Annotated in this window: 48 protein-coding genes, 1 tRNA gene and 7 pseudogenes (2 of these 56 running past the window's edge); 34 read left to right on the forward strand and 22 right to left on the reverse strand. The window is 56.6% G+C overall.

Features of this window, described 5'->3' with window-relative positions; genetic code table 11:
- Positions 1–148, forward strand: partial view of a PRC-barrel domain-containing protein gene (locus tag AC0L7S_RS09735; protein ID WP_473470671.1) — the final stretch only. Its footprint begins 1,298 nt before the window's first position; only the last 148 of its 1,446 coding nucleotides appear in the window; the start codon falls outside the window, past its left edge; its stop codon occupies positions 146–148.
- Here AC0L7S_RS09735 and AC0L7S_RS09740 read toward each other — a convergent pair.
- Positions 138–308, reverse strand: coding sequence for a hypothetical protein (locus AC0L7S_RS09740; RefSeq protein ID WP_473470672.1), 171 nt, complete (start codon positions 306–308; stop codon positions 138–140). The two genes, AC0L7S_RS09735 and AC0L7S_RS09740, sit on opposite strands and share 11 nt — an antisense overlap.
- A gap of 59 nt (positions 309–367) precedes the next feature.
- Here AC0L7S_RS09740 and AC0L7S_RS09745 point away from each other — a divergent pair, with 59 nt between their 5' ends.
- The 5 genes and pseudogenes from AC0L7S_RS09745 (at position 368) to AC0L7S_RS09765 (ending at position 5,149) form a co-directional block, all read left to right on the forward strand.
- Positions 368–1,300, forward strand: a complete 933-nt coding sequence (locus tag AC0L7S_RS09745) for a VOC family protein (RefSeq protein ID WP_473470673.1) — start codon at positions 368–370, stop codon at positions 1,298–1,300.
- A gap of 10 nt (positions 1,301–1,310) precedes the next feature.
- Positions 1,311–1,939, forward strand: a pseudogene (locus AC0L7S_RS09750) (alpha/beta hydrolase).
- A complete protein-coding gene (locus AC0L7S_RS09755; protein WP_473470674.1) occupies positions 1,936–2,235 on the forward strand; it encodes a GNAT family N-acetyltransferase in 300 nt (99 codons plus the stop codon). Before AC0L7S_RS09750 ends, AC0L7S_RS09755 begins: the two are co-directional and overlap by 4 nt.
- Before the next feature lie 232 nt (positions 2,236–2,467).
- Positions 2,468–3,867, forward strand: a pseudogene (locus AC0L7S_RS09760) (oligosaccharide flippase family protein).
- A pseudogene (locus tag AC0L7S_RS09765) lies at positions 3,867–5,149 on the forward strand (GNAT family N-acetyltransferase). The pseudogenes AC0L7S_RS09760 and AC0L7S_RS09765 overlap by 1 nt, the downstream one beginning before the upstream one ends.
- 39 nt (positions 5,150–5,188) lie before the next feature.
- Here AC0L7S_RS09765 and ftsZ read toward each other — a convergent pair.
- Entirely contained in the window at positions 5,189–6,220 is a 1,032-nt protein-coding gene (gene ftsZ / locus AC0L7S_RS09770; RefSeq protein WP_473470675.1) for a cell division protein FtsZ, read from the reverse strand.
- A gap of 514 nt (positions 6,221–6,734) precedes the next feature.
- Here ftsZ and dctP point away from each other — a divergent pair.
- The 3 genes and pseudogenes from dctP to AC0L7S_RS09785 all read left to right on the forward strand — a co-directional run bounded on the left by dctP (position 6,735) and on the right by AC0L7S_RS09785 (position 10,528).
- Positions 6,735–7,838: a TRAP transporter substrate-binding protein DctP gene (dctP, locus tag AC0L7S_RS09775; RefSeq protein WP_473470677.1), complete on the forward strand. Its 1,104-nt coding sequence runs from the start codon at positions 6,735–6,737 to the stop codon at positions 7,836–7,838.
- Positions 7,839–7,856: 18 nt separating this feature from the next.
- The gene (locus AC0L7S_RS09780; protein WP_473470678.1) at positions 7,857–9,170 is read left to right on the forward strand and encodes a TRAP transporter small permease subunit; all 1,314 of its coding nucleotides are present in this window, start codon (positions 7,857–7,859) and stop codon (positions 9,168–9,170) included.
- Positions 9,171–9,239: 69 nt separating this feature from the next.
- Positions 9,240–10,528, forward strand: a pseudogene (locus AC0L7S_RS09785) (TRAP transporter large permease).
- Between the two features lie 242 nt (positions 10,529–10,770).
- On the opposite strand, the gene AC0L7S_RS09790 reads toward AC0L7S_RS09785, so the two are convergent.
- The 5 genes and pseudogenes from AC0L7S_RS09790 to AC0L7S_RS09810 form a co-directional block, all read right to left on the reverse strand.
- The gene (locus AC0L7S_RS09790) at positions 10,771–12,075 is read right to left on the reverse strand and encodes a glycine cleavage T C-terminal barrel domain-containing protein (RefSeq protein ID WP_473474250.1); all 1,305 of its coding nucleotides are present in this window, start codon (positions 12,073–12,075) and stop codon (positions 10,771–10,773) included.
- Positions 12,076–12,135: 60 nt separating this feature from the next.
- Positions 12,136–13,285: pseudogene (locus AC0L7S_RS09795) on the reverse strand (NAD(P)/FAD-dependent oxidoreductase); the annotation flags it as partial.
- Positions 13,206–14,759, reverse strand: a complete 1,554-nt coding sequence (locus AC0L7S_RS09800; RefSeq protein WP_473470679.1) for a trimethylamine methyltransferase family protein — start codon at positions 14,757–14,759, stop codon at positions 13,206–13,208. The pseudogene AC0L7S_RS09795 and the gene AC0L7S_RS09800, both read right to left, overlap by 80 nt.
- A gap of 95 nt (positions 14,760–14,854) precedes the next feature.
- On the reverse strand, positions 14,855–15,760 hold the full coding sequence (locus AC0L7S_RS09805; protein ID WP_473470680.1) for a LysR substrate-binding domain-containing protein: 906 nt from the start codon (positions 15,758–15,760) through the stop codon (positions 14,855–14,857).
- Positions 15,761–16,334: 574 nt separating this feature from the next.
- Positions 16,335–16,419, reverse strand: a tRNA-Leu gene (locus tag AC0L7S_RS09810).
- Between the two features lie 176 nt (positions 16,420–16,595).
- Here AC0L7S_RS09810 and AC0L7S_RS09815 point away from each other — a divergent pair.
- From AC0L7S_RS09815 to AC0L7S_RS09825, 3 genes are all read left to right on the forward strand, one after another.
- A complete protein-coding gene (locus AC0L7S_RS09815; RefSeq protein ID WP_473474251.1) occupies positions 16,596–17,183 on the forward strand; it encodes a YqaA family protein in 588 nt (195 codons plus the stop codon).
- A gap of 67 nt (positions 17,184–17,250) precedes the next feature.
- Positions 17,251–17,730 carry a disulfide bond formation protein B gene (locus AC0L7S_RS09820; RefSeq protein WP_473470681.1) on the forward strand — a complete coding sequence of 160 codons (480 nt, stop codon included), beginning with the start codon at positions 17,251–17,253 and terminating at the stop codon, positions 17,728–17,730.
- Positions 17,731–18,011: 281 nt separating this feature from the next.
- Positions 18,012–20,192 carry a diguanylate cyclase gene (locus AC0L7S_RS09825; RefSeq protein ID WP_473470682.1) on the forward strand — a complete coding sequence of 727 codons (2,181 nt, stop codon included), beginning with the start codon at positions 18,012–18,014 and terminating at the stop codon, positions 20,190–20,192.
- A 126-nt stretch (positions 20,193–20,318) separates the two neighbouring features.
- Here AC0L7S_RS09825 and AC0L7S_RS09830 read toward each other — a convergent pair whose 3' ends face one another.
- The 7 genes from AC0L7S_RS09830 to AC0L7S_RS09860 all read right to left on the reverse strand — a co-directional run bounded on the left by AC0L7S_RS09830 (position 20,319) and on the right by AC0L7S_RS09860 (position 25,705).
- Positions 20,319–21,197, reverse strand: coding sequence for a 3-hydroxybutyryl-CoA dehydrogenase (locus AC0L7S_RS09830; protein WP_473470683.1), 879 nt, complete (start codon positions 21,195–21,197; stop codon positions 20,319–20,321).
- A 103-nt stretch (positions 21,198–21,300) separates the two neighbouring features.
- Positions 21,301–22,230, reverse strand: a complete 930-nt coding sequence (locus tag AC0L7S_RS09835) for an electron transfer flavoprotein subunit alpha/FixB family protein (protein WP_473470684.1) — start codon at positions 22,228–22,230, stop codon at positions 21,301–21,303.
- A gap of 24 nt (positions 22,231–22,254) precedes the next feature.
- On the reverse strand, positions 22,255–23,004 hold the full coding sequence (locus tag AC0L7S_RS09840) for an electron transfer flavoprotein subunit beta/FixA family protein (RefSeq protein WP_473470685.1): 750 nt from the start codon (positions 23,002–23,004) through the stop codon (positions 22,255–22,257).
- Between the two features lie 208 nt (positions 23,005–23,212).
- Complete coding sequence (locus tag AC0L7S_RS09845; RefSeq protein ID WP_473470686.1) at positions 23,213–23,983, reverse strand: rhomboid family intramembrane serine protease; 771 nt, start codon at positions 23,981–23,983, stop codon at positions 23,213–23,215.
- Between the two features lie 27 nt (positions 23,984–24,010).
- On the reverse strand, positions 24,011–24,592 hold the full coding sequence (locus AC0L7S_RS09850) for a cob(I)yrinic acid a,c-diamide adenosyltransferase (protein ID WP_473470687.1): 582 nt from the start codon (positions 24,590–24,592) through the stop codon (positions 24,011–24,013).
- 32 nt (positions 24,593–24,624) lie between these two features.
- Entirely contained in the window at positions 24,625–24,816 is a 192-nt protein-coding gene (locus AC0L7S_RS09855; RefSeq protein WP_473470688.1) for a twin transmembrane helix small protein, read from the reverse strand.
- A gap of 22 nt (positions 24,817–24,838) precedes the next feature.
- On the reverse strand, positions 24,839–25,705 hold the full coding sequence (locus tag AC0L7S_RS09860) for an SDR family oxidoreductase (RefSeq protein WP_473470689.1): 867 nt from the start codon (positions 25,703–25,705) through the stop codon (positions 24,839–24,841).
- A gap of 54 nt (positions 25,706–25,759) precedes the next feature.
- On the opposite strand from AC0L7S_RS09860, the gene AC0L7S_RS09865 reads away from it, so the two are divergent.
- Positions 25,760–26,614 carry a YihY/virulence factor BrkB family protein gene (locus AC0L7S_RS09865; RefSeq protein WP_473470690.1) on the forward strand — a complete coding sequence of 285 codons (855 nt, stop codon included), beginning with the start codon at positions 25,760–25,762 and terminating at the stop codon, positions 26,612–26,614.
- Here the strand turns inward: AC0L7S_RS09865 and AC0L7S_RS09870 are convergent.
- Positions 26,581–27,471 (reverse strand): DMT family transporter, encoded by an 891-nt coding sequence (locus tag AC0L7S_RS09870; protein ID WP_473470692.1) that lies wholly within the window; start codon positions 27,469–27,471, stop codon positions 26,581–26,583. The genes AC0L7S_RS09865 and AC0L7S_RS09870 overlap by 34 nt on opposite strands.
- 157 nt (positions 27,472–27,628) lie before the next feature.
- On the opposite strand from AC0L7S_RS09870, the gene AC0L7S_RS09875 reads away from it, so the two are divergent.
- Positions 27,629–27,916: a hypothetical protein gene (locus AC0L7S_RS09875; RefSeq protein WP_473470693.1), complete on the forward strand. Its 288-nt coding sequence runs from the start codon at positions 27,629–27,631 to the stop codon at positions 27,914–27,916.
- Here the strand turns inward: AC0L7S_RS09875 and gluQRS are convergent.
- Positions 27,891–28,805 (reverse strand): tRNA glutamyl-Q(34) synthetase GluQRS, encoded by a 915-nt coding sequence (gene gluQRS, locus AC0L7S_RS09880; RefSeq protein ID WP_473470694.1) that lies wholly within the window; start codon positions 28,803–28,805, stop codon positions 27,891–27,893. The genes AC0L7S_RS09875 and gluQRS overlap by 26 nt on opposite strands.
- 231 nt (positions 28,806–29,036) lie before the next feature.
- Between gluQRS and AC0L7S_RS09885 the strand changes: the two genes are divergently transcribed.
- Complete coding sequence (locus AC0L7S_RS09885; protein ID WP_473470695.1) at positions 29,037–29,678, forward strand: DNA-3-methyladenine glycosylase family protein; 642 nt, start codon at positions 29,037–29,039, stop codon at positions 29,676–29,678.
- 126 nt (positions 29,679–29,804) lie between these two features.
- Positions 29,805–30,361 (forward strand): annotated as a pseudogene (locus AC0L7S_RS09890) (HNH endonuclease).
- Positions 30,362–30,450: 89 nt separating this feature from the next.
- Here AC0L7S_RS09890 and AC0L7S_RS09895 read toward each other — a convergent pair.
- The 3 genes from AC0L7S_RS09895 to secA form a co-directional block, all read right to left on the reverse strand.
- Positions 30,451–31,089: an NrsF family protein gene (locus tag AC0L7S_RS09895; RefSeq protein ID WP_473470696.1), complete on the reverse strand. Its 639-nt coding sequence runs from the start codon at positions 31,087–31,089 to the stop codon at positions 30,451–30,453.
- 1 nt (position 31,090) lies between these two features.
- A complete protein-coding gene (locus tag AC0L7S_RS09900; protein ID WP_473470697.1) occupies positions 31,091–31,627 on the reverse strand; it encodes a sigma-70 family RNA polymerase sigma factor in 537 nt (178 codons plus the stop codon).
- Positions 31,628–31,923: 296 nt separating this feature from the next.
- Positions 31,924–34,650 (reverse strand): preprotein translocase subunit SecA, encoded by a 2,727-nt coding sequence (gene secA, locus AC0L7S_RS09905; protein ID WP_473470698.1) that lies wholly within the window; start codon positions 34,648–34,650, stop codon positions 31,924–31,926.
- Positions 34,651–34,902: 252 nt separating this feature from the next.
- Here secA and AC0L7S_RS09910 point away from each other — a divergent pair, with 252 nt between their 5' ends.
- The 6 genes from AC0L7S_RS09910 to AC0L7S_RS09935 all read left to right on the forward strand — a co-directional run bounded on the left by AC0L7S_RS09910 (position 34,903) and on the right by AC0L7S_RS09935 (position 39,127).
- On the forward strand, positions 34,903–35,820 hold the full coding sequence (locus AC0L7S_RS09910; protein ID WP_473470699.1) for a peptidylprolyl isomerase: 918 nt from the start codon (positions 34,903–34,905) through the stop codon (positions 35,818–35,820).
- A gap of 129 nt (positions 35,821–35,949) precedes the next feature.
- Entirely contained in the window at positions 35,950–37,191 is a 1,242-nt protein-coding gene (gene argJ / locus AC0L7S_RS09915) for a bifunctional glutamate N-acetyltransferase/amino-acid acetyltransferase ArgJ (RefSeq protein WP_473470701.1), read from the forward strand.
- Positions 37,160–37,966: a GNAT family N-acetyltransferase gene (locus AC0L7S_RS09920; protein WP_473470702.1), complete on the forward strand. Its 807-nt coding sequence runs from the start codon at positions 37,160–37,162 to the stop codon at positions 37,964–37,966. Before argJ ends, AC0L7S_RS09920 begins: the two co-directional genes overlap by 32 nt.
- Positions 37,967–37,971: 5 nt before the next feature.
- On the forward strand, positions 37,972–38,385 hold the full coding sequence (gene mutT, locus AC0L7S_RS09925; RefSeq protein ID WP_473470703.1) for an 8-oxo-dGTP diphosphatase MutT: 414 nt from the start codon (positions 37,972–37,974) through the stop codon (positions 38,383–38,385).
- Positions 38,386–38,494: 109 nt separating this feature from the next.
- Positions 38,495–38,809 (forward strand): hypothetical protein, encoded by a 315-nt coding sequence (locus tag AC0L7S_RS09930; RefSeq protein ID WP_473470705.1) that lies wholly within the window; start codon positions 38,495–38,497, stop codon positions 38,807–38,809.
- Positions 38,810–38,950: 141 nt separating this feature from the next.
- Positions 38,951–39,127: a Flp family type IVb pilin gene (locus AC0L7S_RS09935; protein ID WP_473470706.1), complete on the forward strand. Its 177-nt coding sequence runs from the start codon at positions 38,951–38,953 to the stop codon at positions 39,125–39,127.
- 25 nt (positions 39,128–39,152) lie between these two features.
- Here AC0L7S_RS09935 and AC0L7S_RS09940 read toward each other — a convergent pair whose 3' ends face one another.
- On the reverse strand, positions 39,153–40,040 hold the full coding sequence (locus AC0L7S_RS09940) for a methyltransferase domain-containing protein (RefSeq protein WP_473470707.1): 888 nt from the start codon (positions 40,038–40,040) through the stop codon (positions 39,153–39,155).
- A gap of 146 nt (positions 40,041–40,186) precedes the next feature.
- On the opposite strand from AC0L7S_RS09940, the gene AC0L7S_RS09945 reads away from it, so the two are divergent.
- From AC0L7S_RS09945 to AC0L7S_RS09960, 4 genes are read left to right on the forward strand one after another with little or no spacing between them, the layout of a single operon-like run.
- Positions 40,187–40,972: a double zinc ribbon domain-containing protein gene (locus AC0L7S_RS09945; RefSeq protein ID WP_473470708.1), complete on the forward strand. Its 786-nt coding sequence runs from the start codon at positions 40,187–40,189 to the stop codon at positions 40,970–40,972.
- A 29-nt stretch (positions 40,973–41,001) separates the two neighbouring features.
- The gene (grxC, locus tag AC0L7S_RS09950) at positions 41,002–41,271 is read left to right on the forward strand and encodes a glutaredoxin 3 (RefSeq protein WP_473470709.1); all 270 of its coding nucleotides are present in this window, start codon (positions 41,002–41,004) and stop codon (positions 41,269–41,271) included.
- A 10-nt stretch (positions 41,272–41,281) separates the two neighbouring features.
- Complete coding sequence (locus tag AC0L7S_RS09955) at positions 41,282–42,151, forward strand: carbon-nitrogen hydrolase family protein (RefSeq protein WP_473470710.1); 870 nt, start codon at positions 41,282–41,284, stop codon at positions 42,149–42,151.
- On the forward strand, positions 42,148–42,573 hold the full coding sequence (locus AC0L7S_RS09960) for a DUF1178 family protein (protein WP_473470711.1): 426 nt from the start codon (positions 42,148–42,150) through the stop codon (positions 42,571–42,573). The genes AC0L7S_RS09955 and AC0L7S_RS09960 overlap by 4 nt, the downstream gene beginning before the upstream one ends.
- 39 nt (positions 42,574–42,612) lie before the next feature.
- Here the strand turns inward: AC0L7S_RS09960 and ubiG are convergent, their stop codons facing one another.
- Entirely contained in the window at positions 42,613–43,365 is a 753-nt protein-coding gene (gene ubiG / locus AC0L7S_RS09965; RefSeq protein ID WP_473470712.1) for a bifunctional 2-polyprenyl-6-hydroxyphenol methylase/3-demethylubiquinol 3-O-methyltransferase UbiG, read from the reverse strand.
- A gap of 302 nt (positions 43,366–43,667) precedes the next feature.
- Here ubiG and AC0L7S_RS09970 point away from each other — a divergent pair, with 302 nt between their 5' ends.
- The 8 genes and pseudogenes from AC0L7S_RS09970 (at position 43,668) to AC0L7S_RS10005 (ending at position 56,493) form a co-directional block, all read left to right on the forward strand.
- On the forward strand, positions 43,668–44,921 hold the full coding sequence (locus AC0L7S_RS09970; protein WP_473470713.1) for an aspartate kinase: 1,254 nt from the start codon (positions 43,668–43,670) through the stop codon (positions 44,919–44,921).
- Between the two features lie 82 nt (positions 44,922–45,003).
- Complete coding sequence (ptsP, locus tag AC0L7S_RS09975; protein ID WP_473470714.1) at positions 45,004–47,274, forward strand: phosphoenolpyruvate--protein phosphotransferase; 2,271 nt, start codon at positions 45,004–45,006, stop codon at positions 47,272–47,274.
- 21 nt (positions 47,275–47,295) lie between these two features.
- Positions 47,296–48,375: a peptide chain release factor 1 gene (prfA, locus tag AC0L7S_RS09980; RefSeq protein WP_473470715.1), complete on the forward strand. Its 1,080-nt coding sequence runs from the start codon at positions 47,296–47,298 to the stop codon at positions 48,373–48,375.
- A complete protein-coding gene (prmC, locus tag AC0L7S_RS09985) occupies positions 48,372–49,289 on the forward strand; it encodes a peptide chain release factor N(5)-glutamine methyltransferase (protein ID WP_473470717.1) in 918 nt (305 codons plus the stop codon). Before prfA ends, prmC begins: the two co-directional genes overlap by 4 nt.
- 267 nt (positions 49,290–49,556) lie before the next feature.
- Positions 49,557–50,408 (forward strand): DUF4167 domain-containing protein, encoded by an 852-nt coding sequence (locus AC0L7S_RS09990; protein ID WP_473470718.1) that lies wholly within the window; start codon positions 49,557–49,559, stop codon positions 50,406–50,408.
- Positions 50,409–50,623: 215 nt separating this feature from the next.
- Positions 50,624–53,232: pseudogene (clpB, locus tag AC0L7S_RS09995) on the forward strand (ATP-dependent chaperone ClpB).
- Positions 53,233–53,399: 167 nt separating this feature from the next.
- A complete protein-coding gene (locus tag AC0L7S_RS10000) occupies positions 53,400–54,866 on the forward strand; it encodes a L,D-transpeptidase family protein (RefSeq protein WP_473470719.1) in 1,467 nt (488 codons plus the stop codon).
- A 58-nt stretch (positions 54,867–54,924) separates the two neighbouring features.
- Entirely contained in the window at positions 54,925–56,493 is a 1,569-nt protein-coding gene (locus AC0L7S_RS10005; protein ID WP_473470720.1) for an MFS transporter, read from the forward strand.
- Positions 56,494–56,514: 21 nt separating this feature from the next.
- Here AC0L7S_RS10005 and AC0L7S_RS10010 read toward each other — a convergent pair whose 3' ends face one another.
- Positions 56,515–57,671, reverse strand: partial view of a peptidoglycan DD-metalloendopeptidase family protein gene (locus AC0L7S_RS10010; protein WP_473470722.1) — the 3' portion only. It continues 808 nt past the right edge of the window; 1,157 of the gene's 1,965 nt are visible here — the last part of the coding sequence; its start codon lies beyond the right edge, outside the window — the gene reads right to left on this strand; it ends in the stop codon at positions 56,515–56,517.

The raw sequence follows: 57,671 nt of genomic DNA on the forward strand, positions 1-57,671 counted from the left end.
GGATAATCTGAAATTCATGACCGACAAGGACGGCAATCGATATCTATACACCAACTTCACCAAGGAGCAGCTTGAAGCGCAGACGGCCTATGACAAGGGCAGTTATGCACAAAAACGCGACGAGCAGCGTCTGATCATCACGCAATAAGCAGCAGATTCATTTCTGCTTCATGGCCCGCGCTGGCAATAGCGCGGGCTTTTGCATGCTTGAAATCCGCGCCACGGTTCGGGTAAACAATCGACCTGCCATTGTTCACTATTACAGCACAGTTCATTCTGTGTTTGGCATCTTTGCGCAGCACCTTCACGGCCTCATATTGCTGAGGACAGCGGCTGGGGCCGCACCAAGGTAGAAAGGAGCATTGCCATGCTCACACAGATCAAAGGCCTGCATCATGTGACTTCAATGGCCAGCGATGCACGCGAAAACAATGAATTCTTCACCCGCAAGCTTGGACTGCGGCGCGTCAAGCAGACGGTCAATTTCGATGCGCCGGACGTCTACCACCTTTACTACGCTGACGAAGTCGGCACACCGGGTTCGGTGATGACCTATTTTCCATTTCCCGACATCGGCAAGGGGCACCCCGGTGCCGGTGAAGTTGGAAGCACGGTTTATTCGGTTCCTCCAGGAACACTAGCTTTCTGGCAACAGCGTTTTGCCGATGAAGGGGTGACCGGTCTCGGCCTGTCGGAAACATTCGGCGAAAAACGGCTCAGTTTTTCGGGGCCGGACGGCGACGGTTTTGCTTTGGTTGAAGACAAGGCTGACACACGTTCACCATGGAGCGAGGGTGGCGTGGCTGCCGATGAGGCGATCCGTGGCTTTCATTCGGTTTCACTGCGACTGAGGGATTCTGGTGCGACCGAAGAGTTGCTAAAGTTCATGGGGTATGAAGAGTTCGACAAGGCAGGTAGCGTCAAGCGTCTCGCCATCAAGAATGGCAATGGTGCGTCCACCATCGATATTGAAACGCTGCCGGGTGCCGGTCTTGCCAATCTGGGGGCGGGTTCTGTTCACCACGTCGCTTTTGCGGTTGAAAACAGGGCAAAGCAGCTCGAAGTTCGCAAGGCACTCTTGGATACGGGCTATCAGGTCACGCCGGTGATTGATCGCGACTATTTCTGGTCGATCTATTTCCGCACGCCGGGTGGAGTGTTGTTCGAAATTGCGACCAACGAGCCGGGGTTCGATCGTGACGAGGATACGGCGCATCTGGGTGAAGTGTTGAAACTGCCGAAGCAGCACGAGCATCTGCGGCCCTATCTTGCGCAGCATTTGCAACCTTTGGAAGCATGAGAAAAATGCCATGAGCAAGGACGCTTATATTCACAAGGTACTGCCCGGTTCACCGGGCGGTCCATTGCTTTTCGTCTTTCACGGCACCGGCGGGGATGAAACCCAATTCCTGTCGCTGGGCCATGATCTCCTGCCAGAAGCGAGGATCATTTCGCCGCGTGGCGATGTCCTTGAAATGGGTGCGGCGCGCTTTTTCGCCGCACTGGCGAAGGCGTTTACGATATGGATGACCTGGCGCGCGCGACGGACAAGATGGTTGGCTTCATCAAAGCCCATGTCGCGGCAGATGAACGTTCTTCGGTGCTCGGCCTTGGCTATTCCAATGGCGCAAATATTCTGGCTTCAGTGGCGTTCGCTGCGCCGGATCTGTTTGATGCGGCAGTGCTGATGCATCCGCTCATTCCGTTTGAACCGAAGGTTCGCGACACATTTGCAGGCAAACGCTTTTTGATTACGGCTGGGCGGCGCGATCCGATCTGCCCGCCTGACTTGACGAAACGGCTGGAAGCCTATCTGGCTGAGTTGGAAGCTGACGTTTCGGTCGAGTGGCATGAAGGCGGCCATGAGGTACGCCCTGGCGAAATCGAAGCCGCGCGGCAATTTCTTTTCAAAGACGTGCAGAAAGGACCATCTCAATGAACGATCAACTGCCTGAAATCGAACTGGAGGATCACGGCTCCAAAGGACGTTATGTGCTGCGAGGACCTGATGGCGCGGAAGCGGAGATGACTTTCACCAAGGTTGGCGAACACCAGATCATCATCGACCATACCGAGGTTCCCGGCGCTTTTCGCGGGCAGGGGGCGGGCTTGCGCCTTGTCACCCGCGCTGTTGAAGATGCACGCACCGCTGGCAAGACGATCATTCCGCTTTGCCCCTTTGCTGCTGCACAGTTCCAACGCCATGACGATTGGGCAGATGTGCTGAAAAAATAGAAAAGATACTCTGGAGCGCGTACGTCCAATTGGGCGCACAAAGGATGCTCTGTCACTATGATAGAGCATCGGAATTATCCGAAAACCGGATTCCACTTTTCGCTCCGATGCTCCAAAGGGCTGGACAGGGTTTGATTGAGCCAGCTTCCGTCTCGTTTATCCCAACCACCGTTTCTTAATGTGTTTCGATTAGGACGGTGACATCATTTTGCGGCAGACGGAGAGTAATGGCGTGCGATTTTCCGCGGCCACCACAGCCGACCGGATATTACCGCAGCGCATTGCGCTGCGTGTACGGCCATTGCTTGACCGGATCGACGTCATCCTGTTCACCGCAGACGAACGCGGTGAAGCAGGCCGCATGTCGCTGATTGCTTTTGCCGTGCGCGTCGTCAGTGCGGCAATTGCCTTTATCAGCCAGGTGTTGATGGCCCGCTGGATGGGCGGTTTCGAATACGGCATCTTCGTCCTGGTCTGGGTGACAATGCTGATCATCGGAAGCATATCCTGCCTCGGCTTCAGCACTTCGGTCATTCGCTTCATTCCCGAGTTTCGACAGCAAGGCAGGATGGATGAGTTGCGTGGCATCGTCGTAGCCAGCCGCTATTTTGTCCTCATAGCCTCGACACTGATTGCCGGTATTGGAGCACTTGGTATCTGGTTGTTTTCGGGATCAATCGAGAATTACTACGTCGTGCCATTTCTGCTCGGCGTTTTCTGTATGCCGATGATTGCGCTTACCGACCTCATGCAGGGCATTTCGCGGGCGCATTCATGGGCGCTTTCCGCGCTGCTGCCGACATACATATCGCGGCCGATCCTGATCCTCGTGTTCATGGTTCTGGCGGTCGGTATTGGTTTTGAGCCGGATGCCAGAACAGCAATTCTGGCCTCGATAGCGGCCACTTACGCCACGGCTGTCATTCAGTTGGCCAATCTTAGCACACGGCTCGAAAAGATCGTTCCGACGGGGCCGATTACCGTAAATTTCAGCGCCTGGTTTATTGTCTCGCTGCCTATTTTTCTGGTCGAGAGTTTTTCTATCTGCTGACCAATGCGGACGTCCTTATGGTCGGCTTCTATCGTGACCCGGAGGAAGTGGCGATCTATTTTGCTACGGTAAAAACGCTGGCACTGGTGCATTTCGTCTATTTCGCCGTCAAGGCAGGCGTTGCGCAGCGCTACGCCCAGTTCACTCATAGCGATCCAGAAAAACTGGCCGATTTTGCCCGCGAAACGGTCTCGTGGACGTTCTGGCCGTCGCTGGCGATGGCAGCGGTGGTTGTCGTCCTTGGAAAGCCGATGCTGATGTTATTCGGTGAAGAGTTCGTCGCCGGTTATCCCTTGTTGTTCCTGCTGGTTTTTGGCGTCGTGGCGCGCGCTGCCGTGGGGCCGTGCGAAAGCCTGCTTACCATGAGCGGCAATCAAAATGTCTGTGCCGGTGTCTACGCCATGACGCTGGCGCTGAATATTGGCCTTAACATCCTGCTGTTGCCGTCTCTTGGCCTGTGGGGGGCTGCGATAGCAACTGTTTTGGCCATGCTGTTTGAAGCGGTCGCCCTGTTTTTCACTGTCTGGCACCGGCTTGGAATTGCCATGTTGATATTTGTGCCGGCAAGGAGTGGCGCATAATGGCTGCAACCCCGCTGATCGAGGAGACCAGTGGCGGCCCTGCGGGCGCGATGGTGTCAAGTCTCGCCGGAATGGTGCGTGACAGCGCCGACATGGCGCAGATCGAATTGCTGGCCGACAATCGGCCGGAGCGGCGTCTTGCCATCTACCCGGCTTCCGCCGGTTTTGATCTGGCCGATGAGCTCGATCATCTGTGTGCCCGCACGGTCGAGCCGAATGTTTTTTCAATCCGCGCTTCCTCGCGCCCGCCATGCCAAGGCTGGAAGACCGCGAAGTGCGGCTTGCCGTTATCCGCGATGGACATTCTGAGCGTTCGCGGCTGCGCCTGCTCGTTCCATTTTCGGTGGAAAGATCGCCTGTGCCGCTTGGCACGTCGATCATGCGCACATGGGCGAGCCCATTTGGCCCGACCGGCACACCGCTCGTTGATCGCGACGACCCGTTGGGGGTTTTGGAAGATTTCTTCGACATGTTGTCGAGACAGCATTTGAAGCTGCCGAAGGTGTTTGCTCTGCCCGATATGCGGATGGATGGCCCTATGGCAGGCCTGTTAAAGACTGTTGCGGATTCGCGAAACCTGACGCTGGTCACCACCGACGAAGCGCAAAGGCCTGTGCTCGACAGCGACCTCGACGGGGATACTTATCTCAAGACGGCTTTGCGCGCTCATCACTACCGCGAATTTCGTCGCCAGTGGCGGCGGCTGGCCGATACGGGGGAGATCAGCCATACCGTGGCGCGCAGCTCCGAGGAAATTCGTGGTGCCATCGAGAGCTTTCTTGCACTGGAGGCGTCCGGGTGGAAGGGGCGGGAGCGAACCGCTATGGCTGTCGACCGCTATCGCGCTGCCTTTGCCCGCGAGGCGGTGCACCGGCTGGCCGAGCGCGATATGTGCCGCATTCACACCCTTTCCATTGATGGGCGTGTCATTGCCAGCCTGATTGTCTTCATCGAACAAGGCGTCGCCTACACATGGAAGACGGCTTATGACGAGGCGTTATCAGCCTATTCACCCGGCACGCTGTTGATGATCGAGGTGACCAAGCAGCATCTTGAAGATCCCAATGTGATGATTTCAGATAGCTGTGCGGTGCCCGATCATCCGGTCATGAGCCGTTTGTGGATGGAACGCAGGCCGATTGGCACCTTCGTGATCGGTTTGACGCCCGATGCCGACCGCGTTGTGCGCCAGGCTGCATCGCAATTGCACCTCTATCGCGAAACGCGCAACATGGCACGTATTCTGCGCAATCGTGTGCGCAGCCTGCTGAAAAGAGGCTGAAGTTTTCGTTCTCGGATACGGCAGCGAAAAACCGGAACGCTATTGAAGGGTTCGCGGTTGAACCGGTTGGCCATGCATGGCTTCCGACAAATGCCTGTCACCGATCTGCGGCTGGTCAAGCCCCGCAGCTACGACAGATACCTTGAATTTTCCTTCGAGGCTCTTGTCGAATATGGCTCCGACAATGATGTCGGCATCCTCATAGACTTCTTCGCGTATGCGCGTGGCCGCTTCGTCAACTTCAAATAGCGTCATATCCATGCCGCCGGATATGGAGACGAGAACGCCCCTCGCGCCTTTCATCGAAACTTCGTCGAGCAGCGGGTTGGCGATGGCAGCTTCGGCGGCGCTGATTGCGCGTCCCTGGCCTGAGGCTTCGCCGGTTCCCATCATGGCCCGGCCCATGTCCTTCATCACCGATTTCACGTCTGCGAAATCGAGATTGATCAATCCTTCTTTGACGATCAGGTCGGTAATGCAGCCAACGCCGGAATAAAGCACCCGGTCGGCAATGACGAAAGCATCGGAAAATGTGGTCTTGGCGTCCGCTACCCTGAACAGATTCTGGTTTGGAATAACGATCACCGTGTCGGAACCTTCACGAAGCCGTTCAATGCCTTGATCAGCCATTTCCATGCGGCGCTTGCCTTCGAAAGCGAACGGCTTGGTGACCACGGCAACTGTCAATATGCCGGCGTTTCGAGCGGCTTGCGCGATGACCGGAGCAGCGCCGGTGCCGGTGCCGCCACCCATTCCCGCCGTCACAAAGCACATATTGGTGCCCGACAGATGATCCATGATTTCGTCTATCGATTCTTCGGCCGCAGCGCGTCCAATCTCGGGAAGCGAGCCTGCTCCCAACCCTTCCGTGACATGCGCGCCAAGCTGGATCAGCCTTGGCGCTTTCGACATAGTCAGCGCTTGCGCATCGGTATTGGCGACGACAAATTCGGCACCTTCAAGTTGTTCCGCGATCATGTTGTTTACGGCATTTCCGCCGCCGCCGCCGACACCGATGACGGTGATTTTCGGGCGCATCTCGGAGATTTCCGACTTTTTGAGGTCTGACATGTCTCTTCTCCATGGATGGTTGACCGCAGATCCCATGCCGTCAGGAAATATATTCTTGAACCAGGGTCGAATGCGACTAAGCGCGCGAGATCAGGTGAACCTAGCTTAGAGCATCGGGCGGCTAAATGGCATCATCCTGCCGGAGGGAATTTGTGGCAAGGTCGAGGGGACCGGTGACGTTCTGCAAGTCTCCGACATCAATGATGGCTTTTCAGGCCATCACTGATGTGCAGGTCGCGAACATGTTCGTTGCGTCAGACACGGTTGCGCAGGTCAGGAGATGTCGAACGCCAGAAAGAGCCATGGATCAAATATCTGGAGATAGAGCAAAAACCAGACAGGTGGTCGCGGTTCTGTTTGCTTGAACTGGAACAAGACTAAAGGCCAATGGCGTGACATTGCGTCGCACGAATTTCGGTGCGAAACTGCAAATAAGGCAACCTCGTAAAACGTGATGAATGCCGGTGAAGGCACCGCCAGAGTGCCAACAAAAAATCAATGGAGGAGATTGGGAATGGCAGAGATTACGCGCCGAAATCTTATACGTAGTTCGGCATTGTTGGGTGCGGCCGCGAGTGCGACCCTTGCCGCCCCGGCTATCGCTACTGCGCAAGGTGAGACAACCACCTGGAAAATCCAGACATCATGGCCCGGTGGAGCCGGACTTGATATTTTCAAGAAATGGTGTGGGACGATTGTCGAAAAGACTGGTGGCGAGCTGGCTTTCGAGCCTTACGGCGCCAATGACGTCGTCGGTGACTTCCAACTCTTCGACGCCGTCAAGAATGGCGTTTTGCAAGCGGTCAATCCGTTCACAATCTATGCGCAAGGTATTATCCCGGCGGCAGTGTTTCTGACTTCATATCCTCTGGGTTTGCGCAATCCGAGCGAATTCGATGCATTTTACTATGGCCTGGGCGGCCTTGAAATCACGCGCGAACTCTATGCAGCCCAGAACATGCACTATGTCGGACCTGTCCAGCATGACGCAAACCTGATCCATTCCAAGGTTCCGATCCGTTCCGTCGACGATTTCCGTGGACGCAAGATGCGCCTTCCCGGCGGCATGGTCGCGGAAGTGTTTCAGGCATTGGGTGCCAAGACGACGGTGCTTCCGGGCTCGGAAATCTTCCCGGCTTTGGAGAAGGGCACAATCGACGTTGCCGATTACACCGGCCCGGCGGTCAATTATGCGCTCGGTTTCAGTCAGGTGACAAAATACATTTCCATGGGGCCTCCCGGTTTCATGTCCGTCTACCAGCCGGTCGATCTTATGGACATTACGGTTGGCATGGACGCGTGGAATGCGCTTAGCGACCAGATGAAGCAGTTCGTCGAAATGGAAACGCAGGTTTACTCACATGTGCATTTTGCGGGCATTCAAAAGGCGAACCAGGAAGCCTGGCCGAAGTTTGAAGCCGATGGAACAGAGATCACGCGGCTTAGCCAGGACGATGTGCAGTTGATGACCGAGGTTGCGGTTCCAATCTGGTTCAACTGGGCCAACAAGGACAAGGATGCGGCGCGGATTTTCAAAATCCAGCTCGACTATATGCGTTCGGGTTCACTTGGCTACATTGATGAAGCGATTCTGGAAGGCCACGAACTCAAGCTCTAGGAAGCTTTTTATTCCAAATTGCTTCCGTTGAAACGGGCCGGCTTCTCCATTGTGGAGGAGCCGGTCTCTTCGCCCAACGCATCAGGAGCTTACAATGCCTTCACTGACGTTCGTACTGCCGCATTGGCTGTACTGGACCGGACTTTTGTGTTCCCACTCATTGCGATGGTGTTGGCGCGACGCTCATCCATCGGCGGTCGCCGGGGGTATTCGGTGGCGCTGGGATATCTGATCCTCGTAACCGGCGGGATGGTCGGCCTTCATCGGCTGTATCTGAGGAACAAATGGGGCTTTCTCTATATCCCCGTGTTCATTTTCATTCTGTATGCGAATTCGTCCCAGCGTGAAGCGCGGGTCGTTTACTCTGACGCGGCAAACCAGGTCAATGTCGCTCAATCAGCGCTGGCCCGCGAAACCACGCGAGTTGCCAATTCCGGAAGCCAACTGACGCAGTTGCAAGCCGACTTCGATGAGGCGGAGGCCGATAGCCTTGCCAAGCGTTCAGCCGAACTGAAGCTCAAACGAGCCCAGAGACAGCTCGAGGTTCGCAAGAAGCGGATCGAGGATTCGCAAAAAACTCTTGAAGAGGCAAAGCCGACAGCCGATCGGGCGGCGGCACGTCTCAATGCCTGGAGCAGCCGGGCATTTTACGGATTTCTGGTTATCCTCGCCGGACTGATCGTCGATGTTGCCCTTCTGCCGTCGCTTACAAAAGCGGCCAATGTTCGCCATGGACGCGAAATGGCAGCCGATGCAGCAGCGGAAGAAATTGATCCGACGGTCCCGTCCGAAGACGAAGTGCTTGGGCGCAAGGAAGATGTCGAACACATCTCGACCGGTTGGACGGGTGCCATCGACAGACTGTCTTTTGTGACCGGCGAGTTCGTTTCATACTGGTCTGTCATTGCCGTCTTTGTTTACTATTACGAGGTCGTTGCCCGCTACGTCTTCAACTCACCGACCATCTGGGCACATGAGGGCATGTTCCTCATGTTCGGCATGCAATATCTGATCTGTGGCGCATACGCGATGCTGACCGAAAACCATGTGCGCGTCGATATTTTCTACGCGCCGATGTCGCCGCGCCGCAAAGCCATCGTCAACATTCTCACCTCGGTGTTTTTCTTTATTTTTGCCGGTGTCTTGCTGGTCACGAGCTGGATCTTCGCTTTGGACGCAACACGCGTTTCGGAAGTTTCCTTTACCGAATGGCGTATCGCCTATTGGCCGATGAAATGGGCAATGGTGGTTGGCGGGGTGCTGTTGTTGTTACAAGGCATCTCGAAATTCGCCCAGGACATCCGCATGATTGTCGCGACAAGGGGGGCCTGAGCGATGGGTATCGACATTTCCATCGGGTGGCTCACCCTCATCATGTTTGGCAGCTTGCTGGTGCTGTTGATGGCGGGCCTGCCGCTAGCTTTCGTTACCGGCGGCCTTGCCTGTGTGTTCCTGTTCGTTCTTGGCGATGCGCAGACGCTCAACATTGTGCCCAGTCGCATTTTTCCGTTGATGACCAATTACCAGCTTTCGGCCATCCCGCTCTTCATTTTCATGGCTTCGATGCTCGAACGAGCGGGCATCATCAACGATATGTTCGATGTGATCTACAAGGTGCTCGGGGGCGTGAGAGGCGGGCTTGCCGCAGCAACGATCATTGCGTCGACGATATTGGCGGCGATGGTTGGCGTGATTGGAGCGGCTGTGGTGACCATGGGCATCATCGCACTACCTGCGATGCTCAAGCGTCAGTACAACCCCGAAATCGCCATGGGATCGATCATGGCTGGCGGCACGCTTGGTATCCTGATCCCGCCGTCGATTCTTGCCATCATCTATGCGGTCGTTGCCGAGCAATCGGTTGGCGAATTGTTTATCGGTGCCGTTTTGCCGGGCCTTTTTCTGTCTGGTCTCTACATCCTTTACGTCATCGTGATGTGCTATATTTATCCGGAAAAAGGTCCGCCGATCCCGCTGGCCGAGCGCATCTCATTTGTTGAGAAACTCCGCCTCGTCAGCAAGATGGCGGCGCCGATAACGCTGGTGGTTCTGGTTCTCGGCGTCATCTTTACGGGCGTTGCAACACCTGTGGAAGCGGCTGGCATTGGCACCTTCGGAGCCTTTATTGTTGCCGCCATTCACCAGAAACTGACCTGGGCCACTGTTCGCGATGCGTGCATGGTTACGCTCAAGGCAACGGCGATGGTCTTGTGGATCATGTTCGGCGCGACGATCTTTGTCGGTCTTTATGTGATCGAGGGGGGCAGCAATTCGTACAGGAGTCCATGGCGGCCAGTGGTTTGGGGCCATGGGGCATCCTCATCATGATGCAAATCATCCTGATCATTCTTGGCATGTTTCTGGATTGGGTCGGCATTTTGCTCTTGTGTGTGCCGATCTTCGTGCCGATCATCGTCGGACTTGGCGCTCCGGCGTTCGGCTTTAGCGATCCGGACGATCTCGTCTTGTGGTTTGGCGTTCTTTATCTCGTCAATATGCAGATGAGTTTCCTGTCGCCGCCCTTCGGTTATGCACTGTTTTACCTGCGTGGCGTGGCACCGCCGGAAATTCCAATGACGCGCATTTTCAAATCAGCGTTGCCGTTTCTTGCGATACAGCTCATTGGCCTGACGGTCTGTATGCTCTATCCGCCGATCATTACCTGGTTGCCCCATCTGGTATATGGATAGGGTCAGGATTCAAGCAGGAGCGGTTCAGCGAATTGGCCAAAGCTGAACCGCTCCAAATATTTGGCGTAACACAAATCCTTGACGGAAAATCGCTGCACAGTTTTGGGCAACATACACTAATCTAGTCGTGCAACCGGTTTTCTCGATCGTGCCCGCGGTGTCCACCGTCTGCATCGGCGGTCTGTTTCAGGATGAGCGATTGCGGATTGGCCGCAAATGACAGGATATAGTCCGATCCGACATCATGCTTTCTGCCGTGCGTTGGTCGGATCCCAGACAGGTTCAGCATGTAATATCAGCGCGCGGCGTTCGCCGAGAATGACGACCTCCAGCCCGCCTGACATATCCGGTTCAATATAAGCAAAGGCCAGGCTTTTGCCTGTCGCATAGCCAAAGCCGCCAGAGGTGCAGACCCCCACCACACGCTCGCCCTGCATCACCGCCTCGCCGCCGTAGATGTCGCAATCGGTCGCGGCGACTTCACCATATACAAGCCGCGTCGCTATGCCGTTTTCGCGAGTGGCCTCGGTCGCGGCGCGACCGTTGAAATCGCCTTTTTGGGGAGCGTAGAAGCGCTGGCAATCGGCCTCGATCAAGGTGATCTCGTTAGTCAATTCGGCACCAAAACCGCGATAGCCTTTTTCCATGCGCAGGGAGTTGACCGCGATGCTGCCGAATGCGCCAATGCCATGCGCCGCGCCCGACGCCCAGATTGCATCATAAAGCGTCGCCAGATCACCCATAGGGGCGTGCAGTTCCCAGCCCAGTTCCCCGACATAGTTGACCCGAAGGGCACGAACGGGAATGCCGGCGATAGCGATCTCCTGCCCCGACAGCCAGCGAAACGATGCGTTGGTCAGATCCGCATCGGTCAGCGGCGCGAGGACGTCGCGCGATTTTGGTCCCGCCAGGACCAGCATGCCGAATTCATCGGTGACATTGGCGATGGTCACATCGTCACCGGCGGCGTTCAGATGGTCAAGCACCTGGCGTTCGCTTCCCGCGCCGGACAGTACATAGAAGCGATCATCGTCGAGCCGCGTGATGGTCCATTCGCCTTCAATCCGACCAGCTTTGGACAGAACATGCGTCAGGTTGATGCCGCCCGCCTTCTTCGGCAACCGATTGGCAGTCAGCCGGTCCAGAAGCGCCTCGGCACCGGGGCCACTCACATCGAACTTGGCAAAACTTGACAAGTCCATGATGCCAACCCGCTCGCGCACTGCGCGGCATTCGGCGGCCACCAGATCGAAGACGTTGTTGCGGCGGTATTGCAGCTTTTCGACGAAACCGGTGGGGGCGAAATATTTCGGCCGCTCCCAGCCGTAGACCTCGGTGTAGACGGCGCCTTTGTCTTTCAGCTTTTCGTAGAGCGGCGTCACGCGGCGCGGGCGACCGGCATGAATTTCGCGGTCGGGCAGCGGGGTTTCGAACATGTTGTGATAGTCATCGAAGCTTTTCGCGCGGGTGTAGTCTGCGTCGGCGAAGCGCCCAAAGCGGCGCGGATCGACGCTGGCCATGTTGATCTCGGCATCGCCATGCACCATCCATTGCGCCAGATACTTGCCACAGCCCGCACCCTGGGCGATGCCGATGGACGAGCCGCAGCATTGCCAGAAATTCGGCACCCCATGCGCCGGGCCAACCAGCGGATTGCCGTCCGGTGTGTGCGGGATAGCGCCGTTGATAACGCGCTTGATACCCGCTTCGGCAAAGATGGGCATCCGCTCGAGTGCCTTTTCAAGCCAGGGGGCGATGCGGTTGATGTCGCCTTCGAACAGTTCGCTCTCGCTTTGCCATTCCGGCCTGCCGCCTTGTGCCGCCCAGGCTTCTTTCGCGCCGTGATGTTCGTAGATGCCGATCAGCCCCGCTTTCTGTTCCTGCCGGTAATAGCCGGCGGTGGCCGGATCGCGCATTACTGGTAGTTCGGTATCGGCGCCCTTGAAAGCCTCAAGCGGCTCGGTCACCAGATATTGGTGTTCCATGTTGGTGATCGGGGTCTCGACCCCGACCCAGTTTCCCACTTCGCGGGCATAGCAACCACCGGCATTGACGACGTGTTCGCATGTGACATTGCCTAGCTCCGTGACAACCTCGAACTCGCCCGACTCCAGGCGGTTGATATCGGTCACCCGGTTGCGGCGGATGATCGTTGCCCCCAATTGCCGCGCGCCGGCCGCCATGGCGTTGCAGGCGCTTGCGGGGTCGACATGGCCGTCCATCGTTGTATGTGCGCCGGCAAGGACACCATCGGTCTTCAGCCAAGGGTTCAGCGCGCGAGATCCGGTCGGGGCTGATGATCGCCATCTCAAAGCCGATATTGGCAGCAAAGCCCGCGACATGACGAAACCAGTCGACCTCCTCTGGCGTCGTGGCAAGCCGGATGCCGCCGCAGCCGTGCCAACCGGTGGGTTGGCCGGTCAGTTCTTCCAGACGCGGATAAAATGTGTTGGAGTAGTGGTGGATCTTGGCCATGTTGTAATTGCCGATGAACGATGGGCATTGGCCCGCCGCATGCCAGGTGGAACCGCTTGTCAGTTCCGCCTTCTCGATCAGCAGGATATCCTTCCAGCCTTCTTCGGCCAGGTGATAGGCCAGCCCTACCCCCATCATGCCACCGCCGACGATCACCACTTTCGCATGGGTTTGCATAAGTACCCCCTTTCTATTCAATGGCTTACCAGAAGCCGTTTCCGGTAAACATGCGCGCCCTTGGCAAAACGATGTTATATGCATCGCGCAGCCGCTTATCGACATCGTCACCGATATGGCGTGGATAGTGGTCGACCAAGATCTTTTGCACCCTGTCCCGCGCCACCGCGCGGGCGTCGCGCGCGCCGGCCTCCTGCCATTCGCTGATGCTGCGACGGTCGGCGATTTCGGGGTAGAGATAGTCGGTCTTCATGCGGTTGAAAGTTTGCGGATGGCCAAGGAAGTGGCCCGCACCCATGACTACATCGCGAATGACGTCGAAGCTGAGCGTGTCCTCGCTGACCTCGACACCCTTCACAGTGCGCAGGATCGCGCCCAGAAGGTCATTGTCCAACACATAGCTTTCGAAGGCGGTGCCCATCAGGCTGCCGTGCATTCCGGCGCATTCATGGATCATTGAAGCCCCGGCATGGGCAGCGAGAGAGATGGTGTAGCCTTTTTCCCCACCGGATTGCGCATCCGGCAATTTGCTGTCGGTCATGCCCGCGGGGACGGAGTTGGGAAGATCGTAGAACCCTGCCATCTGTGCGCACGCCGCTGACAGAAGCGCCTGTTCGCCCGAGCCGCCCGACATCGCACCCGTGCGCAGGTCCGACACGAAGGGCCAGGTCGCGAAAATGCCCCGGCAGTCCGGGTCGATGATGTTGCACAAGATGAGCCCTGCGAGCACCTCGGCGCAGGCTTGCGCCACCGCACCCGCCAGCGCCGCCGGAGCCGTCGCCCCTGCCTGACCGGCCGAAACCAGCAGGATCGGCATGCCAGCCAGAACCGCCGCTTCCATTGCATCGCAGCTCTCGGTGGCAAAGCGCATCGGCGGCACAACGTGGCAGCAGACCGCGGTGCAGAAGGGCCGTTCGCGGAACTTGCCCTCGCCGCCCGCGACCATGTCCAGCATCGGCTGTACGGCGCGCACGCTGTTGCCATCCGTATAGCTGACGGCGATCGACTTCGTGGTGCCTGAGAGGCAGGCATAGGTGGTGTTGATATCAAGATCGAGGATCGTGTTGGTGTCGCGCGCTACGACCGAGCGGTGATACCAGTGGACATTGTCCAGCCGGTCGACCAGCCGCGCAATGTCATAAAGATCGGCCACCGTGCTTTCGCGGTATTTGCCTGTCTCAAAGTCCGAAATGGTCGGGGCGGCGCCGCCGGTGCCGGTATGCACGCGTTTTCCGCCGATCTCCAGATCGTGAATCGGGTCAATGCCGTGGAGGGTGAACTTGCGCCGCGTGCGGGCGAGCACGTCTTCAACCAACGCACGGGGAAACCGCAAGCGGCCGTTCTCATCGACACGGCACCCGGCTTCGACCGCGCGAGCCTCAAGAGTGGGTGTCACCTGCGAAAATCCCAAATCCTCCAATAGGCGCAGGACGAGGTGATGGACACGTTCCATCTCTGCCCGGGTCAGCGGCTGAAAACGACCGCCAACCATGCCGGGCGTAATCGGGGGCAGCGCGGGTGTCACCTCGGCACCGCCGCGTCCCCGGCGGGTGGGTCGGCGAAGCGCGAGTTCGGTCATGGGCTTGCTCCCGGATTGGGTTTCTCAAGACCCAATTGACGGAAATTCGCGTCACGGTTCAAACGATCAATTCGAATGCCTTGCATTCCCGGAAATCATGTCAGATTCGAACACTCGGCAACCTCTTCCCTGATCCACTGAAGGAAGCTGGCTGTCGCGGGGGCATCTGCGGCTTTTTCCAATGCGCTGACGTAATAGCCCTCCCGCGTTTCCAGGTTCTTGTCGACCGGACAGACCAGCCGCCCGTCGGCCAGCATCGTGTCCGTGATATAGCTCCAGCCGAGCGCCACGCCGCGTCCGGCCTCAGCCGCCTGAAGGATCATCGGATAGCTGTTCAACTGCACGCCGCGCCTTACCGGCTGACCTGTCACACCTTGCGTCATAAGCCAGACATGCCAATCGACACCGCCCCAGATATTGCCACCGCCGTCGAGGTGTAAAAGCGTCTGGTCAAGCATATCGGACGGCGCGCGTATTTCGGGGTGGCCGCGCAGATAGCTGGGGCTGCAAACCGGATAGACCTTCTCTCCGAACAGTAGATGCGCCCGGACGCCCGCCCATTGTCCGCTGCCGTACAATATCGCCACATCCACACCTTCCCGGCGAAGGTCCACCTTCTGGTCTGTCGCGAGAACCCTGAGGTCAAAATCAGGATGCTGGGTGCTGAACCTCTCCAGCCGCGGCATCAGCCAGAAATAGGAAAAGGCGACAGAGGCGGAGACGGTGATCTGCGGGTTCGCGGTTGTGGCCCCCAGCCTGCCAACGCATCCCTTGATTTCCTCCAGCCCGCGCGTCACGGATTCGTAGAGCTGCCGCCCGGCGGTGGTCAGTTCGATCGCCCGGTGCAGGCGCCGGAAGAGGGGCAGGCCGAGTTGGTCCTCCAGCGTCCTGATCTGGCGACTGACGGCGCTTTGGGTTAGGCACATTTCATCCGCCGCGAGCGTGAAACTGCTTCGCCGGGCAACCACCTCAAAGGTCTGGAACAACGACAAAGGCGGCATCTAGCGTACTTTCAAACAATCCTGACAACGGATATCGCAGCCTAAACCAACCAAACAAGATGAGGCAAACACTCCAATGACCTACGCATATGTCGGTGCCAAATATTCTGATATCGGACACTTTGCGAGGTCGATTCCAACAGTGGCAAGTTCAAACATGGATGGCTCCTCTGTTCGAGACAATTACATTCCAGTTTATGCCAAAATGCGACGGCGGAAGCAGGAGCCATCCGCACCATCAATCGAGCAGGCCTTATAGAGGTTCGAGTAAACCGAATTTACATCGACGCATTGTCTGGTGTGTATGAGGCCAAGGTTATCAAATAGAAATCCATGAGGGGACTGACTGGAAGGCGCTAGTGGTTCGATTCCGACATTTGCATCCAATTGGGTCAAGCTCCCGAGCAAATGTCGGAATCAAAGGACCACTAGATAACTATTTGATTCTAGTGGAGCTTTGAATTTGACATTCAATGCGGCACTTGCCGCGAACGGGACTCGAATGTTAAATTCGCTCCACTAGTGAAGCCGCATCCCCTAAGCTCACATAATTTAAAGATAACAATGTGAATAATGGTGCCCCTAGCCGGAATCGAACCAGCACTCCTTGCGGAACTCGATTTTGAGTCGAGCGCGTCTACCAATTCCGCCATAGGGGCCCGGACCAAGAGGTCCAGATGCGCGCGGACTATACGGTTAGAACATGGTTCGTCAACTGGCGAGTTCTTCATTTCGCGAGATGAAGCACAATGTCGCGTTTTTCCTTCCTTCCAATCCAGCCATTGTGCCGACGCTGTTTTCTTCCTATTCAGGCGGTTCGCAATTTGAGGAAATCATGCTTCGCGGACTTTACGATTGGACCTTGTCGCTTGCGGCACGGAAATCCGCCGAATGGTGGCTGGCTTTTATCGCTTTCGTTGAAAGCTCGGTTTTTCTGGTTCCGGCAGACGTGCTTTTCCTGCCCATGGCGCTGTCGCGCCCGAACCGTGCCTATCGCTATGCGCTGATTGCCACAATCGCTTCGGTGCTTGGTGGTATCGCGGGCTGGTTCATTGGCCACTATGCCTATGATGCCTTGGCAAGGCCGGTGCTCGAATTCTACGGAAAATATGATCAGTTCGAGGCGTTAAGAACCTCGTCAGGTATCGGTTTCATCGTTTTGATGCTGGTTACGTCGGGACTGGCCCATTTGCCGCCGATCAAGGTCGTGACAATTCTGTCGGGCGTCATTGGCGTCAATCTGGCGCTTTTCATCATATTGGCAATTGTTGCGCGTGGGGCCCGTTTCCTGTTTCTCGCCTGGCTTTTGCGCAAATATGGTGAGCCCATTCGCGAATTTATCGAAAAGCGCCTTGGGACGATTGCCGGCGTGGCCGCCGCTGCCCTCATTTTGCTTTATGTCCTCGTCAAATATCTAGTCTGACGGATTTCACACACAACAGGTGCTGGACCATATGATCGACACCACGATTAAAACCGGGCAGCGGCCCATGTTAACGGCTCTTTTCCTTGCAGTCGCCATGGCAATCACTGTGGGCTCCGCGCTCGGCTTCCAGTACATTGGTGGGTACATCCCGTGCAAGCTCTGCTATGAACAGCGTATCCCTTACTATGTTGGCATTCCGCTGATGATGTTGGCTGTCATGGCCTCGCTTTTTCGGCTGCCAGCGTGGATAACGCGCGTTCTGCTGATTATCGGTGGCCTATTGATGGTTTATGGCCTCGTTCTCGGGATTTATCATTCAGGTGTCGAGTGGTCATGGTGGCCGGGGCCGACCGACTGCACCGATGTGGCCGGTCCCGTCGATACCGGTGGGAACGGGGTGCTGGATGCGCTGGACAAGTTTGTGCCACCATCTTGCGACAAGGCGGCGTTGCGCATCTTTGGCCTGTCTTTGGCCGGATGGAACGTGATTGCCAGTGTCATCCTTGCAGGAATTGCATTTCGCGGCGCATTTTCGCGCGACTAATTGAGCGAAAAATCGATGACCTGGTTCATCTGCTTCCTCAAATCGAGGTTTCAGCGGAACTGATCCTCTGGAAACGCTTTCTTAAGCATGGCCGAAATTTTGACGTAACGGAAGGTCGATAGGTCGGTCAGCGCAACCTTTCCTTAAAAGCCTCGATACATTGTGAAAAGTCAACGAGGCTGAGCCAAGTGACGTTTCCAGTGGGGGTACAAGAGTACACAGACCGGAAGCTGAAGCCGACGTTTCTGACGTCGGTGTTGTTGGCTGCGGGATTTGTTGTCATGGGCGCGGCATCAATCCAGCTATCGCGCCTTGGTGACGGTATTGCCGGGCTTTGGCTGGCCAATGCGTTTGCCTTTGTTTTCCTTGCGAGGCAAAGACGCGGTTTCGGTTTAGCCGACATAGCCATCCTGATTGCCTCGTCTTTTGTCGTCAATATTGCCTTCGGTTCCAGCGTCGAGATGGCGCTACTTCATTCGATCGTGAACGTTTTCCATATCGGGTTGGGATTTTTCCTCACGCGTAAATTGCTGAGCGACATGCCACTTGAGAAGTTGGGGGCACGCGAGTTCGGACTGGTTCTGGGCTTTTCTGGTGGCCTTGCCGCAGCTATTGCTGGGCTTATATTCGGGACAATAGCCTTTGCGACAAATGGCTGGCCGCTTGTTTCGGCGGGTTGGGCGTGGTTTTCAGCAAATGCCTTGGGATTTGCCATATTCTTGCCGACGATGGCGTTCGTCACCCGTCCGGCCTTGGCGGCGTTGCTAAATGTCGGGTCAATGGCTCGACTTTTGTCAATTTGTGCCGGGTGCATAGCAATAACCGGGCTGTCGCTCGCATCAGGGCATTTCCTGTTCATCATCGCTATGTTGCCGCTTCTGGTTTTGACGCCACGTCTCAGTGTCTTCGAGCTTGCAATCGTTTGTTCTTCAACGGGCGTTGCGGCTGTTGTCGTCGCCATGGTGGGGTTGGCTCCAAGCCTTGGGCAGGGGGTAAATGCGTTCAATGAAGGGTTTCAGGTTGCCATCGCCGTCACTGTCCTGATGCCATTTTTGGGCGGTCTTTTCGTCCGGCAGATGGTTGAAGACCGCCGGCGTATCGCTGAAGCGGAAACACGCTGGAATTTCGCCTTGGCGAGTGCCGGTCAGGGCGTGTGGGATCTCGATTTGCGCAAAGGTCGCGTCACATACTCGAAAACCTGGAATGCGATGCTGGGTTTTGATGGCGATGAATTTGACTCAGACCCGGATGAATGGCTGACGCTGGTTCATCCTGATGACCGCGACCGGGTGATGGCAGCAGATCGTGAGCATATGGAAGGTCGCGTACCATATTTCGAGGCCGAGTTCAGAATGCGGCACAAGAGCGGCCGGTGGATATGGGTTCTCGATCAGGGCAAAGCTGTCGAGCGCGACGAAAACAGCTATCTGGTCAGGGCGATCGGCGTCGTCACCGATATAACTTTGCGCAAAGAGGCCGAGTATCGTCTGGCAATATCGGCTGCGATGCTTGCGGCCGAAAAAGAGCGTTTACGTGTGACGCTCCAATCCATCGGGGATGCAGTTATCTGCACTGACGCTGCGGGAAATATCACATTCGTCAATCCATTGGCGGAAAAGCTCGTTGGGTTTGATAGTTCGGATGCGCTTGGACGGCCATTTGATCAGGTCTATTGCGTCGTTGATGAAGAGACGGGGGCGCCGCTTGATCTGAGGTGGTTCGAAGATGGCGATCAAAAGGGTGCCGATCCGAATAACCGGGCCGTACTTGTTCGCCACGACCAAACGCGACGCAGCGTGCGTCAGGTGGTGTCACCAATCATCAATGAGAGAAGCGAGTTTTGCGGATCGGTTGTCGTGTTTCAGGATTTCACCGATGCACGCGCACTGCAGCGCCAGTTAACCTATGCGGCCAACCACGATGCACTCACCGGGCTTTCCAATCGGTCGGATTTCATGCGCAAGGCCGATGATATCGTAGCGATGGTGCAATCGGGAAGTGTTGAGCGTTTCTTCATGTTCATTGATCTCGATAATTTCAAGCAGGTCAATGATACAGGTGGTCATGCGGCGGGCGATGCGCTGTTAAAACGCGTGGCCGATGCCATCCGGGCCAATGTAGATCAGGATCAATTGGTTGCGAGGCTTGGCGGTGACGAGTTCGCCGTGATCGTCGAAACGGGTTCAGTCGCTGAGGCCGAGCAGATCGCCAGGTCGATCGTTGATGCCATATCGAGCCTTGATCTTGTCTGGAATGGTAAAGCTCAATCCATCGGTGCCAGTGTCGGCATTGCAGCGATTGCAGCCGACAGCGGTGAAGTCGACGAAATCATCGCGCAAGCTGATGTTGCCTGCTACGCGGCAAAGGCAGCGGGACGAGGCTGCGTTTGCGTTGCGCCGCGACATAGAAGTGTGTCCATGCCAAACGCGCCCGAGATGTCGCGTACGGTCAAAGCATCATGACATCCGCGTGAATTGGGCGAGCGGCTGTTTGCTCGCCGGATTATCGTGATCGATGCCAATGATTTAAGGCGAGATGCGGGCGGAAAACCGGCGCGCAACTTTTCCCAATCCTTGCCTGGAATTGCGCTACCGCGTCGGCACGGGATGTTCACCGCGATAGTCGTAAAATCCACGTCCGGTTTTGCGGCCAAGCCATCCGGCTTCGACATATTTTACCAGAAGCGGGCAGGGGCGGTATTTCGTATCCGACAGGCCATCATGGAGAACCTGCATGATCGACAGGCAGGTGTCGAGGCCGATGAAGTCGGCAAGTTGTAGCGGTCCCATTGGATGGTTGGCACCAAGCTTCATGGCCGTGTCGATCGCATCAACGGACCCGACGCCCTCATAGAGTGTGTAGATCGCTTCGTTGATCATCGGCAACAGGATGCGGTTGACGATGAATGCGGGAAAATCCTCCGACACGGTGATGGTCTTTTCCAACTGACCCACAAATGTCTTTGCCACTTCAAAAGTCTGGTTATCTGTGGCGATGCCGCGCACCAGCTCAACCAGTTTCATGACCGGTACGGGGTTCATGAAGTGGATACCAATGAAGCGCTCGGGCCGATCTGTCTGGGCGGCAAGACGAGTGATGGAGATCGACGAGGTGTTGGTTGCCAGAATTGCTTCCGGGTTAAGTTGTGGGCAAAGCTGCGCATAAATCTTGCGCTTGATGGCTTCGTCTTCGGTCGCGGCCTCAATGACAAGGTCCGCTGCAGCAAGGTCAGCCATGGCGGGCGCTGTTGAAATGCGGCTCATGGCTTCGGTGCGGACTTTTTCGCCCATTTTGCCGGAACCGACCTGGCGGGCCATATTGCCACTAATCGTGGCAATGCCATTTTCTATGCTTTCGGGAGAAATATCGTAGACGAGAACCTTGTAGCCAGCCAACGCGGAAACATGGGCGATACCGCCACCCATCTGGCCTGCTCCAACGATGCCGATCGTTCCGATCTTGCTCATTTATTGATCCCGTCCGCCTGCTTCTTGTGCAGTGCAAACTAAAAGGGCAGGGCGACTTCGTCTACCCCGCCCTTGGTACTTTAATACGCTTCTTTGAACAGCGTCAAAGTGCCTTTTCGAGTTCGGGCAGGATAACGAAGAGATCACCGACCATACCATAGTCCGCGACCTGGAAAATCGGGGCTTCTTCGTCCTTGTTGATGGCCACGATAACCTTCGAGTCCTTCATGCCGGCGAGATGCTGGATGGCACCTGAAATACCGCAGGCGATATAAAGGTCAGGGGCCACGACCTTGCCGGTCTGGCCGACCTGCCAGTCGTTTGGCGCGTAGCCGGCATCGACAGCAGCGCGTGAGGCACCGACCGCAGCACCCAGCTTATCGGCGACAGGCAAGATGACGTCCTGGAACTTTTCCGAAGACCCGAGTGCCCGGCCACCGGAAATGATGATCTTGGCGGAGGTCAGCTCGGGGCGGTCCGATTCCGAGAGCTTGTTTTCGACAAAGCTTGAAAGCCCCGGATTGTCGACGGCCTTGATGGTTTCAACCGAGGCTGAGCCACCTTCGGGGGCAGCCTGAAAGGCAGCAGTGCGCACGGTGATAACCTTCTTGGCATCGCTCGACTTTACCGTCTGGATGGCGTTGCCTGCGTAGATAGGCCGTTTGAACGTGTCGGAGTCAATCACCTCGATGATTTCCGACACCTGCGCCACGTCCAGCAGGGCTGCAACGCGCGGCGAGACATTCTTGCCCGACGAGGTCGCTGGTGCGATGACCGTGTCATATGAGCCAGCCAGTGAAACGACGAGGGCGGCAAGCGGTTCTGCAAGGCGCTCAGTGAGTTCGTCGGCTTCAGCCAGAAGAACCTTGCGCACGCCCTTCAGCTTGGCGGCTGCATCGGCTGCGGCTTTGGCGCCCTTGCCGGCTACCAATATGTCGATATCGGAGCCAATTTGCAGGGCCGCAGACAGCGCCTTGGCTGTCTGGTCGGAAAGCGAAGCATTGTCGTGTTCGGCGATCAGAAGAATTGCCATTTTCGTGTCCCTTCTTTCCGCCGCTTAAAGTACGCCGGCTTCGTTCTTGAGCTTGTCGACGAGTTCGGCGACCGTCTTGACCTTGACGCCTGCCTTGCGGCCATCGGGCTCCTCGGTCTTGAGGACCTTGAGCCTTGGCGTCACATCGGCACCAAAATCGGTGGGACTCTTTTCATCGAGCGGCTTCTTCTTTGCCTTCATGATGTTGGGCAGCGAGGCATAGCGCGGCTGGTTCAGCCGAAGATCAGCGGTGACGATTGCCGGCATCTTCAGTTCCAACGTCTGCAAGCCGCCATCGACTTCACGGGTGACCTTGGCCTTGTCGCCGTCCAGAACAACCTTGGACGCGAAAGTACCCTGCGCCCAGCCAAGCAGGGCGGCCAGCATCTGGCCGGTCTGGTTGCTGTCGTCGTCAATTGCCTGCTTGCCCAAGATTACCAGACCTGGCTGTTCCGCCTCAACGACACCCTTCAAGACCTTGGCAACGCCAAGCGGTTCGACCAGTTCGTCGGTCTTGACCAGGATGGCGCGGTCCGCGCCCATGGCAAGCGCCGTGCGCAGCGTTTCCTGTGCCTGCTGGAGGCCGACGGAGACGACAATGACTTCTTCGGCGGAACCGGCTTCCTTGAGCCGGAGCGCTTCTTCAACGGCAATCTCGTCAAAGGGGTTCATTGCCATCTTCACATTGGCGAGCTCGACAGACGAGCCGTCCGCCTTCACACGAACCTTAACATTGGCATCGACAACCCGCTTAACAGGTACGAGGATCTTCATGTCTAATCTCACCTCTCACAATTTTCGGCGCGCTATAGCAGCCTATTCCCGTTCTGAGTTGTCGAATGCCGACATATTTGTACGGAATTCCAATGGTTGGCCAACTTGATGATGGCAGAAAAGCCTTGGCGGGCGGGCGGAACCTAGTTGTGGCTTGGGCTTACGTCAATATCCATAGAGATCACTAATCGGTTGAATTTCTGTGGTCCTATTGTCGCCCCCAGCGTGGCGCCGGCTGCGCGTCGCGGGGCTGAATGCTGCTCGCTTGTTGTACGCGTACGGCACGCGGCGTTACAACCTGCTTGTCCATCAAGGGTACATCGCGACGTTTCAGGATAACGACCAGCAACGCGCCGGTGATGATGCCGCCAACATGGCAGGCCCAGGAAACCTGATCTTCGCCACCTGCTCCAAACATGACGAACTGAAGCAATATCCACAAGGCCAGCGCGATATAGGCTGGAATACGCAAGGGAATGCGCCAGAAGGCGAGAATCCAGATTTTCACGCGCGGATGGAGGATAAGATAGGCGGCAATCACCCCGGCAATGGCGCCAGAGGCGCCGATCAAGGGAGCTTGCGATTCCGGGGCCATCAAGCCATGCAGGAAAGCGCCTCCGGCGGCGCATAGCAGGTAGAAAATCAGATAGCGTATGTGGCCAAGCGCATCTTCCACATTGTCGCCGAACACCCACAAGAACAGCATGTTGCCGCCGAGATGGAAAATATCAGCATGCAGGAAGGCATAGGTGAGGTAGCTGAAGCTCTCCGGAACGATGACGAATTGTGGCGAAAGCTCTGCCGTATCGTAGATGACCGAAGGGATGAAACCGAGGCCAAGCACTGCGGCAACGGAAAATTCGTCGCCGCCAAAAGTGGTTGCAAAATAGACGACGATATTGAGGGTTATCAGCCCGATCGTGACATATTGAAGCTTTATGTGGTGCAGGCTGTTTGCATCGTGAAGCGGAATGAACATCGACCCTCTCCGCTTCTGAAGGCTGTGTCAGCGGTTCTTGCCCGGAACCCATAGCACATCGGCATTTCCCTTGTCATTGACTGTGCGAGCAGCCACGAACAGAAGATCGGAGACGCGGTTGATGTATTTGACACCTTCGCTGTTGACGCGCTCGTCAGGGTTGCGGGCGAGGGCTACCATGACCCGCTCGGCGCGCCGCGCCACGGTGCGGGCAAGATGGAGTGCAGCGGCAGCGGGTGCTCCTCCGTTCAGGACAAAGGAGCGAAGCGGCGAAAGGTCTTTGTTGAGCAGGTCGATATCCGCCTCAAGGCGTTCAACCTGCGATGGAACGATGCGTAACGGCTCGTAATCCAGTGGTTTGCCGGTGTCGGGCGTTGCCAAATCCGCACCGAGATCGAAAAGGTCATTCTGGATGCGCGCGAGTATCACATCAATTTCCGGGTGGTGAGCGGCGGTGTGAATGCGGGCAAGCCCGATGCAGGCATTGGCTTCGTCGACAGTGCCATAGGCTTCCACCCGCATATCGCACTTCAATCGCCTCTCACCGGTGCCAAGACCGGTGGTTCCATCATCGCCGGTGCGCGTGTAAATCTTGTTCAGCTTGACCATTTGCCAGCTTCTCCCATGCTACAAAAGTGGCGCTATTTGCGTGTGAAATACACAGCCAGCAGAATCAGAACCAGGGCAATGAACTGGAGCAGAACGCGTGCCTGCATCAGCTTATTCGAGGTCATGCTGGAACCGCCGCGCATCATATTTAAAAGCCCGCGCAGCAAGACGATGACCACGGCAGCCATGAACACAATGGCGAGAACATTGAATACGGTTGCCATAGGAAATCCCAGTCTGGTTCAATTACGCGTTGTTGGCGAGCAGGCGGTAAAACCATGCAGCAGGCAATAGCCGCTTGAGCATGAAGCCGACTCTGGCTGGCTTGGTTACCACATAGTGCGGTTGTGGACGCCGCGACACAAGTGCATGGTTCAGAGCCTTGTAGACGACTTGCGGTCCGGCTTGCAGGCGCGAATGCTTGCTGCCTGACCGCAATCGTTCGAGTTGCGCCTGATATTTCGCCTTGTGGGGTGAACTTGCATGGTCGATGTTTTTCATGAACCAGGTGAGGCCGCTATCGTGAAGGCTTGACGCCACTGGTCCCGGCTCAATCAGTGAAACATGGATGGCGCTGCCTTCCAGTTCCTGGTGAAGGGAAAGCATCAGGCCTTCGAGTGCATATTTCGAGGCGCAATATGCACCACGAAATCGCGCAGGCATCATGCCAAGGATCGATGAGGTATGAACGATCCGCCCATGCCCTTGACGGCGCATCACCGGAAGGACACGACGGGTGAGGTCATGCCAGCCGAAGAAATTGGCTTCAAATTGATGCCTGAGCGCGTCGACCGGCAAATCCTCGACAGCTCCCGCCTGGGCATAGGCACCATTGTTGAAAAGTGCATCAAGTCGCCCACCGGTGCGCTCAAGCACCGAAGTGACCAACAGTTCGATTGAACCCGGATCGCAATAGTCAAGATGGAAAGCTTCGATGCCGCTGGCTTCCAGTGCTGCGATATCCTCATACCTGCGGGCCGTTGCAAAGACCCGCCATCCGTCCGCCTTCAGGGCACGCGCGCAAAATGCGCCAATTCCTGACGATGCTCCGGTGACGATAATGGTGCGCAACTCTTTGGCCTCGACAGGCGTTGCTTTCTCAAGACTTGTCATTTGTCGCAAACCCTTCCCATATTCGCGGACGGGATACAATCACAGGACCAGTCATTGTTACGCAATATCGTTGCCCTGAAACGCGTACTTTCCGACGCCTTTGGTCACTTCAATGCCGATGATGGCTGGGCTATGGCCAGTCATCTGGCAATTACCGCGCTGATGGCGCTGTTTCCGTTCCTCATCTTCGCCACGACGCTGGCCAGCTTTCTTGGTGCCCAGGCTTTCTCCGATACGGCGGTGCATCTGGTTTTCGACACATGGCCCGAGCAGATTGCTAAACCGATTGCACGCGAAGTCCTCAATGTGCTGACCGTTCAGCGAAGCGACCTGCTGACCTATGGCGTCGTGCTTGCCGCCTTCTTTGCCTCAAACGGTATCGAGGCGCTGCGAACCTCGCTCAATCGGGCGTATCGGGTGACCGAAACACGCGGCATCATTTATCGGCGCGTGCAAAGCCTCGTCTTTGTGCTGATCGCCACAGCGGGCTTTCTGGCAATCAGCGTGCTTCTTGTATTCGCCCCGTTGCTCGCTCGTCTGGCAGTCGCCAAATTTGAATGGATCGCGCCTTATATGGGAACGATCACGCTGTGGCGGTATGTGATTGCCTCCACCGTCATCATAGGCGGGTTGGTTGCCGTGCATTTCTGGCTTCCTGCCGGCAGACGCCGTTTCGTGTCCATCGTGCCGGGCATCATTTTTACCTTGATCGCGTGGCTGGTTGGTTCGACGATGTTTGCGACCTATCTCGACAATTTCTCATCATATGTGAGCACCTATGCTGGGCTGGCCTCGATCATGATTGCCGTGGTTTTTCTCTACATCGTCTCGGCACTGTTTATCCTCGGCGGGGAGTTGAATGCTGCCATCAGCCGCTACCTTGAGGCGCGTGCGCGGGTCGGCGACTGAACGGTCGCCAGACCAACGCCAAGTGTTGTCACGGCCATGCCGAAAATCTGGACGAGATTGAGGTGTTCGCCAAACAGCATCCAGGCCATGACTGCGGTTGCCGCCGGTACGAGGTAGAAAAGCGATGCGACTTTTGACATCTCGCCCTCGCGGATCATGACCATCAAGAGGAAGATTGCGCCGACCGACAGCACCAGAACAAGCCATGCAAGGGCAAAAATGATTTCGCCATTGATAACAACCCTGTGCGTCTCAAAAAGCAATGCGGCGGGTATGACCAGGGCCGCGCCTCCGACATATTGCCAGAATGTTGCGGTAATCAGATCGCCGCCTGACCCGAAACGCTTTTGCCAAATGGTACCGGCACTCATGCCGATCACGGATACCAGCACCGCAGCCAGAGTTTCGGCAGTGATGCCGCTGCCCAGCGTGCCGAGTTTTGGCCACAACACGATGATCACTCCGGCAAAGCCGATGGCCAGACCGCCCCAGTGGCGCGGAAGTATTTTTTCTCCCAGCACCTTGCCCGCCATGACTGCGGTAATCAGCGGCTGCAATCCAACAATTAGCGCCGACAGGCCGGCCGGCATGCCACGGTGGATCGCCCAGAACACGCCGCCGAGATAGACACCATGCATCAGCGCACCGGCACCGAGGGCATGAAGGACTCCACGGAAGGATGCTCTTCTGGAATTCAAAACCTGCATCAGAACGACAAAACAGATCGAGGCGGTGACAAACCGCACCCCAAGAAATGTAAACGGCTCGGCCCAGGGCATGGCGTAGCGCGCGCCGATAAAGCCTGTCGCCCAGAGGACGACAAACAGGGCTGGAACTAATGACTTGATGGCGTGCATTGAAAGTCCATGAGGATTGGTGAAAATTATGCTAAGGCGCATGCTCTAATGCGATTGCATGGTGCAAGCAAAAAGAAACGGCTTAACTATAAACTAAACGAAATTGAATGGTCGGCACCTGAAGACCGGTGCCCCGAGGCTCCTGAAAGGAACGGCCATGCTTTGGAACATGGACACCAGTACGCTGATGATCGGCCTCACCATCGTGGCCGTATTTGCATTCATCGCAGGCTCGATACTCAATGCCATCCTGGCGGAAAACGGGTTTGGCTCGACCGGTAACGCCTTGCTTGTCGCGATAGGCTTCATCGGCGCCATTTACCTTGCAAACAGGTTTGGCATCGCCTTGGGCAATATCAAATATGTCGTAGCCTGCGGTCTTTCCGGTGGTTTGGCATTGGTCAGCATCCTCGCGATGCTCAAAGCGGGATTTGCGCGGCGCTAGTCGAGCCTTGAAGGCGGGCGGCAATCATATGCCGGATGTCGCACGGTGTAGCTCCCGCGTCACGCAAGGTGGCCAGTCCTGTGTCCTTCATGCTTTTCGACAATTTGCGCCGGTCCGGCCCAAGGATCAGGCGGTGATGAAAATAGCGGGGCTGTGCCAGACCCAGTAATTCCTGGAGCAGACGCTGGACGCTGGTTGCAGAAAACAAATCCATTCCACGCACGACATGGCTGATACCTTGCAGCGCATCGTCGACTATGACAGCAAGATGGTAGCTGGTTGGAATATCGCGCCGTGCAATGATGACATCGCCCCAATCGGCAGGCCGTGCTTCGACGAGGCGCGATGCTGACAAGGTCTCATCCGAATATTCCATCCACGCCAGTGTTTCAGACATCCGGGCTGTTGCCGCCTGCATATCCAATCGCCATGCAAACGGTGCGCCCTCGGCAATCCTGCTGCGGCGTTCCTTTTTAGAAAGCTCTTTATCGAGGGCGGGGTAGTGGGGCACTCCATCGGGGTCGCGTGGCCAGTCTTGTCCGCGTTTTTCGCTTTCGGCGATATGGGCGCGGATATCGCCACGGCTCATGAATGCCGGATAGACTAACTCATCACGGATCAGATTATCGAGAATTTCCTTGTAGGCCGCGAAATGTTGCGACTGGCGCCGAACAAGCCCGCTCCACTCAATGCCAAGCCATTGGAGGTCGCGAAGCATGGCCGTTTCGTTTTCAGGCGTACAGCGCGTGATGTCGATATCTTCGATACGAAGAAGCAAGCGCCCGGAATTTGCTGCCGCCATCTGCTGATTGAGAAGGGCGGAATAGGCATGGCCAAGATGCAGTTCGCCATTTGGGCTTGGCGCGAAACGAAATGTCAGGAGGCTCATCGTGTCCTAGTGTGGTGGATTTGATTTCGAGGTCTCCGATACAAACTTCAAATTCTAAAACCGCACTAGAATAATGATGCGAATTTCAGATTCGGGACACTAGCAGACAATCGGGTTGTGATTAATATCCACCGATTGGTATCTTTCACAGCCGGAAGTCAAGCGTCATGGCCAAGCTGGACGGCCAACCGTCTGGAGCCAGATCGCCAATTTTTGAAGAGAAAGGCAATCATGCACCGTATTGCTACCCTCGATGACATTGCCAAGGGGCTCGATGCGCTGTGCGCTCTCGATCCGCGCCTGCACAGAGTTCGCAGCCTAGCGGGCGATGTTCCCTTGCGGCTATCCGAACCGGGTTTTGCCAGTCTCGCTTCGATCATCGTTTCGCAACAGGTTTCGCGTGCCAGTGCAGATGCAATATTCGGCCGCCTGATAATGCTTCTCGACCCGCTGACGCCATCTGCGATGCTGGCGGCGGATGACAGCCTGTTTCGTCAGGCGGGGTTATCCCGGCCGAAACAACGAGGGCTTCTTGCGATGGCGCAAGCCGTCGAAAACGGGCTTGACCTCAACCATCTGTGCACAATCGACGCTGCCGCGGCTATGAATTTGCTGACCGCGGTGCCTGGTATCGGGCCGTGGAGCGCCGAATGCTATCTTCTGTTTTCGGCAGGGCACCCGGATATCTTTCCGGCACGAGATGTCGCTTTGCAAAGCGCGGTTGGCGATGCGTTCGCGATCGCGCCGCGACCGGGCGAGAAGACCCTGATCAAACTGGCCGAATCATGGGCACCCTGGCGTGGTGTCGCATCCCGCCTTTTTTGGTCCTATTACCGTGAAATGAGAGGAAGAGACGCCGCGCCATCGGCCTGAACGTACAAAAAACACTGGAATCACGCGATTTTAGCCGCTTTTTCAATCGACAATCTGCTTCACATCGCTGTCATGTACGGCTTACAGTATGCGCGCCGTTAGAACGAATTCAAGGAGGAAAAGGTCGTGACGGTTGCCATATCTCCGGATGGGCTTCCCGCGCTGGTGCTGAATGCGGATTATCGTCCGCTCAGCTATTACCCCTTGTCGCTCTGGTCGTGGCAGGATGCGATCAAGGCTGTTTTTCTCGAACGGGTCAACATCGTTGCCGAATATGAGCATGCTGTCTCCTCGCCGAGCTTCTCGATGCAACTGCCAAGCGTCGTCTCCCTGAAGACCTATGTGAAACCTTCGCGCCACCCGGCGTTCACCCGTTTCAACGTATTTTTGAGGGATCGCTTTCGCTGCCAGTATTGCAACACGACGGAGGACCTCACCTTCGACCATGTGGTCCCACGGCGTTGCGGCGGCGCGACGACGTGGGGCAACGTAGTCGCCGCATGCTCCCCATGCAATCTACGCAAAGGGGGCTGATGCCTGCGCATGCCAAGATGTGGCCGATGCAGAAGCCTTATCAGCCGACCGTGCAAGACCTTCACAATAATGGCCGCATGTTCCCGCCAAACCACCTGCACGAAAGCTGGATGGATTATCTCTATTGGGATGTCGTGCTGGAGCCATAGAGGGTTGGGTAAAAGCGTGTCGTTGTCAAAAAGCCGTCGCACACTTTTCCTGGAATTGTCCCAGGCGTCAGGTTGCAGCGAAGAAATTTCTACCAGCGAATAAAACGCTTCCCGGCAAGCGCGCCGATGGCGACGAGTGCTGCAATGGCGATCGTGTACCAAGTGGCGACGAAGAATGGTGAATCGTCAATGCAATGGGCGGCGTAGAAGGTTGCAGCAATGCCTCCGGCGAGCAGGCCAGCGACAGCACCGGCGAGCGCGGGGCGAGCCGGAGCACTGTGGCGCAGCGCAATGATAAACACGCCAAGAGGTCCGATGCCGATCAGCGGAATGGAGATCAGGCAAGCATACATGTAGGTGCCGATCAGACGCGTGCCCCATTGCCGCTCCGGGACAGTAATCATCTCCAGCACAATGGCGATGGCCATCAATGCCGGTGCAATTGCCAAACAGGCAGTGAGCATCGCTGTCTTTTCTCCCGGTCGGGAGAGTTTTTGAAGCAGGGCGAATGCGCTGACTGCAAGGGTCGCGGTAAACACGAACTTGAACAGGAAGCGTATCGTTTGGGCGGCTTGTGCAAAATCGGCGCGGGGGCCGAGTACCGGCTGGAAGACGAGCGCGGCAATGACGATGGCAAGTACCAGAGCAATGCGCCAGACCCTGCCCAGAGGAAATGTCCGGGTTTGATTGTCGGCTTCCAGCGCCCTTATCAGGTCTTCTGTTTTCATGTCACGTCAGCCCAAAGCGTTTGGCAATTGCCGTCAATCCGCGATGAAGCGATACCCGCACGGCCGTTTCACTGGTTCCAAGCTGTTTTGCTGTTTCGCTGATTGAGTGACCTTCGACCGATATCGACGAAACAACGGCTCGTTGCGCTGGCGGCAGGCAATCGAGCGCCCGGCCTATATCGCGCGCACTTGCTTTTTCTGTCTCGGGCTGCGCCACTTTGTCGGCGATTTCGTCAATCGCGATTTCAATTCGGCGTCCGCGCCGCCGGAACGCGTCAATCAGTTTGAAACGTGCAATCGCATAAACCCACGGCATTAGCGGCGCATCGGTGCGCCATGTGTGTCGTTTCAGGTGAATGGCCAGCAATGTTTCTTGCACAACATCCTCGGGATCGACTCCGCCATGCACGATCTTGCGTCGTACAAAAGCTCGAACGAGAACCGTAACCCGGCGCAGAAACTCGGCGTATGCCTTCTCATCTCCCGCAATTGCTTCTCGAAGCTGGCAGGATAATTCACTCTCATCCCTGCCGGTCACAGGTCTATTCTCCTGAAGTTCGTTTTCCGGAGGCAGATTGTTACGCCTAGCGCATGAGCCAGGGCAAAAAACAAGTTTTCGTGATATTCGGGAGCGATGACAGGACTGCGGGTTCCCACATGTCTGTTGCGGCGACGGTTGTTTCCACTCTCACCCTTTAGCGCCGCTGAGAGAGTGGCGCAACTTTTTCAATAGTTGCGCGATATCCCCGGCGCGAGTCGCGCAGGGGTTGCCTCGGATGGCCGAAGTGGACCCGGCGGGAGCCGACTGCGCGACCGTGTGATAACCGCTATCTTTTAAGCGAAAGCGCCGTGGCAATGTTTGAATTTCTTGCCCGACCCGCAAGGACAGGCTTCGTTTCTGCCAACTTTACCCCAACTCGCCGGATTGTTCGGGTCGCGATCTTGCGGAGCAACGACGGAACTGGTCTCGCTTCTCAGCATGACTTGCGAATCGCCGAAGTCGTTTTCGCCAGATGTCGCGTCGATATGCTGGCCAAAAGTTTCCGGCGCTTCAAGTGGTGGCGCTTCGGCTGCCTGCTGCACCAGTTCGACACGCATAAGCTGTGCCGTGACGTTCTGACGCAAATTGCCGAGCATGGTCTGGAAAAGCTCGAAAGCTTCTCCCTTGTATTCCTGAAGCGGATCTCGCTGGGCGTAGCCGCGGAAGCCGACAACTGAACGAAGATGATCGAGATTGACGATCTGCTCACGCCACAAATGGTCGAGGGTCTGCAAGACAACGGAGCGTTCGACATATGTCATCACTTCGGGGCCGAACCGCTCGGCGCGGTCTTTTGCTGCTGCATCTGCCGCCTGGGTGATGCGTTCGCGGATGTCGTCTTCGGCGATGCCCTCTTCTTTGGCCCATTCGTCGACGGGCAGGTCGAGGTTGAGGTATTGCGCCACTTCTGCCTTGAGACCCACAATGTCCCATTGCTCCGGATAGGCGTTTTCCGGGATGGCCTTGACGACGATTTCCTCGATGACGCCTTCGCGCATCTCGGCAATCATTTCCGGCAGACCCTCGCCGTCCATGAGGTCAATGCGCTGCTCGAACACAACCTTGCGCTGATCGTTGGACACGTCATCATATTTCAAGAGGTTCTTGCGGATATCGAAATTGCGCGCTTCCACCTTGGTTTGCGCTTTCTCAAGCGCCTTGTTGATCCACGGGTGGATGATTGCCTCGTCTTCTTTCAGGCCCAGCTTCTTGAGCATGCCGTCCATGCGCTCGGAGCCGAAAATACGCATCAGATCATCTTGAAGTGACAGGAAGAATTTCGAGCGTCCGGGATCACCCTGACGGCCCGAACGACCCCGCAACTGATTGTCGATGCGGCGCGATTCATGGCGTTCGGTGGCAAGGACGTAGAGACCGCCGGCAGCCAGAGCCTTTTCTTTCAGCTTTGCCACGTCATCGCGAATGGCTTTTTCTTTTGCTTCGCGCTCCGGGCCTTCAGGCATGTCGGCCAATTCTTCGACAATGCGCATGTCGGCATTGCCGCCAAGCTGGATGTCGGTGCCGCGGCCTGCCATGTTGGTGGCAATGGTGATGGAACCGGGCTTGCCTGCCTGGGCGACGATCGATGCTTCGCGCTCATGGTGGCGGGCGTTGAGAACTTCGAAGTCGTTAAAACCTTCTTTGCGCAGGCGCTCAGCCAGCAATTCGGATTTTTCGATCGACGTCGTGCCAACAAGTGTTGGTTGACCCTTGGCATGGGCCGCCTTGATCTCGTGCACGATGGCCTTGTATTTTTCCTCGACGCTTCGATAGACCTCGTCGTCCTCATCAATACGTTTGACGGGGAGGTTGGTGGGGATATCGGTGACGTCGAGCCCGTAAATATTGCCGAATTCTTCCGCTTCGGTCAGCGCAGTTCCGGTCATTCCGGCCAGTTTTCCGTAGAGGCGGAAGTAGTTCTGGAATGTCACCGAGGCAAGCGTCTGGTTTTCGGGCTGGATAGTGACGTGTTCCTTGGCTTCCAATGCCTGATGCAAGCCTTCCGAATAGCGTCGACCCGGCATCATGCGCCCGGTAAATTCGTCGATGATGACGATCTCGTCGTTGCGGACGATGTAATCCTTGTCTTTCTGGAAAAGCCGGTGAGCCTTCAGCGCATTGTTGACGTGATGAACAATGGCGACGTTCTCGACATCGTAAAGTGAGGCACCTTTCAACAGTTCTGCGTCACGGAGCAGGTTCTCAAGTTTTTCGGTGCCTTCCTCGGTGAAAATCGATGTTTTCTGCTTCTCGTCGATTTCGTAGTCGGCCGGTTCAAGCTTGAGCATGAACTTGTCGATGGTATTGTACATTTCCGAGCGGTCTTCGAGTGGTCCGGAAATGATGAGGGGCGTGCGCGCTTCGTCGATCAGGATCGAATCCACCTCATCGACAATTGCGTAATGATGACCACGCTGCACCATCTGGGAGCGCTCGTATTTCATATTGTCGCGCAGATAGTCGAAGCCGAGTTCGTTGTTTGTGGCGTAGGTTACATCGCAGGCATAGGCTTCAAGCCTTTCCTCATCCGACAGGCCGTGAACAATGACGCCGACGGTCAGGCCGAGGAATTTGTAGAGACGCCCCATCCATTCGGAATCGCGGGTGGCAAGGTAATCATTGACGGTGACGACATGGACACCCTTGCCGGCGAGCGCATTCAGATAGACCGGCAAGGTGGCGACCAGCGTCTTGCCTTCGCCCGTGCGCATCTCGGCTATACCGCCGCCGTGCAGTACCATGCCGCCAATCATCTGGACGTCGAAGGGACGCAAGCCCAGAACGCGGCGCGAGGCTTCGCGTACCGTGGCAAATGCCGGGGTCAGCAAGTCGTCCAGCGTTGCGCCATTGGCAATTTCGTCACGAAATTTTTGGGTGCGCGCTTTTAACTCATCATCGCTGAGAGCCTGCACCTCGCTTTCGAGTGCTGTGATTGCCTGTACGCGCGGGCGATTAGCCTTGACGCGACGGTCGTTGGAGGAACCGAAAACCTTACGGGCGAGGCCGCCGAGACTGACCATTAATGGTCCTTTCGAATGCATACTTGAACATTACAACGACAGCCGGACGGCCACGTCACACCGCCCTTGAGCGAACAAATCAGCCAGAACGCGCCCTGAAAACCGTTGTGGACGCCGAGTCGTTGGACAGATAAGAGGGGCTTCGCCGATGTCAACGCTAGGTTATTTTCATTGGGCGTGCCAAATTTCGCCACATTCTGGCTGATCTGAAAGTACATTACGTCCTGACAATCTCCATTGGAGTCTTTTTTCATGCCATTTACTTTTCGTCACGTCTCGACAGCTGCCATCGCCATTGCGCTGGGTCTGTCGGTCTTCTCGCTGTCGCCTCTTGCTGCCGAGGAAGCCGTGCCAGCCCAGCCTGCCGCTTCAGAAGCCGCTGCTCCTGTTGATATGAAGGCCGTCGTCGCGACCGTGAACGGGCAACCCGTGACCGAAGCTGATCTGATGCTTGCAGAAGGAGAGTTGTCGCAACAATTTGCGCAGCTTCCGCCAGAACAACGCCGCGGCGCGGCTCTGTCTGCGGCAATAGAGATCAAGGTCTTGGCGGCCAAGGCTGTTGCCGATGGGCTGGATAAGGACCCCGATTTTATGCGTCGTGCCGCATTCCTGCAGGAACGGGCCTTGCATGGGCAAGTGGTTGAGAAGGAAGTTGTCGGCAAAATAACCGACGACGAAATTCGTGCCCGCTACGACACCGAAATGGCAAACATGCCCCCGGTCAATGAAGTTCATGCCCGTCACATTCTCGTGAAGACCAAGGAAGAGGCAGACGCCATCATCAAGCAACTCGACGATGGTGCGGATTTCCAGAAGCTTGCAAACGAACATACCAGTGATCCAAGCGGTAAGACCAATGGCGGCGATCTCGGTTATTTCGGACCGGGCCAGATGGTTCCCGAATTCGAGAAGGCTGCCCTGGCACTCGACGTTGGTTCTTACACGAAAGAACCGGTCAAAACGCAGTTTGGCTGGCATATCATCAAAGTTGAAGACAAGCGGGCGAAAGCGCCGCCGGCCTTCGACAAGGTCAAGGATCGGGTGAAATCCCTGGTGGTGCGCGACAAGTATTTCGCGCTGGTGAAGGAGGCGCGCGCTGCTGCCAAGGTCGATATTCCCGATGCCGATCTGAAAAAGGCTGTCGATGCGGCAGAAGGTGGGGCCAAGTAGCGCTAACCCGGCTTGGGACCGCCCAGCGCAACCAAGCCGTTTTCGTGCACAGGCCAACCGGATCGAAGTCGGTCGTCTTCGACCCGGGCAAGTCCATCGCATTCGCGCATCATCAAGCTCGAGGCTCCCATGTCAGTAACGATTTCGCCGCTCGCGCCCAGAAAATATCCAAAAATGCCGGCTATTGAGGGTGTTCGTCTGGCTACGGCAGAGGCTGGCATCAAATATTCTGGCAGAACTGATCTTCTGGTCATGGTCTTTGATCCTGGGACGACTGTTGCCGGTGTGTTCACGCGCTCGAAATGCCCATCTGCTCCGGTTGATTTCTGTCGGCAGAATCTGGCCGGTGGCAAGGCACGTGTTCTGGTGGTCAATTCAGGCAACGCCAACGCCTTTACGGGCAAGCGAGGTCGTGAAACGACGGCAATGACGGGTGAAGCGGCGGCAAGAGCCGCTAATTGTGCACCCGGCGATGTCTTCCTTGCCTCGACGGGTGTCATCGGCGAACCGCTCGATGCAAGCAAGTTCAGCCATCTGCTGGATGGTATGGTGCGTGACGCTAAGCCTGAACTTTGGAGCGAAGCCGCGAAGGCGATCATGACCACCGACACCTATCCGAAGGTGGCGACTGCGACGGTGAAGCTTGGAGGTATTGACGTCACTTTCAATGGCATTGCCAAAGGTGCGGGGATGATTGCGCCTGATATGGCGACGATGTTGTCTTTTGTCGCAACAGACGCTCCCATTACGGCACCGGTGCTGCAAGATCTTCTGGCGCGTGGAGTTGGCAAGACCTTCAACGCCGTCACCGTCGACAGCGATACGTCGACGAGCGATACGCTGCTTCTTTTTGCAACAGGTGCTGCTGCCAGGCGTGGTGTGGCGCTGATCGACGATCCCAAGGATGCGCGTCTTGGCGTGGTACGGCGTGCGCTTGGAAAAATTCTGAAAACGCTTGCCTTGCAAGTGGTGCGAGACGGCGAAGGTGCGCGCAAACAGGTCGAGGTGACCGTTACCGGCGCGAAATCCGCCCGCTCGGCCAAGCGCATTGCGCTGGCAATCGCCAATTCACCGCTGGTCAAGACGGCCGTGGCTGGCGAAGACGCAAATTGGGGCCGGGTAGTCATGGCTGTCGGCAAGGCGGGTGAACCGGCGGACCGTGACCGGCTTTCGATCTGGTTTGGGGACAACCGTCTTGCTTACGAGGGTGAACGCGATCTTTCCTATTCGGAAGAAGCAACGTCGGCCTATATGAAGCGTGACGAGATATGCATTCGCGCCGAGATCGGCCTCGGGCGCGGCAAAGCCACTGTCTGGACTTGCGACCTTACGAAGGAATATGTCGCAATCAACGGCGATTATCGGAGCTGATTTGACCTCGATACACCCATCCGAACAACTTGCCATCGTGCGCCGGTTCGAAGCAGCGGGCTTCAGGGCGTGGCCTGCGGCGGCGGTTCATTATGATGGCACCTGGGTGATAAGGCTGACGGCCGGACATCCGGCCAGACGGCTGAATTCGGTCAATCCGCTCGATCCGGGCGATGTCTATCAAATATCTGAACGCATTTCACGCGCCAGCCGCCGGTTTGAAGCCTATGGCCGACCGATTACCTTTCGGGTTTCACCGCTGTCGGGGCCTGAGCTTTCCGCATATTTCGACGAGCAGGGCTGGCAAAGATTGTCGGAATCGCTGGTTATGCGCATGCCGCTTGCCAATGCGCCCGTTCATGACGCCATGGACCAGATTCCGTTGAGAGATATCAGTCGTTTCGTCAGTGCCGTTCTCAAGGTTCATGGCTCGAATTCGTCTCTCAGGCCGGGGCTTTCGGAAATCATCGGGGCGATTCAACCTGAGGCCGGGCTGTTCGTGCAAGAACTCAGCGGCGAAGCGCTGGCAACGCTGATTTGCGTCCACGAGGGCGATCTTGCCGGCCTGTTTGAAATTGGAACTGAAAAGGATGTGCGCAAGCAGGGGCATGGCCGGCGCCTCATATTATCCGCCCTGAAATGGGCGCGGTTGCGCGGTGCGCGCGAGGCGTGGCTACAGGTGGAAGCCGACAACGCACCTGCATTGGCGCTTTATCATGCACTCGGGTTCAGTGAAGTTTATCGCTATCACTATCGCCGTCCGGCGGGAGCCTGAATGCATTGATTGATACCCCCAGACGCCTGCTTCTGGTCACGGCGTGCGCGTTAGTGGATGCCGATGGGCGCGTGCTGATCGCCCAGCGACCGGAAGGCAAACAACTCGCTGGCTTGTGGGAGTTTCCGGGCGGCAAGGTTGAACCGGGTGAGACGCCTGAGAATGCTCTGGTGCGCGAACTGCATGAAGAACTTGGTATCGAGACGAAGACAGCCTGCCTGGCGCCACTGACTTTCGCCAGCCATAGCTATGACGATTTCCATCTTCTGATGCCGCTCTATGTCTGCCGCCGGTTTTGGGGCATACCGCAGCCAAAAGAGGCGCAAGCATTGAAATGGGTAAGGCCGCGCCAGTTGCGTGAGTATTCTATGCCGCCCGCCGATGCACCGCTGATCCCGTTCCTCATGGATCTATTGTAAGCGCCATATTTCTGGACGCTGGAAGTACAGCGTTAATCAAAGATTTATCTTGCCGTGAAAAATTGAACGAAAGCCGTTTGGCTGCATCACTTGGGTTGGGAACCGGCATATGAATATCGACAGCGATTGGGAACCAAAACATGTCGATCATGGCTCGCGCGCCGTGAATGCTGGCATGGGGCTCGTGCGCATAACATTGTTGTTTGGATCGGCAGCCGTCGCGCTTGCGTTGATTGCTACGCCTTATCTTGCACGCGAAGGCCGCCAGCAGGTGGCCCGCTCCGGTTATGGCGCAGGGCTCGACATGATGAGCACCGGTTCCGTTGGTGCGAGTTCCTACACGATTCGTAAAAGCGTGCTGCAACCATCGCCGGGGTCGGTTTGCGTAATCCGCAGCAATGGCGTTCGTAGCGGCGAGTGCTGATCTGGCTCCGCGTAACGCTACCATCCGGGTGCAGTATTGTTGATGAAATGACGAGCGCCGGGTTCACCTGCCGTTAAGCGTCTCTCATTAACCTTTCTTAACAGGTCACTGGTAGTGTCAGGGTCGAGAGGACAGACAATCATGCCCCTTTTGGTTCGACAGTTTCTGGATGACGAGCGCGGCGCAACGGCCATCGAATACGGCCTGATTGCAGCACTGCTTTCGCTTGCCATTATTGGTGGCGTGGGCAAGGCTGCTGGTGCGTTGACATGGCTTTGGGATGGCAACAACAGCCAATTGGCCAACGCCTTCCGATAAGAAGAAATCCTCGATTTTTCGACCGTCAACGGTTCTCGTAATTTTCCAACGCTTTTGCCAGCGACATTTTTGCTGAGCCCGGCTTCATTGGCTTTTGCTGAGAAGCATGCGGTGCCCAACCTGACATCCATACGATAGAAAAGCTGGCCCTGACACGCCCGTCAGCGTCGGAGAACCGTGCTGCGTAGGAATCGGCCGCAGCCGCGAACAGCTTTCGCGTTCCCGGTTTTCGCGAGCGGGCGCTTAACATACTGGTTTCACCCATAGCTCTCAAATCGGCCATCAGCGCAATCATTGTGTCGTAACGCACGGTGGTTGCTTCTACATCGGCCACGGGCAGAGCAAACCCGGCGCGTTGTAGCAGCGCCCCTGTATCGCGCACGTCGGCAAACGGGATCACGCGCGGACTGGCACCGCCGTAAAGCTCGGTTTCGGCAGACAGGAGACTTTCACGCAATTCGTCCAGCGTTCCAGAGCCAGCCATAGCACCCAGAAAAAGCCCATCCGGTTTTAGTGCACGGCGAATTTGCACCAACATGCCTGGAATATCGTTCATAGCCTGTAGAGACAGAAGCGAAACAACCAGATCGAGGCTTTCAGGCTCGAACGGGACCGTCTCGAACGCTGCGACAAGCTCGGTTTCACCGTCTGTCGGTCTTTCATCAAAAAATGCGCGGTCTGCTTCGACGCGGATAATCTCGGACACTTTGCCACTTGCCGCGAGCGCTTCGGCTGCGGCGGGTGTCTGGCAAAACAATGCGGCGGCTTTCTCGAATTTTCGGCCAACGGGGGCCAGGCGCTCAGCAAGATCGTCGGCGACGCGCCGCATCAGAAAATCGGCACCACGCACGGGGTGCGCCAATGCGCGTTGCTTGTGCGCAAGCCATAGGGAAGTGTCGAATATTGACTGCAAGGCGAATGTCCCGGTGATGGATGGAGCGACGTTGCTCTCGATTAGGCTGGAAGCTGCTCTCATTCCTTGTTTTTTAAGCGTCTGTGGGTGGAAAGCCGGTTTCCACAAACTTCAGGTCTGATACAAGACCACCTGCAATATTTCACGTGGCCTATCCAATGGTACAGTTCAAGAGCCATGTCCGCACGATTTTAAGCTGGCCAGGACAGTTTTTGTTTCCGCCTGTGTGTGCCGGGTGCCGACGCTTCGTTTCGCGGCCCGGGGTTTTATGTGGCGCGTGCTGGCCGCAATTGCGGATGCTGGAGCGGCCTTGGTGCCCGGTGATGGGAACGCCGTTCTTGTATGATATGGGTGAGGGGTTCGTCTGCGCGGAAGCAATTGCCGACCCGCCGCCATTCGAAAGGGCGCGCGCCGCCGTTACCTATGACGGGATAGCGCGCCAGATGGTACGAGGGCTGAAATACAATGATCGCACCGATCTTGCACCGTGGATGGCGCGCTGGATGTATCGCGCCGGCGCGGAATTGTTCACGGACGCCGAAGTGATCGTGCCGGTGCCTTTGCATTGGCGGCGCTTCTTCAGGCGTAAATTCAACCAGTCTGCGGAGCTTGGCCGATCACTTTCTCATCTCTCGGGCCTGCCCTTTGCACCTTCGGCGGTCGATCGTGTGAAATTGACTCGCCAGCAAGTGGGGCTGGAGCGCCACGAACGCGAGGCAAATGTGCGCGCCGCCTTCCGGGTGCCGCCGGAATCAGAGATCGAAATTGCGGGGCGTCGGGTACTTCTGGTCGATGACGTCTATACGACCGGGGCGACCGTGTGCGCCGTTACCAATGCTCTCAGGAAAGGCGGTGCGTCAAAAGTTGACGTATTGACCTTTGCGCGTGTGTTGCCAGGGGGCTTCCGGGCGGACGAGCAAGCACCTATATAAGTTCGATAACAACGGTGTGGATGTTGCCCATGGTCGACGTGACGATCTATACACGCATGATGTGCGGCTACTGCGCTGCGGCGAAGCGCCTGCTCGAAAAGAAGGGCGTCGCCTTTACCGAGCATGATGCGTCGTTTTCCCCGCAATTGCGTCAGGAGATGGTTTCGCGCTCCAATGGGCGTGCAACTTTTCCGCAGATATTTGTCGGCTCAACCCATGTTGGCGGCTGCGACGAACTTCATGCGTTGGAATCCGAGGGTCGTCTCGATAAGTTGCTGGCCGAGGAAAGTTTCAGTTGAGGGCAATTCAATGGGCGTTTTCAAAGCAGCCGCTATCCAGATGCGCTCAGGCGTTGAGCCGAAACGCAACGCGGTCGATCTTGAAAGAATGGTTCGCGAGGCGGCAAGCCAAGGTGCCAGCTATGTTCAAACACCGGAGATGACCGGGGCTATTGTACGCGACAAGGAAGCTGGTGCGGCAGCTTTTGCAACTGAGGACAAGGATATCATTGTCGCGACCGCCAGCAGGCTGGCGAAGGAACTGGGTATTTACCTGCATATTGGTTCCACTGGAATTTTGCGGGCGGATGGCAAGCTTGCCAACAGGGCGCTGCTGTTTTCGCGCGACGGTGCCATGCGCGCCGTTTATGACAAGATACACATGTTCGATGTCGATCTCGACAATGGCGAAAGCTGGCGGGAGTCTGCGGCGTATGAACCGGGTGCCGAGGCTGTTGTTGCCGAGGTCAATGGCGTCAAGCTTGGCTTTTCGATCTGCTATGATCTGCGTTTTCCGCATCTGTTCCGTTCAGAGGCGCTAGCGGGCGCGCAAATTCTGTCGGTACCAGCCGCCTTTACCCGCCAGACAGGTGAAGCGCATTGGCATGTTCTGTTGCGCGCGCGGGCAATCGAGAACGGTGCTTTCGTCGTTGCCGCTGCACAGGGCGGGGTGCATGAAGATGGCCGTGAAACCTATGGCCATTCGTTGATCATCGACCCGTGGGGCCGTATTCTGGCAGAAGCGGCGCATGACGAACCGGCCGTGATTATTGCTGAAATCGACCCTTCCCAATCGATTGAGGCACGCAAGAAAATCCCCAATCTGAAAAATGGACGCGAGTTCACGCTAGAAATTGCCAATGCGGGTGATGATGTAAACCTCAAGGGAGCGGCCTGTTGATCCGCTTTTCTCTTGTTTGCGAACGCGCCCATGAGTTCGAGGGCTGGTTCCGCAGCAATGACGATTTCGAGACACAGGCCAAGCGCGGCCTTGTCGATTGCCCGTCCTGTGGTTCGCGCAAGGTTGAGAAGGCGTTGATGGCACCTGCCGTTTCAACGGGGCGAAAACAGGAGAAAGTTGCCCTCGCCATGGGCGAGGAACAGCGCAAAATGATGCTCGAACTGAAAGCGATGACCGAGAAAGTTCGCGCCAACGCCGATTATGTAGGCGACAAGTTTGCGGCAGAAGCACGCAAGATACATTTTGGCGAAGCCGACGCGCGCGGCATCTACGGCGAAGCAACACTTGATGAAGCCAAGGATATGGCCGAAGATGGCATCGATTTCATGCCGATGCCGGTATTTCCCGACGATCAGAACTGATGGTGTTATTTCGGCTCGAATTTCAATTGCGCCCTCGCCTCAGGCGGCCTGTGCTTTTTCCGCCAGCACCATATAATTGACGTCCATATCTTTGGATTGTTGCCAACGGTCGGCGAGCGGGTTGTAAATCACGCCAGTCCGGTCCGTGATAGTCAGATCAGCCTGGATCAACGCCTTCTCCAGTTCATCCGGGCGAACCAGCTTGTTGAATTGATGGGTTCCGCGTGGCAGCCAGCGAAGCACATATTCCGCACCGATTATTGCCAGACCGAGCGCCTTCAACGTGCGATTGATGGTGGCAACAAACATGATGCCGCCGGGCTTGACCATTTCGCCGCATTTGCTCAGGAACAGGTCCATATCGGCAACGTGCTCAACCACTTCCATATTCAAAACGATGTCGAACTTCTCGCCTGAGTCGGCAAGATCTTCCGCAGTTGTCGCGCGGTAGTCTACTTCGACGTTTGCCTCGGCCGCATGGAGCCGTGCAACTTCGATATTCGTGGTCGAGGCGTCGGCGCCGACCACTTTTGCGCCCAGTCGCGCCATCGGTTCGCACAACAGGCCGCCACCACATCCTATGTCGAGAATGCGAAGACCTTCAAAGGGGCGTGCTTCGCGCGGGTCGCGGCCAAATCGGTGCGCCACCTGATCGCGAATATAGGCAAGCCTTATCGGGTTGAACTTGTGCAGGGGGCGAAATTTGCCGTTTGGATTCCACCATTCAGCGGCAAGGGCTGAAAAGCGTTCCACTTCGCCGGCGTCGATGGTCGATCGTCGGGTATTGGGCATTGATGATCTCCTGGCATTCGCTGCGCCAAAATCCGGTGACATTGGCGCTCATGCGTCTAACCGAAATGTCGGGGTGTTGCTCAGCCTGCTACCGGTCGGCTTTGGCTGATAGCACTCCGACGCGTTAGGAAGTCGGGTTTGAGAAGCGGAAAGTCAAGGCAACATTTCTTACAAAAGATGAGGTCGGTGGCTCTCTCGCTTGCACAGCAATCAGGATTTGGCTAAGCAGGCACCGCATCGGTATCCGGTTGTTGCCGACGCTTTTTCGTTTTCGTCCAGATATCCAAAGGCAATCCAGTTCCATGGCGCGCATTGTGATGAAATTCGGCGGGACCTCGGTCGCCGACATCGCCCGCATCCGCAATGTTGCGCGTCACGTCAAACGCGAGGTGGACGCGGGCCATGAAGTCGCCGTGGTGGTGTCGGCGATGGCTGGCAAGACCAATGAACTGGTCGGCTGGACGCGTGAAGCCTCACCAATGCATGATGCGCGTGAATATGATGCTGTTGTTGCTTCGGGCGAACAGGTGTCTGCGGGGCTTCTTGCAATTACCTTGCAGAATATGGGTGTACATGCACGATCCTGGCAGGGTTGGCAGATTCCGATCAAGACGGACAACGCACATGGTGCAGCACGCATCATAGACATTGACGGGACATTTCTTATCAAGCGCTTCGGTGAAGGGCAGGTGGCCGTGGTGGCAGGGTTTCAAGGGATAGGCCCCGACAATCGCGTCGCTACGCTTGGACGAGGCGGGTCCGATACCAGTGCGGTGGCGATTGCTGCGGCGGTCAAGGCCGATCGTTGCGACATCTACACCGATGTCGACGGGGTTTATACGACCGACCCGCGCATCGAGCCCAAGGCGCGACGACTGGCAAAGATATCGTTCGAGGAAATGCTCGAAATGGCCTCCCTGGGTGCCAAAGTCTTGCAGGTTCGCTCGGTCGAACTTGCCATGGTGCATAAGGTGCGTACTTTTGTGCGGTCGTCTTTCGACGATCCTGATGCGCCCGGAATGGGGGACTTGGTCAATCCACCTGGAACGCTTATTTGCGACGAGGATGAAATCGTGGAACAGCAGGTTGTCACCGGAATTGCCTATGCCAAGGACGAGGCTCAGATTTCGCTGCGCCGGGTTTCAGATCGACCCGGTGTCGCTGCCGGTATTTTTGGCCCGCTCGCCGAGGCCAATATCAATGTCGATATGATCGTCCAGAATATCTCGGAAGATGGCAAATCGACGGATATGACATTTACCGTGCCGTCAGGTGATGTCGGCAAGGCGCTGACAGTGCTGGAGACGGTGAAACAAACGGTCGGATATGACGCCGTCCAGCATGACGACGGGATGTCCAAAGTGTCGGTTATCGGCATTGGTATGCGCAGCCATACAGGCATCGCGGCGACGGCTTTCAAGGCGCTGTCGGAAAAGGCGATCAACATCCGTGCTATCACCACTTCGGAGATCAAGATCTCTATCCTGATCGATGGCCCCTATACCGAACTTGCGGTTCGCACTTTGCATTCCGTCTACGGTCTGGATAAGCAGTAAGTGTGACAAGTTCGCATTTGCGTTAAATGCCCGTGCGCATGAAGATGTGTGCTGTGCAATAACCAACGGAGAAGAAGCCGCGATGCGTGAGACGGCCGTCGGCCCACGCGTTTTGCTACGACGGCTCCGCGAGCTCATGCAAGAGCCGCTGGAGCCACAGGAGCGGCTTGATCGGATTGTGCGCGATATCGCCTCGAACATGGTGGCTGAGGTCTGTTCGCTCTATGTGCTTCGCTCAGACTCCGTTCTTGAACTTTATGCCACCGAAGGCCTGAACCCGAGCGCCGTCCATCTGGCGCAATTGCGTCTGGGACAGGGCCTTGTCGGCACGATTGCAGCCAGTGCGAGGTCGCTCAACCTTTCCAATGCACAGGAGCATCCTGCCTTTGCCTATCTGCCGGAAACGGGTGAAGAGATTTACAGCTCGTTTCTGGGTGTTCCGGTGCTCAGGGCAGGACGCACGCTTGGCGTTCTCGTGGTTCAAAACAAGACCATGCGCAGCTACCGCGACGACGAGATAGAGGCGATGGAAACCACCGCGATGGTGATCGCGGAAATGATTGCGACAGGTGATCTTGCAAGGCTCAACCGTCCCGGAATCGAGCTCGATCTGAAGCGTCCGGCGAGTTTCAAGGGGGTTGCCTATAATGAGGGCATCGGCCTTGGCCATGTCGTCTTGCACGAGCCGCGCATCGTCGTCACCAATCTGTTCAATGAAGACAGTGAAGAAGAGGTGCGCCGGCTGGAAACGGCGCTCGGCTCGCTTCGACTTTCCATTGATGACATGCTCCAGCGGCGCGACGTTGCGTTCGAGGGCGAACATCGCGAAGTGCTGGAAGCCTATCGCATGTTTGCCAATGATCGCGGCTGGGTGCGGCGACTGGAGGAAGCGATCGGCAATGGGCTAACCGCAGAAGCGGCGGTGGAAAAGGTCCAAAGCGACATGCGCGCGCGCATGATACATATGACCGATCCCTATTTGCGCGAGCGGATGAGCGATTTTGACGATCTCGCCAACCGGCTTTTGCGCCAACTCCTGGGGCGCGGACCTGAAAATGTCGCAGCGTCCTTGCCAAGGGATGCCATCATTGTGGCGCGCTCCATGGGAGCTGCCGAATTGCTGGATTATCCGCGCGACAAGACGCGCGGTCTGGTGCTTGAAGATGGCGCGGCCACCAGCCATGTGGTTATCGTGGCGCGCGCCATGGGCATACCGGTCGCCGGGCAGGTCAAAGGCGCCGTTTCCATGGCTGAAAATGGCGATGCCATTATCGTCGATGGTGAGGAAGGGGGCGTTCATCTGAGGCCGCAGCCTGACCTTGAAGCTGCCTATACCGAGAAAGTCCGGTTTCGGGCGCGCCGGCAGGAAATCTACCGCGAATTGCGCGACAAGCCGTCTGAAACCAAAGACGGTGTGCCGGTCGATCTCTTGATAAATGCCGGGTTGATGGTCGACCTGCCGCAGCTCGATGAATCCGGGGCTCGCGGCATCGGCCTGTTTCGAACCGAGTTGCAGTTCATGGTTGCCTCAACCTTTCCGCGCGCAGAAACCCAGGAACAGCTCTACCGGGATGTGCTCGATTCTGCGCGCGGCAAGCCGGTGACCTTTCGCACCATCGACATTGGTGGCGACAAGGTGCTTCCTTATTTCAAGAACACGACGCAGGAAGAAAATCCGGCACTTGGCTGGCGCGCAATCCGGCTGACACTGGACAGGCCGGGCCTGCTTCGCACGCAGATACGGGCACTGCTTAAGGCGGCGGGCGGGCGTGAACTCAAGCTCATGCTGCCGATGGTCACCGAACTCGATGAGATCGTGCAGGCGCGTGAAATCATAGATCGCGAGGTTCGCCATCTGTCTCGCTTCGCCCATCATTTGCCAACCAGCCTCAAGCTTGGCGCGATGCTGGAGGTGCCTTCGCTTCTGTTCCAGCTCGACGAATTGATGAAGGCCGTCGATTTCGTGTCCGTCGGCTCCAATGATCTGTTCCAGTTCGTCATGGCCGTGGATCGTGGCAATACGCGGCTTGCGGACCGGTTCGATCCCCTTTGCATTCCATTCTTGAGGGTCTTGAAGCAGATTGCGGACGCCGGACATCGCAACCACACGCCCGTGACCTTGTGCGGCGAGCTTGCCGGCAAACCGATTTCAGCGATGGCGCTTATCGGCCTCGGGTTCCGGTCGATCTCGATGTCGCCTGCGTCGATCGGCCCGGTCAAGGCCATGCTGACGGAGTTGCCATTGGCAGAGCTTTCGGCATTCTTTGACGATAATTTGTCGGCATCGATGACCGGTTTGCCTTTGCGCGCATTGTTGCAGGCCTTTGCCGATGATCGATCGATTCCGTTGTAAGATCGAGATCGGGTTCCAATCATGACTACGCTTCCCCGTGACCGTATGGATCAGGTCGTCAAACGCTTCGAGATGCTCGAGGCGCAAATGGCGGCTGGCCCGGCTGCCGATGCCTATGTAAAAATGGCGTCCGAATATTCCGATATTCAGGATCTGGTGCTCAAGATCAGGGCGCTGAACGGCGTCGAGCACGAGTTGTCGGACCTTCAGGTGTTGCTGGATGACAAGGCGACGGATCGTGAAATGCGCGCGCTGGCCGAAGACGAAATGCCCGGCGTGAATGAGCGCATTGAAGCGTTAAGGCGGGACATTCAGATACTTCTTCTGCCCAAGGATGCTGCGGATGAGCGCAATGCCATTCTTGAAATTCGGGCAGGTACTGGTGGCGACGAAGCCGCTCTTTTCGCAGGCGATCTGTTTCGCATGTATGAACGCTATTCAGCCTCGCGCGGCTGGCGCTTTGAGGTGGCGTCGGCGAGCGATGGAGATGCTGGAGGCTACAAGGAAATCATCGCCACGGTTTCGGGCAAAGGCGTTTTTGCCCATCTCAAATTCGAGTCCGGCGTTCACCGGGTGCAGCGCGTTCCCGAAACGGAAGCGCAGGGGCGTATCCACACGTCTGCCGCGACCGTTGCGGTTCTTCCCGAAGCGCAGGAGGTGGATATCGACATCAGGCCTGATGAAATCCGCATTGATACGATGCGCGCTTCAGGTTCTGGCGGGCAGCATGTCAACACGACGGACTCCGCGGTGCGTATCACCCATCTGCCAACCGGCATCATGGTGGTGCAAGCCGAGAAATCGCAACATCAAAACCGTGCCCGCGCCATGCAAATCCTGCGCGCCCGGCTTTATGACATGGAGCGCAGCCGGACAGATGAGGAACGCTCCGAATCGCGTAAGTCCCAGGTTGGTTCCGGCGATCGTTCGGAACGCATCCGCACTTATAACTTTCCGCAGGGGCGGGTGAGCGACCACCGTATCAACCTTACGCTTTACAAGCTTGACCGGGTGATGATGGGTGAACTCGATGAAATCGTCGATGCGCTCATGGCCGATCATCAATCCAAATTGCTCGCCGATCTCGGTGTCGATGGTTGAGGTGCTGCCTGATCTCGCTTGGTCAGTTGATTCGCGTCGCGCGCCAGCAACTTGCGGCAGCCGGGGTTGCTGATTCGGCGCTGGATGCGCGATTGTTGGTTGAACATTTTTCTGGAACAACGCGGGCGGAGGCGATTGCCGATCCGGGACGCAAGGTCGATGCTGGCTCTCTACAGAAAATCGATGCGGCGCTGAAGCGGCGCGTGGCTGGCGAACCGGCGCATCGGATCATGGGGTTTCGGGACTTTTATGGTCTGCGTTTTATGATTTCACCTGAGACGCTTGAACCGCGTCCCGATACCGAAACGCTGGTTGATGCTGTCTTGCCTTTGGTGAAGTCTATGGTCGAGCGCGACGGGCAATGTCGTGTCCTTGATCTTGGCACAGGCACGGGTGCGGTTGCTCTGGCAGTGCTCAGCGCAGTTCATCAAGCGCGTGCGACGGGCGTCGATATTTCAAGTGATGCGCTGACGACAGCCCATCAAAACGCCCAAAAACTGGGCTTTTCATCACGATTTACGCCGCTGGAGTCGGATTGGTTTTCGAATGTGTCCGGGCGCTACCATGTAATTGTCTCAAACCCTCCCTACATAAAGTCTCAAGACATTGATGCTTTACAAGTGGAGGTGAGGAGCTTCGACCCTCGCCGGTCGCTCGATGGTGGCAGCGATGGGCTTGATGCTTACCGGACCATCGCAGAAGGCGCGCACAGACATCTGGAAGCTGAGGGTATCGTTGCGGTCGAAATCGGCGCCACACAGAAATCTGACGTCATCACGGTGTTTCAAAATGCCGGTTTCCTCGTTGTGAATGCCTTGGCCGATCTTGCCGGGCATGACCGGGTGCTTGTATTTCGAGCCGAACAAAAGGGTGAAGGCGGTGATGAATTAACGCTTGGCAAGACTTTGGAATGACGATAGGGTCACCATCAACCGAATGAGATGAAGCAGGCAGTGCTCTTAGCGATTCGGTTTCCTTGGAAATAGCTGCCTTCTTGCGCAAATGACGCTCAAGCTTCATGCGGGAACTCATCTGGTAAGTGTAATGTGACCAGGACAGGATGGCACGTGGCGCCAACGCAAACGATGCGGGCGAACACCGGCGAAACGATGAAGCGGCTAGCTGCATGAGCGCTGCCGTTCGCGATGGATTTCAAAATTTCAAAAACTGAAGAGAGTCGAATGAGGCCACAACAGCAGAACAGGCGCATGCGCGGTCGCAACAATAATGGCGGCGGAAATAACAATAATAACAACCGGAAGGGTCCAAACCCTTTGAACCGCAATTATGAGAGCAATGGTCCCGATGTGAAAATTCGTGGGTCCGCGCAACAGATTGCCGAGAAATATGCCACTTTGGCCCGTGATGCGCAAAGCTCCGGGGACCGGGTGATGGCGGAGAATTATCTCCAGCACGCCGAACATTACAATCGCATCATTGCTGCGGCCCAGGCCCAGATGCCGATCCAGCAGGCCCAGCAAAACCGTGACGATGACGATGATGGCGACGACAATAACAATGATGCCGAAAACAACGCCAACAATAATGGGTCGCAAAGCCCGGTTGCGGCGCAGGGTTCCGGCCCTCAACCGGACATTGACGGCATACCAGCCGAGGTCGCACTGAAGAGCGGCGGCGGTCGTGAAAATGGCGGCAGGCGTGGGCGCGACAACCGAAACAGCAATGCCGGTCAAAATGACCAGAGAAATGGCAATGGCGCGCGCGGCGAACAAAGCGATGCAGAAAACGAAGACCAGACCGAAGCGAGTACGGAAACCGTAGCTCCGGCGGTTGCGCAGCAACCCGAAGAAGCTCTTGGACCTGCCGCACTTGCTGCTCGGGCTGAACTGAACGAGACGACGACAGAAGCGGCTGCTCCACCGCGGCGTCCTCGCCGGCCTCGCCGCCCGAAGGTTGCTGCTGAACCTGCACAGGACGAAACTGAACAGGTTGACCGCAAGACCGAAAGCGAGACGGTTGATTCAGGACCAGTTGAAACTGCCCCCGGCGATGTTGTGACAGCTGATAGCTGACCCATTTTCGAGCATTTTGATTTAAACGGCGGGGAGAAATCCTCGCCGTTTTTGTTTTCCCACACCCGTAATTGTAAAATGCCGCAGCGTTGCTTCTTGAGGCTGGCGGGTTGGTGTACCATATTTGTTGAGAACTGAACCTGGCCATTGGGCGGGTTCGTCACCGTAATCTGATCCGGTGCCGCAAAGCGGGCTGGTGACGGAAGGAGACAGATATGAACCTTGAAAAATACTCCGAGCGCGTCCGGGGCTTCATCCAGTCCGCGCAGACGATGGCGCTGTCGCGCGACCATCAGCAATTTACACCCGAACACATTCTCAAAGTACTGGTCGACGATGATGAAGGGCTTGCCGCATCGCTCATCGAGCGCACCGGTGGGCGTCCACGCGATGCCCGGCTTGCGGTTGAAGCAACCCTTGAGGCCATGCCAAAAGTGGAAGGCGGCAATGGCCAGCTTTATCTGGCGCAACCGCTGGCGAAGGTCTTATCGACTGCCGAGGAACTGGCGACAAAAGCAGGTGACAGCTTTGTGACGGTTGAACGCCTGTTGCAGGCTCTGGCTATGGAGAAGTCGTCCAAGACTGCTGATATTCTTGCCAAGGCGGGTGTTGCGCCGCAAGCGTTGAACCAGGTCATCAATGATATGCGCAAGGGCCGCACAGCCGATTCGGCCAGTGCCGAGCAGGGCTACGATGCATTGAAGAAATACGCTCGTGATCTGACGGCGGATGCGCGCGCGGGCAAGCTCGATCCGGTTATCGGCCGCGACGATGAAATTCGCCGCACCATTCAGGTGCTGTCGCGCCGCACCAAGAACAATCCGGTGCTGATTGGTGAACCCGGCGTTGGCAAGACGGCGATTGCCGAGGGTCTGGCACTACGTATCGTTGACGGAGATGTTCCCGAATCGCTGAAAGACAAGCAATTGATGGCCCTCGACATGGGCGCATTGATTGCCGGCGCGAAATATCGCGGTGAATTTGAGGAGAGGCTGAAAGCCGTCTTGTCGGAAGTGACCTCGGCGGCTGGCGGGATCATCCTGTTCATCGACGAGATGCACACATTGGTCGGTGCCGGCAAGGCTGACGGAGCGATGGATGCTTCCAACCTCTTGAAGCCGGCGCTGGCGCGTGGCGAGTTGCACTGTGTTGGTGCCACCACGCTGGAGGAATACCGCAAGCATGTCGAGAAAGACGCGGCGCTGGCGCGGCGTTTCCAGCCGGTTTTCGTGGACGAGCCGAGCGTCGAAGACACGGTGTCGATCCTGCGTGGCCTGAAGGAAAAATACGAGCAGCATCACAAGGTGCGCATTTCCGATTCCGCCCTGGTTTCGGCCGCGACCTTGTCCAACCGTTATATCGCCGACCGGTTTTTGCCAGACAAGGCAATCGATCTTGTCGACGAGGCAGCTTCGCGGCTGAGGATGCAGGTCGATTCCAAGCCCGAGGCATTGGACGAGTTGGACCGGCGCATCATGCAGCTCAAGATCGAACGCGAGGCGTTGAAAGTCGAAAAAGACGATGCCTCGAAAGACCGGTTGGTGCGGCTTGAAAAAGATCTCGCGGGGCTCGAAGAAGAGTCGACGGCGCTGACTGCCAAATGGCAATCTGAAAAGCAGAAGCTTGGCCTCGCAGCCGACCTCAAGAAGGAACTTGAGGAAGCGCGCAACGATCTTGCGATTGCCCAGCGCAATGGCGAGTTCCAACGTGCTGGCGAACTGGCCTATGGCAAAATTCCGGAGCTGGAAAAGAAACTGACCGAGGCCGAAGCACAAGACGGCAAGGTCGGCATGGTCGAAGAAGTGGTGACACCCGATCACGTTGCCCACATCGTGTCGCGCTGGACCGGCATTCCGGTTGACAAGATGCTGGAGGGGAGCGCGACAAGCTGCTTCGCATGGAAGATGAAATCGGCAAACGTGTCATTGGTCAGGGTGAAGCGGTCCAGGCGGTTTCCAAGGCGATCCGTCGCGCCCGCGCTGGCCTGCAGGATCCCAATCGCCCGATTGGCTCATTCATCTTTCTCGGGCCAACCGGTGTGGGCAAGACCGAGCTTACCAAGGCGCTGGCTAATTTCCTGTTTGACGATGAAAGCGCGATGGTGCGCATTGATATGTCGGAATTCATGGAGAAGCACTCCGTTTCCCGCCTGATCGGTGCGCCTCCCGGCTATGTCGGGTACGAAGAAGGTGGTGCACTTACCGAGGCGGTGCGGCGACGTCCCTATCAGGTTGTCTTGTTTGACGAGATCGAGAAAGGCCATCCGGACGTGTTCAACGTGCTGTTGCAGGTTCTCGATGATGGCCGTTTGACGGACGGGCAGGGCCGTACGGTCGATTTCCGCAATACGCTCATCATCATGACCTCTAACCTAGGAGCCGACTATCTGGTCAATCTTGGTGAGAACGAGGATGTCGATAGCGTGCGCGATCAGGTGATGGGTGAAGTCAAGGTGGCGTTTCGGCCGGAGTTTCTCAATCGTGTCGACGAGGTTGTGCTGTTTCATCGGCTCCGTCGGCAGGATATGGGCCGTATCGTGGAGATACAGCTCAGGCGGCTGGAGAATCTTCTCGTTGATCGGAAAATCGTGCTCGAACTCGATGACGACGCGATCGAATGGCTTGCAGCGAAAGGCTATGATCCGGCCTATGGCGCACGGCCACTGAAGCGGGCGATGCAAAAGGAGTTGCAAGATCCGCTGGCGGAGAAAATATTGTCGGGTGATATTCTCGACGGTTCGACCGTGAAGGTGACGTCCGGTTCCGACAGGTTGAATTTTCGGGCGAAGCCAAGTGTGACTGTTGAAGCAGGCAAGGCGGCGTAAGCTCCGCGCAATGGCGTGTTGTTACGAAAGGTGGCCGCAGCGATGCGGCCATCTTCATGTCCAGTTCATGTTGGAAACCTATTCTTGAAGATTGGCTGAGGCGAGAAACGCGCATCTCATCGGCCAGCGTAGAAGACGATAAGTATCGATCGGAGAATTTGGCCTAGATGTTGCGCATGAGCTTTCTTATTTCGGCGCTTGCCGTCCCGTTTTTTTGCAGCGGCGCAATTGCGTCGCAAAAAGTGGACGACGGCGCGGACTGGCCGCGATCTTCAGGCTCCCAAACCATTCAGGTCGCGCAGAACTATGATTTCGAAGTCTATTACGATGGCCAGGGAAATCGCGTCATCGTTGACCCTGAAACGGGCAAGGTCATTGCGGTGCAGCCGCCGCAAACCCGGCTCAACAGGCGCGCGCTTCGGCGTCAGCAGGCGCGTCAGTATGATCAGGGTGCGCCCGACGATGATCGTTATTATCTCGATAATCCAGATGACGTGGCTCGTTTTCGGCGCAAGCGGCTGCAAGAAGAGAACGGTGTCTTCGATCCGCCACCCGATGACCAATATGATTCGCTTGACGATTTATTGAATACGTTTCCAGAAGCACCGCGAAGTAATAGTGACAATGCCTATCCGGACGATGTGCCGCAAACGGTTCGACGCCAGCCAATAGAGCGTAAATCGCTCGATGAAATGTCCGTCGAGCCGCCCCAACCGTCCGAAGAAATTTCTCGCGGCGCGCCGGAACGCCTGGATTTGAGCACGAAAGTCGATCCGTCGCTGTCGCTTGGCGCGCGCGAAGATGTGGCTGCGTTGCAGGTGTTGCTCGACCGGGCAGGTGCTTCGCCGGGGGTCATTGATGGCCGGTTCGGTTCCAATGTCGACAAGGCGCTTTCGGCCTATCGCAAGATTACGGGAATTTATCTGCGCTCTACCGATACGGTGGCAATTACGGAACGGCTGGCCGAGACTGGCGGCGATGCGTTTGCCTCCTATTCGATCACGCCACAAGATGCCGCGGGGCCTTATCTAGCTTCAATTCCTGCTGATTATGGCGAGAAGGCCAAGCTTGAGCGAATGAGTTTTACATCGGTGACCGAAGCCTTGGCCGAACGGTTCCATATGGACGAATCCTATCTGAAATCGCTCAATCCCGGCGCGAATTTCAATCGGCCGGGAACCATCATTAAAGTCGCGAATTTTGGCAGGCTTGTCAGCACGCCAGTCGAGAAAATTCTTGCCGATAAAGGAAAAAAGCAGGTTCGCGCCTATGATGCGCAGGGCAAACTTGTTGCGGCTTATCCAGCGACGATCGGCTCGACCGACACACCATCTCCAACAGGGATACACACGGTGACGCGCATTGCCGTCGATCCGAACTATACCTACAATCCGGGCCTCAATTTCAAGCAGGGCAATAACGACAAGGTTCTGACGGTTCCGCCGGGCCCGAACGGACCTGTCGGGTCTATCTGGATTGCGCTGGACAAGCCCACTTACGGGATACATGGCACGCCTGATCCTACCAAGATCGGCAAGACCGAAAGTCATGGCTGCGTTCGATTGACCAATTGGGATGCCACGGAACTGGCAAAACTGGTGAAGCCGGGTGTGACCGTGGAGTTCGTAGACTGACGCGTGGCCGCTTCACGCATGTCTACCATTTCGCCGCCCGATGCTCTAAGCAAGGCTTATGCAGTCACCATGCGAGACCGGCATCGAGGCCGTTCCCCAACTTAAGAGCGCGTCAAACGGCTCGTTCTGTCCGCAGGACCGGCGCCGATATGTACTGATTTCCGCGATACTGGCTTCGGCCCTTGGTTTCATCGATGGCTCGATCCTTGCCATTGCGATTCCTGCGATTCGCAGTGACCTCGGGGCAAGTCTTGTTGAAGCGCAGTGGATTTCCAATGCCTATGCGCTGACCTTGTCTGCACTCATCCTGGCTGGAGGAACGGCCGGAGATCGTTATGGATTGCGGCGCGTCTTCGTCATAGGCATCGCACTGTTTGTCATTGCGTCGATGGCCTGCGCGTTTGCAGCCAATTCGACGATGCTGATTCTGTTTCGGGCGATACAGGGCGTGGGGGCCGCTATCATGATACCAGGCAGCCTGGCAATTATTGCCAAAGCTTATCCGAGAAACGAGCGCGGCAGGGCTATCGGAATATGGGCTGCCGCGTCGGCGTTGACGACGGCACTTGGTCCGGTCATCGGCGGATTGGTGCTCTCGACCTTCGGCGACGAAGTATGGAGGGCGATTTTCGCTATTAACCTACCGCTGGGTGGAACCGCGATCTATCTTCTTGTGACAAAAGTTCCCGCAGATAAGCCGACAGTCAAACGTAGTCTGGATCTCGGCGGAGCGGTCCTGGCGACGGGCGCGCTTGCAGCGATTGCCTATGGGCTGAGTTTCATCCGTTCGGAAGATTCGATGGCGATGTTTGGAAACAGCCTGTCGATGGTGGCCATCGGGGCTGCGTTGCTTGCCGTCTTTGTGTGGTGGGAGTGGCGCCAGCGTGAACCGATGATTGAACTCGCCCTGTTTGGAATCGGTGCCTTTTCGGGAGCGAATGTGGTGACATTTCTCCTCTATTTCTCGCTATCAGCAATATTGTTCTATCTTCCGATGCTCTTGATTGCCGGTTGGGGGCTGAGCACGGCAGAGGTCGGGTTCGTCTTTATACCGCTATCGGCAGCGATCGCAGGGTTGTCGGGTTCGGTTGGCAAATTGTCTGATCGGATAGGTCCGCGCTTCCCAATCACGGCGGGAAGCCTGTTGGTGGCATTGGCATTCGGTGGGCTGGCCGTCATGACAGGAAGTGGAATTCATAGTTTTTGGGCGGGTGCCCTTCCATTGATGTCGGTTATGGGTGTTGGCATGGCGCTGGTCGTGTCACCTTTATCGACCGCAGTAATGACGGCAGTTGAAGACGAAGATACCGGTGCGGCCTCCGGCATCAATAACGCCATTTCGCGTATCGCCGGCCTTATGGCTGTTGCTGCGATGGGCTCGGTTGCAGCCTGGGCGTATGCGCAAGGTCTGGGATCGATTAATCCGTCAGATATTCCAGGATTTGGCGAACCCGTTGCCACAAGCTTGCCGTTGGATATGGAATTGACGCGTCGCGGTGCCAGCGATGTGGCGTTTGCCGCTGTTGCCGGGGTAACGGCCGTGCTTTGTGTGTTGTCAGCACTTGCAGCGTGGTTCAGCGTTCCGGGGCGCGCGCTGCCGTGGCCGGTGTCGCCCGAAAAACAGTGACGATAGGAATTCCCCGACGCCCTAACCTTCGGCCTTGGCGCTGGCCAATGTAAGCGGGTTGTCATCGTCTTGTTTGAGGAGGTCGTCGATGCGTTCTCGCTCATGCTCGAAGGTCACGAGTTCATCGCCTTTGAGAGTCTTTCCGGCGGGCAAGCGTACGCGCATCGCATCGACTTTCGTGCCGTTGACGATCAATTCGTAGTGAAGATGCGGACCAGTTGCGAGACCCGTCTGGCCGAGATAGCCGATGACCTGGCCCTGGCGCACGCGTACTCCAGGTTTGATGCCTTTTGCGAATGCACTTTGATGATTGTAGGACGTTTCATATCCGTTGGCATGACGAACGATAATCTGTTTGCCATAACCGCCGGCCCAGCCGACTTTTTCGATAACGCCATCGCCGGCGGAAACTATTGGTGTACCCACTGGTGCTGCCCAATCGGTGCCTGTGTGCATACGCACATAACCCAGGATCGGGTGCTTGCGTGGGCCAAAGCCGGAGGTAAATCGTCCGTTGGGGAGTGGTTTGCGCAACAAGAAGCGTTTGGAGCTGCTGCCGTTCTCATCGAAATAGTCGACGCTTCCATCTTCCATCTGGAATCGATAATAATTGCGTGTTGAACCGCCAATATTCGACGAAACATAAAGAAGCTCGGAATCTTCAGATGCCTCGTCGCCACCGTCCGGCTGGGAGAAGAGAACTTCCAGCCGGTCGGAGGGGTTGCAGCGTGACTTGAAATCGACATTTGGTGCAAGCAATTTAACCAGACGCTGGGTCATCTGCTTCGACATGCCATAGGAATAGGCAGCGCGATAAATGCCATCATAGAGATTTGGCAGATTGCCGCGCGCGATAACGGGTGGCGTGTCATCAAACGCGGTCAGCAGTCCGGGGTTTTCTTCAGGTTCCTGTGCAGGCACTAACTGGCCTTTGTCATCACGGGCTATGGTGACGATGTGGCGTGTCTTGTCATAAACGCTGGTTCTGACCACGGTGGCTACGTCGTTGCGTATCTCGATGCCAACCCGCAAAACAGTGCCTGCCTTGAGCGCAGGTGCATTCAGCAACTTGCTTATCGCGGCTGCCATGTCGACGGCATCTTCGCCCGTGTAGCCAGATTCTGAAAATGCGTCGGCAATGTTCCTGTCGTTGCGAAATGGAATAATCTCTTCTGCGT

It is taken from the genome of Mesorhizobium sp. G2-6-1 (assembly GCF_055809095.1).

Excerpts from the sequence above, each read along its gene's own strand:
- AC0L7S_RS09745 (WP_473470673.1), top strand. The coding sequence starts at position 368 with ATGCTCACACAGATCAAAGGCCTGCATCATGTGACTTCAATGGCCAGC.
- AC0L7S_RS09755 (WP_473470674.1), top strand. The coding sequence starts at position 1,936 with ATGAACGATCAACTGCCTGAAATCGAACTGGAGGATCACGGCTCCAAA.
- ftsZ (WP_473470675.1), bottom strand. The coding sequence starts at position 6,220 with ATGTCAGACCTCAAAAAGTCGGAAATCTCCGAGATGCGCCCGAAAATC.
- dctP (WP_473470677.1), top strand. The coding sequence starts at position 6,735 with ATGGCAGAGATTACGCGCCGAAATCTTATACGTAGTTCGGCATTGTTG.
- AC0L7S_RS09790 (WP_473474250.1), bottom strand. The coding sequence starts at position 12,075 with ATGGTGCATGGCGATGCCGAGATCAACATGGCCAGCGTCGATCCGCGC.
- AC0L7S_RS09800 (WP_473470679.1), bottom strand. The coding sequence starts at position 14,759 with ATGACCGAACTCGCGCTTCGCCGACCCACCCGCCGGGGACGCGGCGGT.
- AC0L7S_RS09805 (WP_473470680.1), bottom strand. The coding sequence starts at position 15,760 with ATGCCGCCTTTGTCGTTGTTCCAGACCTTTGAGGTGGTTGCCCGGCGA.
- AC0L7S_RS09815 (WP_473474251.1), top strand. The coding sequence starts at position 16,596 with ATGCTTCGCGGACTTTACGATTGGACCTTGTCGCTTGCGGCACGGAAA.
- AC0L7S_RS09820 (WP_473470681.1), top strand. The coding sequence starts at position 17,251 with ATGTTAACGGCTCTTTTCCTTGCAGTCGCCATGGCAATCACTGTGGGC.
- AC0L7S_RS09825 (WP_473470682.1), top strand. The coding sequence starts at position 18,012 with ATGGGCGCGGCATCAATCCAGCTATCGCGCCTTGGTGACGGTATTGCC.
- AC0L7S_RS09830 (WP_473470683.1), bottom strand. The coding sequence starts at position 21,197 with ATGAGCAAGATCGGAACGATCGGCATCGTTGGAGCAGGCCAGATGGGT.
- AC0L7S_RS09835 (WP_473470684.1), bottom strand. The coding sequence starts at position 22,230 with ATGGCAATTCTTCTGATCGCCGAACACGACAATGCTTCGCTTTCCGAC.
- AC0L7S_RS09840 (WP_473470685.1), bottom strand. The coding sequence starts at position 23,004 with ATGAAGATCCTCGTACCTGTTAAGCGGGTTGTCGATGCCAATGTTAAG.
- AC0L7S_RS09845 (WP_473470686.1), bottom strand. The coding sequence starts at position 23,983 with ATGTTCATTCCGCTTCACGATGCAAACAGCCTGCACCACATAAAGCTT.
- AC0L7S_RS09850 (WP_473470687.1), bottom strand. The coding sequence starts at position 24,592 with ATGGTCAAGCTGAACAAGATTTACACGCGCACCGGCGATGATGGAACC.
- AC0L7S_RS09855 (WP_473470688.1), bottom strand. The coding sequence starts at position 24,816 with ATGGCAACCGTATTCAATGTTCTCGCCATTGTGTTCATGGCTGCCGTG.
- AC0L7S_RS09860 (WP_473470689.1), bottom strand. The coding sequence starts at position 25,705 with ATGACAAGTCTTGAGAAAGCAACGCCTGTCGAGGCCAAAGAGTTGCGC.
- AC0L7S_RS09870 (WP_473470692.1), bottom strand. The coding sequence starts at position 27,471 with ATGCACGCCATCAAGTCATTAGTTCCAGCCCTGTTTGTCGTCCTCTGG.
- AC0L7S_RS09875 (WP_473470693.1), top strand. The coding sequence starts at position 27,629 with ATGCTTTGGAACATGGACACCAGTACGCTGATGATCGGCCTCACCATC.
- gluQRS (WP_473470694.1), bottom strand. The coding sequence starts at position 28,805 with ATGAGCCTCCTGACATTTCGTTTCGCGCCAAGCCCAAATGGCGAACTG.
- AC0L7S_RS09885 (WP_473470695.1), top strand. The coding sequence starts at position 29,037 with ATGCACCGTATTGCTACCCTCGATGACATTGCCAAGGGGCTCGATGCG.
- AC0L7S_RS09895 (WP_473470696.1), bottom strand. The coding sequence starts at position 31,089 with ATGAAAACAGAAGACCTGATAAGGGCGCTGGAAGCCGACAATCAAACC.
- secA (WP_473470698.1), bottom strand. The coding sequence starts at position 34,650 with ATGGTCAGTCTCGGCGGCCTCGCCCGTAAGGTTTTCGGTTCCTCCAAC.
- AC0L7S_RS09910 (WP_473470699.1), top strand. The coding sequence starts at position 34,903 with ATGCCATTTACTTTTCGTCACGTCTCGACAGCTGCCATCGCCATTGCG.
- argJ (WP_473470701.1), top strand. The coding sequence starts at position 35,950 with ATGTCAGTAACGATTTCGCCGCTCGCGCCCAGAAAATATCCAAAAATG.
- AC0L7S_RS09920 (WP_473470702.1), top strand. The coding sequence starts at position 37,160 with ATGTCGCAATCAACGGCGATTATCGGAGCTGATTTGACCTCGATACAC.
- AC0L7S_RS09930 (WP_473470705.1), top strand. The coding sequence starts at position 38,495 with ATGAATATCGACAGCGATTGGGAACCAAAACATGTCGATCATGGCTCG.
- AC0L7S_RS09935 (WP_473470706.1), top strand. The coding sequence starts at position 38,951 with ATGCCCCTTTTGGTTCGACAGTTTCTGGATGACGAGCGCGGCGCAACG.
- grxC (WP_473470709.1), top strand. The coding sequence starts at position 41,002 with ATGGTCGACGTGACGATCTATACACGCATGATGTGCGGCTACTGCGCT.
- AC0L7S_RS09955 (WP_473470710.1), top strand. The coding sequence starts at position 41,282 with ATGGGCGTTTTCAAAGCAGCCGCTATCCAGATGCGCTCAGGCGTTGAG.
- ubiG (WP_473470712.1), bottom strand. The coding sequence starts at position 43,365 with ATGCCCAATACCCGACGATCGACCATCGACGCCGGCGAAGTGGAACGC.
- AC0L7S_RS09970 (WP_473470713.1), top strand. The coding sequence starts at position 43,668 with ATGGCGCGCATTGTGATGAAATTCGGCGGGACCTCGGTCGCCGACATC.
- ptsP (WP_473470714.1), top strand. The coding sequence starts at position 45,004 with ATGCGTGAGACGGCCGTCGGCCCACGCGTTTTGCTACGACGGCTCCGC.
- prfA (WP_473470715.1), top strand. The coding sequence starts at position 47,296 with ATGACTACGCTTCCCCGTGACCGTATGGATCAGGTCGTCAAACGCTTC.
- AC0L7S_RS09990 (WP_473470718.1), top strand. The coding sequence starts at position 49,557 with ATGAGGCCACAACAGCAGAACAGGCGCATGCGCGGTCGCAACAATAAT.
- AC0L7S_RS10000 (WP_473470719.1), top strand. The coding sequence starts at position 53,400 with ATGTTGCGCATGAGCTTTCTTATTTCGGCGCTTGCCGTCCCGTTTTTT.
- AC0L7S_RS10005 (WP_473470720.1), top strand. The coding sequence starts at position 54,925 with ATGCAGTCACCATGCGAGACCGGCATCGAGGCCGTTCCCCAACTTAAG.